At 70.6% G+C, this 56,314-nt stretch carries 51 protein-coding genes (1 of these 51 cut by a window edge); 23 read left to right on the plus strand and 28 right to left on the minus strand.

The features are described from left to right. Positions 1-235 (plus strand): hypothetical protein (locus ACZ7M2_RS17685; protein ID WP_471596045.1); only part of this gene is annotated, 235 nt, incomplete at its 5' end. 205 nt (positions 236-440) lie between these two features. Here ACZ7M2_RS17685 and ACZ7M2_RS17690 read toward each other — a convergent pair. Next, a complete protein-coding gene (locus ACZ7M2_RS17690; RefSeq protein WP_095854302.1) occupies positions 441-1,448 on the minus strand; it encodes a stage II sporulation protein M in 1,008 nt (335 codons plus the stop codon). 119 nt (positions 1,449-1,567) lie between these two features. Here ACZ7M2_RS17690 and ACZ7M2_RS17695 point away from each other — a divergent pair, with 119 nt between their 5' ends. Further along, positions 1,568-2,596 (plus strand): RDD family protein, encoded by a 1,029-nt coding sequence (locus ACZ7M2_RS17695; protein WP_471596046.1) that lies wholly within the window; start codon positions 1,568-1,570, stop codon positions 2,594-2,596. 28 nt (positions 2,597-2,624) lie between these two features. Here the strand turns inward: ACZ7M2_RS17695 and ACZ7M2_RS17700 are convergent, their stop codons facing one another. The 9 genes from ACZ7M2_RS17700 to ACZ7M2_RS17740 form a co-directional block, all read right to left on the minus strand. Then, positions 2,625-3,239 carry a hypothetical protein gene (locus ACZ7M2_RS17700; RefSeq protein WP_403688676.1) on the minus strand — a complete coding sequence of 205 codons (615 nt, stop codon included), beginning with the start codon at positions 3,237-3,239 and terminating at the stop codon, positions 2,625-2,627. 99 nt (positions 3,240-3,338) lie between these two features. Further along, positions 3,339-4,796 (minus strand): adenosylhomocysteinase, encoded by a 1,458-nt coding sequence (ahcY, locus tag ACZ7M2_RS17705; RefSeq protein WP_352044446.1) that lies wholly within the window; start codon positions 4,794-4,796, stop codon positions 3,339-3,341. Positions 4,797-5,132: 336 nt separating this feature from the next. Continuing rightward, positions 5,133-6,113, minus strand: coding sequence for a cation diffusion facilitator family transporter (locus ACZ7M2_RS17710; protein ID WP_471596047.1), 981 nt, complete (start codon positions 6,111-6,113; stop codon positions 5,133-5,135). A gap of 141 nt (positions 6,114-6,254) precedes the next feature. Next, a complete protein-coding gene (gene manA / locus ACZ7M2_RS17715) occupies positions 6,255-7,406 on the minus strand; it encodes a mannose-6-phosphate isomerase, class I (protein ID WP_471596048.1) in 1,152 nt (383 codons plus the stop codon). 84 nt (positions 7,407-7,490) lie between these two features. Next, positions 7,491-8,618 carry an SIS domain-containing protein gene (locus ACZ7M2_RS17720; RefSeq protein WP_352044443.1) on the minus strand — a complete coding sequence of 376 codons (1,128 nt, stop codon included), beginning with the start codon at positions 8,616-8,618 and terminating at the stop codon, positions 7,491-7,493. Positions 8,619-8,698: 80 nt separating this feature from the next. After that, positions 8,699-8,869, minus strand: a complete 171-nt coding sequence (locus tag ACZ7M2_RS17725; RefSeq protein WP_075027380.1) for a Trm112 family protein — start codon at positions 8,867-8,869, stop codon at positions 8,699-8,701. A gap of 605 nt (positions 8,870-9,474) precedes the next feature. After that, positions 9,475-10,836 carry a phosphomannomutase/phosphoglucomutase gene (locus ACZ7M2_RS17730; protein ID WP_471596049.1) on the minus strand — a complete coding sequence of 454 codons (1,362 nt, stop codon included), beginning with the start codon at positions 10,834-10,836 and terminating at the stop codon, positions 9,475-9,477. Between the two features lie 147 nt (positions 10,837-10,983). Continuing rightward, complete coding sequence (locus ACZ7M2_RS17735; protein ID WP_471596050.1) at positions 10,984-12,600, minus strand: L-lactate permease; 1,617 nt, start codon at positions 12,598-12,600, stop codon at positions 10,984-10,986. A 176-nt stretch (positions 12,601-12,776) separates the two neighbouring features. After that, entirely contained in the window at positions 12,777-13,151 is a 375-nt protein-coding gene (locus ACZ7M2_RS17740; protein ID WP_054229213.1) for a DUF3499 domain-containing protein, read from the minus strand. A 352-nt stretch (positions 13,152-13,503) separates the two neighbouring features. Between ACZ7M2_RS17740 and ACZ7M2_RS17745 the strand changes: the two genes are divergently transcribed. Further along, positions 13,504-13,953 (plus strand): metallopeptidase family protein, encoded by a 450-nt coding sequence (locus ACZ7M2_RS17745; protein WP_471596051.1) that lies wholly within the window; start codon positions 13,504-13,506, stop codon positions 13,951-13,953. A 97-nt stretch (positions 13,954-14,050) separates the two neighbouring features. Here ACZ7M2_RS17745 and ACZ7M2_RS17750 read toward each other — a convergent pair whose 3' ends face one another. The 3 genes from ACZ7M2_RS17750 to ACZ7M2_RS17760 all read right to left on the minus strand — a co-directional run bounded on the left by ACZ7M2_RS17750 (position 14,051) and on the right by ACZ7M2_RS17760 (position 19,674). Further along, complete coding sequence (locus ACZ7M2_RS17750; protein WP_471596052.1) at positions 14,051-15,550, minus strand: DUF5719 family protein; 1,500 nt, start codon at positions 15,548-15,550, stop codon at positions 14,051-14,053. After that, the gene (locus tag ACZ7M2_RS17755) at positions 15,547-19,224 is read right to left on the minus strand and encodes a glycosyltransferase family 2 protein (protein WP_471596053.1); all 3,678 of its coding nucleotides are present in this window, start codon (positions 19,222-19,224) and stop codon (positions 15,547-15,549) included. The genes ACZ7M2_RS17750 and ACZ7M2_RS17755 overlap by 4 nt, the downstream gene beginning before the upstream one ends. Positions 19,225-19,410: 186 nt before the next feature. Next, entirely contained in the window at positions 19,411-19,674 is a 264-nt protein-coding gene (locus ACZ7M2_RS17760) for a WhiB family transcriptional regulator (protein ID WP_003975777.1), read from the minus strand. A gap of 706 nt (positions 19,675-20,380) precedes the next feature. Between ACZ7M2_RS17760 and ACZ7M2_RS17765 the strand changes: the two genes are divergently transcribed. The 4 genes from ACZ7M2_RS17765 to ACZ7M2_RS17780 all read left to right on the plus strand — a co-directional run bounded on the left by ACZ7M2_RS17765 (position 20,381) and on the right by ACZ7M2_RS17780 (position 24,457). Beyond that, a complete protein-coding gene (locus tag ACZ7M2_RS17765; protein WP_054229209.1) occupies positions 20,381-20,872 on the plus strand; it encodes a cysteine dioxygenase in 492 nt (163 codons plus the stop codon). A 62-nt stretch (positions 20,873-20,934) separates the two neighbouring features. Next, positions 20,935-21,894 carry a 2-phospho-L-lactate transferase gene (gene cofD, locus ACZ7M2_RS17770; RefSeq protein ID WP_471596054.1) on the plus strand — a complete coding sequence of 320 codons (960 nt, stop codon included), beginning with the start codon at positions 20,935-20,937 and terminating at the stop codon, positions 21,892-21,894. Continuing rightward, on the plus strand, positions 21,891-23,315 hold the full coding sequence (locus ACZ7M2_RS17775) for a coenzyme F420-0:L-glutamate ligase (RefSeq protein ID WP_471596055.1): 1,425 nt from the start codon (positions 21,891-21,893) through the stop codon (positions 23,313-23,315). The genes cofD and ACZ7M2_RS17775 overlap by 4 nt, the downstream gene beginning before the upstream one ends. A 128-nt stretch (positions 23,316-23,443) precedes the next feature. Further along, a complete protein-coding gene (locus ACZ7M2_RS17780; protein ID WP_471596056.1) occupies positions 23,444-24,457 on the plus strand; it encodes a DNA-3-methyladenine glycosylase family protein in 1,014 nt (337 codons plus the stop codon). Positions 24,458-25,028: 571 nt separating this feature from the next. Here the strand turns inward: ACZ7M2_RS17780 and manB are convergent. Continuing rightward, a complete protein-coding gene (gene manB / locus ACZ7M2_RS17785) occupies positions 25,029-26,111 on the minus strand; it encodes a mannose-1-phosphate guanylyltransferase (RefSeq protein ID WP_471596057.1) in 1,083 nt (360 codons plus the stop codon). 119 nt (positions 26,112-26,230) lie between these two features. Beyond that, positions 26,231-27,565, minus strand: a complete 1,335-nt coding sequence (locus ACZ7M2_RS17790) for a peptidoglycan recognition protein family protein (RefSeq protein WP_471596058.1) — start codon at positions 27,563-27,565, stop codon at positions 26,231-26,233. Positions 27,566-27,694: 129 nt separating this feature from the next. Between ACZ7M2_RS17790 and ACZ7M2_RS17795 the strand changes: the two genes are divergently transcribed. From ACZ7M2_RS17795 to ACZ7M2_RS17810, 4 genes are all read left to right on the plus strand, one after another. Further along, entirely contained in the window at positions 27,695-28,450 is a 756-nt protein-coding gene (locus ACZ7M2_RS17795; RefSeq protein WP_470059608.1) for a TIGR03089 family protein, read from the plus strand. A gap of 654 nt (positions 28,451-29,104) precedes the next feature. Beyond that, entirely contained in the window at positions 29,105-30,439 is a 1,335-nt protein-coding gene (locus ACZ7M2_RS17800; protein WP_471596059.1) for an LCP family glycopolymer transferase, read from the plus strand. Between the two features lie 243 nt (positions 30,440-30,682). Next, positions 30,683-32,425, plus strand: a complete 1,743-nt coding sequence (locus ACZ7M2_RS17805) for an LCP family protein (protein WP_471596060.1) — start codon at positions 30,683-30,685, stop codon at positions 32,423-32,425. A gap of 141 nt (positions 32,426-32,566) precedes the next feature. Further along, on the plus strand, positions 32,567-34,411 hold the full coding sequence (locus ACZ7M2_RS17810; RefSeq protein ID WP_471596061.1) for an LCP family protein: 1,845 nt from the start codon (positions 32,567-32,569) through the stop codon (positions 34,409-34,411). A gap of 89 nt (positions 34,412-34,500) precedes the next feature. Here ACZ7M2_RS17810 and ACZ7M2_RS17815 read toward each other — a convergent pair whose 3' ends face one another. Next, positions 34,501-35,541, minus strand: a complete 1,041-nt coding sequence (locus ACZ7M2_RS17815; protein WP_471596062.1) for a glycosyltransferase family 2 protein — start codon at positions 35,539-35,541, stop codon at positions 34,501-34,503. A 126-nt stretch (positions 35,542-35,667) separates the two neighbouring features. Between ACZ7M2_RS17815 and ACZ7M2_RS17820 the strand changes: the two genes are divergently transcribed. Next, the gene (locus ACZ7M2_RS17820; RefSeq protein ID WP_471596063.1) at positions 35,668-37,170 is read left to right on the plus strand and encodes an LCP family protein; all 1,503 of its coding nucleotides are present in this window, start codon (positions 35,668-35,670) and stop codon (positions 37,168-37,170) included. Positions 37,171-37,244: 74 nt separating this feature from the next. On the opposite strand, the gene ACZ7M2_RS17825 is transcribed toward ACZ7M2_RS17820, so the two are convergent. Further along, on the minus strand, positions 37,245-38,531 hold the full coding sequence (locus tag ACZ7M2_RS17825; RefSeq protein WP_471596064.1) for an LCP family protein: 1,287 nt from the start codon (positions 38,529-38,531) through the stop codon (positions 37,245-37,247). 119 nt (positions 38,532-38,650) lie between these two features. On the opposite strand from ACZ7M2_RS17825, the gene ACZ7M2_RS17830 reads away from it, so the two are divergent. Together ACZ7M2_RS17830 and ACZ7M2_RS17835 are read left to right on the plus strand one after the other, a co-directional pair. Then, positions 38,651-39,196, plus strand: a complete 546-nt coding sequence (locus ACZ7M2_RS17830; RefSeq protein WP_471596065.1) for an acyl-CoA thioesterase — start codon at positions 38,651-38,653, stop codon at positions 39,194-39,196. 151 nt (positions 39,197-39,347) lie between these two features. Next, positions 39,348-39,995: an HAD family hydrolase gene (locus tag ACZ7M2_RS17835; RefSeq protein ID WP_471596066.1), complete on the plus strand. Its 648-nt coding sequence runs from the start codon at positions 39,348-39,350 to the stop codon at positions 39,993-39,995. A 67-nt stretch (positions 39,996-40,062) separates the two neighbouring features. Here ACZ7M2_RS17835 and ACZ7M2_RS17840 read toward each other — a convergent pair whose 3' ends face one another. Further along, entirely contained in the window at positions 40,063-41,220 is a 1,158-nt protein-coding gene (locus ACZ7M2_RS17840; protein ID WP_352044424.1) for an acyl-CoA dehydrogenase, read from the minus strand. A 175-nt stretch (positions 41,221-41,395) separates the two neighbouring features. On the opposite strand from ACZ7M2_RS17840, the gene ACZ7M2_RS17845 reads away from it, so the two are divergent. Beyond that, complete coding sequence (locus ACZ7M2_RS17845) at positions 41,396-42,739, plus strand: UDP-glucose dehydrogenase family protein (RefSeq protein ID WP_352044423.1); 1,344 nt, start codon at positions 41,396-41,398, stop codon at positions 42,737-42,739. A 243-nt stretch (positions 42,740-42,982) separates the two neighbouring features. On the opposite strand, the gene ACZ7M2_RS17850 is transcribed toward ACZ7M2_RS17845, so the two are convergent. Then, positions 42,983-43,480, minus strand: coding sequence for a CGNR zinc finger domain-containing protein (locus tag ACZ7M2_RS17850; protein ID WP_471596067.1), 498 nt, complete (start codon positions 43,478-43,480; stop codon positions 42,983-42,985). Between the two features lie 104 nt (positions 43,481-43,584). Here ACZ7M2_RS17850 and ACZ7M2_RS17855 point away from each other — a divergent pair, with 104 nt between their 5' ends. Continuing rightward, positions 43,585-43,953, plus strand: a complete 369-nt coding sequence (locus ACZ7M2_RS17855; RefSeq protein WP_471596068.1) for a VOC family protein — start codon at positions 43,585-43,587, stop codon at positions 43,951-43,953. An 85-nt stretch (positions 43,954-44,038) separates the two neighbouring features. Here the strand turns inward: ACZ7M2_RS17855 and ACZ7M2_RS17860 are convergent, their stop codons facing one another. The 4 genes from ACZ7M2_RS17860 to ACZ7M2_RS17875 are packed head-to-tail and all read right to left on the minus strand — an operon-like array spanning position 44,039 to position 47,320. Then, entirely contained in the window at positions 44,039-44,395 is a 357-nt protein-coding gene (locus ACZ7M2_RS17860) for a MerR family transcriptional regulator (RefSeq protein WP_471596069.1), read from the minus strand. A 14-nt stretch (positions 44,396-44,409) separates the two neighbouring features. Beyond that, entirely contained in the window at positions 44,410-45,627 is a 1,218-nt protein-coding gene (locus ACZ7M2_RS17865) for a dipeptidase (protein WP_471596070.1), read from the minus strand. A gap of 5 nt (positions 45,628-45,632) precedes the next feature. Continuing rightward, a complete protein-coding gene (purE, locus tag ACZ7M2_RS17870; RefSeq protein ID WP_075027355.1) occupies positions 45,633-46,163 on the minus strand; it encodes a 5-(carboxyamino)imidazole ribonucleotide mutase in 531 nt (176 codons plus the stop codon). Next, positions 46,160-47,320 carry a 5-(carboxyamino)imidazole ribonucleotide synthase gene (locus tag ACZ7M2_RS17875; protein ID WP_471596071.1) on the minus strand — a complete coding sequence of 387 codons (1,161 nt, stop codon included), beginning with the start codon at positions 47,318-47,320 and terminating at the stop codon, positions 46,160-46,162. The genes purE and ACZ7M2_RS17875 overlap by 4 nt, the downstream gene beginning before the upstream one ends. A 230-nt stretch (positions 47,321-47,550) precedes the next feature. Between ACZ7M2_RS17875 and ACZ7M2_RS17880 the strand changes: the two genes are divergently transcribed. After that, positions 47,551-48,120 carry a GtrA family protein gene (locus ACZ7M2_RS17880; protein WP_471596072.1) on the plus strand — a complete coding sequence of 190 codons (570 nt, stop codon included), beginning with the start codon at positions 47,551-47,553 and terminating at the stop codon, positions 48,118-48,120. Between the two features lie 24 nt (positions 48,121-48,144). Here the strand turns inward: ACZ7M2_RS17880 and ACZ7M2_RS17885 are convergent, their stop codons facing one another. Together ACZ7M2_RS17885 and ACZ7M2_RS17890 are read right to left on the minus strand one after the other, a co-directional pair. Continuing rightward, a complete protein-coding gene (locus tag ACZ7M2_RS17885) occupies positions 48,145-49,425 on the minus strand; it encodes an ATP-binding protein (protein WP_352044419.1) in 1,281 nt (426 codons plus the stop codon). 194 nt (positions 49,426-49,619) lie between these two features. Further along, positions 49,620-50,297: a response regulator transcription factor gene (locus ACZ7M2_RS17890; protein WP_018566970.1), complete on the minus strand. Its 678-nt coding sequence runs from the start codon at positions 50,295-50,297 to the stop codon at positions 49,620-49,622. A 491-nt stretch (positions 50,298-50,788) separates the two neighbouring features. Between ACZ7M2_RS17890 and ACZ7M2_RS17895 the strand changes: the two genes are divergently transcribed. The 3 genes from ACZ7M2_RS17895 (at position 50,789) to ACZ7M2_RS17905 (ending at position 53,017) form a co-directional block, all read left to right on the plus strand. Continuing rightward, positions 50,789-52,285 (plus strand): oligopeptide:H+ symporter, encoded by a 1,497-nt coding sequence (locus tag ACZ7M2_RS17895; protein ID WP_471596073.1) that lies wholly within the window; start codon positions 50,789-50,791, stop codon positions 52,283-52,285. Between the two features lie 100 nt (positions 52,286-52,385). Further along, positions 52,386-52,649, plus strand: a complete 264-nt coding sequence (locus ACZ7M2_RS17900; RefSeq protein WP_471596074.1) for a hypothetical protein — start codon at positions 52,386-52,388, stop codon at positions 52,647-52,649. Further along, positions 52,646-53,017, plus strand: coding sequence for a PIN domain-containing protein (locus ACZ7M2_RS17905; protein WP_471596075.1), 372 nt, complete (start codon positions 52,646-52,648; stop codon positions 53,015-53,017). The genes ACZ7M2_RS17900 and ACZ7M2_RS17905 overlap by 4 nt, the downstream gene beginning before the upstream one ends. 3 nt (positions 53,018-53,020) lie before the next feature. On the opposite strand, the gene ACZ7M2_RS17910 is transcribed toward ACZ7M2_RS17905, so the two are convergent. Together ACZ7M2_RS17910 and ACZ7M2_RS17915 are read right to left on the minus strand one after the other, a co-directional pair. Next, a complete protein-coding gene (locus ACZ7M2_RS17910; RefSeq protein ID WP_471596076.1) occupies positions 53,021-53,320 on the minus strand; it encodes a DUF397 domain-containing protein in 300 nt (99 codons plus the stop codon). Further along, positions 53,302-54,144 (minus strand): helix-turn-helix domain-containing protein, encoded by an 843-nt coding sequence (locus ACZ7M2_RS17915; protein ID WP_471596077.1) that lies wholly within the window; start codon positions 54,142-54,144, stop codon positions 53,302-53,304. Before ACZ7M2_RS17915 ends, ACZ7M2_RS17910 begins: the two co-directional genes overlap by 19 nt. A gap of 188 nt (positions 54,145-54,332) precedes the next feature. Between ACZ7M2_RS17915 and ACZ7M2_RS17920 the strand changes: the two genes are divergently transcribed. Genes ACZ7M2_RS17920 through ACZ7M2_RS17930 form a run of 3 tightly spaced genes read left to right on the plus strand, consistent with a single transcriptional unit; the run spans position 54,333 to position 54,834 of the window. Continuing rightward, positions 54,333-54,488: a hypothetical protein gene (locus ACZ7M2_RS17920; protein ID WP_351761229.1), complete on the plus strand. Its 156-nt coding sequence runs from the start codon at positions 54,333-54,335 to the stop codon at positions 54,486-54,488. After that, positions 54,485-54,664: a hypothetical protein gene (locus ACZ7M2_RS17925; RefSeq protein WP_471596078.1), complete on the plus strand. Its 180-nt coding sequence runs from the start codon at positions 54,485-54,487 to the stop codon at positions 54,662-54,664. Before ACZ7M2_RS17920 ends, ACZ7M2_RS17925 begins: the two co-directional genes overlap by 4 nt. Then, positions 54,661-54,834, plus strand: a complete 174-nt coding sequence (locus tag ACZ7M2_RS17930) for a hypothetical protein (protein WP_389600927.1) — start codon at positions 54,661-54,663, stop codon at positions 54,832-54,834. The genes ACZ7M2_RS17925 and ACZ7M2_RS17930 overlap by 4 nt, the downstream gene beginning before the upstream one ends. A 221-nt stretch (positions 54,835-55,055) precedes the next feature. Here the strand turns inward: ACZ7M2_RS17930 and ACZ7M2_RS17935 are convergent, their stop codons facing one another. After that, positions 55,056-56,314: the 3' portion of a hypothetical protein gene (locus ACZ7M2_RS17935; protein ID WP_471596079.1), read on the minus strand. 154 nt of this gene lie beyond the right edge of the window; the window shows 1,259 of its 1,413 coding nt (coding positions 155-1,413); its start codon lies beyond the right edge, outside the window; the stop codon is at positions 55,056-55,058.

A 56,314-nucleotide genomic window follows, 5' to 3' on the forward strand; every position in this document is an offset into this window, starting at 1 on the left:
TCTGGCGTTGATTTTTGGCACGCTGTTGAGTTCTCAAGGAACGGACGCTTCCTTTGTACTCACCCTCTCGGGCTTTCCTCCGGGCGCTTCCCTTCTGTGTTTCCAACCTTACCAGATCCGTTTTCCGTTCCGTTTCCGGTCGGAATTCATTTCCAGTGGCCGTTGGAGGGCCTTTACCTATTCGATTGCCTTCCGGCTCTCTTTCGGCGAGTCCGACTTTATCAGAAGTTTTTGACCGGCCTTACCGGCCACTCAGTCCTGAATAATCGGGAGGTGCTTCTCGGGAATCACATTCACAAGAAGCTGGCAGATCCTAACTGCCACCGTCTGGACTTGTCCAGCTCTAGGCAACTGTTCGAATCTACCTCCCCACCGGCTCCGTGTCAACGGCTCCTGTGCAGCGAAGAGGAGACTAGCAGGTCAACGGGGATGAACGCACATCAGGCGGCCGTCGGAAGAGTCGCGCTGCGCTCGGACTCGTCGACGTCACCGGTGTCGCCGGCCCGTACCGCGCGACCGCCCAGGACATAGACGTACGCGAGGAAGGCCAGTTCAGCGGCGATTCCTATGCCGACACGGGCCCAGGTGGGGAGACCGGACGGGGTGACGAAGCCTTCGATGGCTCCCGAGACGAAGAGGATCAGAGCCAGGCCGATCGCCATGCCGAGAGCGGCGCGGCCCTCCTCGGCGAGTGCCGTACGGCGCGAGCGGGGGCCCGGGTCTATCAGGGTCCACCCCAGTCGCAGACCGGTGCCCGCGGCCACGAAGACGGCGGTCAGTTCCAGGAGGCCGTGCGGAAGGATCAGGCCCAGGAAGGTGTCGAGGCGGCCCGCCGACGACATCAGGCCTATGCCCACGCCGAGGTTGAGCATGTTCTGGAAGAGGATCCAGAGAACCGGTAGCCCCAGGAAGATGCCCAGGACCAGACACATCGCGGCGGCCTGGGCGTTGTTCGTCCAGACCTGGGCCGCGAAGGACGCGGCCGGGTGGCTCGAGTAGTAGGTCTCGTACTCGCCGCCGGGGCGTGTGAGCTGGCGCAGCTGGCTGGGGGCCGCGATCGAGGACTGGACTTCGGGGTGCGTGCCTATCCACCACCCCAGGACTACGCCGACCAGGGTCGACAGGAGCGCCGTGGGGACCCACCAGTGGCGTGAGCGGTACACCGCCGCCGGGAAACCCTGCGTGAGGAAGCGGGTGACATCGCGCCAAGAGGCGCGGCGGTTGCCCGTCACGGCACCGCGCGCGCGTGCCACCAGTTGGCTCAGACGACCGGTGAGCTGCGGATCCGGCGCGCTGGACTGGATCAGGGAGAGGTGCGTGGCCGTACGTTGATACAAGGCGACGAGTTCGTCGGCCTCGGCTCCGGTGAGCCGGCGTTGGCGGCGCAGCAGGGCGTCGAGACGGTCCCACTCGGCGCGGTGGGCGGACACGAAGACGTCGAGGTCCATCGGTTCTGCTGCTCCTCGTCCTCTCGTACTGCGTGTCAGCTTGTCGTACTGCGGCGCAATGTGCCCTCAGCTTGGCAGACTGACCGTTCTCAGGGCAGGTCAGGGGAAGGACGGCGAGTGTGAGTGAGCTAGTGACGGGCGAGGCGGTGGCGCTGGAGCTGCGCCCCGCGAAACTGCCGAGCCGGGCGCTGGCCGTGCTGCTCGATCTGGCCGTGTCGATGACCGCCTATCTGATCGTCACCATCGGCCTGCTGGCCGCGACGGCAGCCTTGGACGATGCGGCGCGGATCGCGGTGTCGATCGCGAGTTTCGTTCTGCTGCTGGTGGGCGGCCCGATCGCGGTGGAGACGCTGAGTCACGGCCGCTCGCTGGGGAAGCTGGCTTTCGGGCTGCGGGTGGTGCGGGACGATGGAGGGCCGATCCGGTTCCGGCACGCCTTGGTGCGTGGTGCGATCGGTGTGGTCGAGATTCTGATGACGTTCGGGATCATCGCGTGCATCGCTTCGCTCGTGTCGGCTCGGGGGCGGCGGCTCGGTGATGTGTTCGCGGGGACCCTCGTCGTGCGGGAGCGGATTCCCGTCGGGCATACGGCCTTCGTGCCTCCGCCGCCGCCCTGGCTGGCGGGGCGGTTCTCCGGTCTTGATCTGTCGGCCGTGCCGGACGGCCTGTGGCTGGCCATTCGTCAGTACCTGACGCGGATGCGGCAGCTGGACCCTCAGGTCGGCGGGGCGATGGCGGAGCGGCTCGCGTCCGATCTGGCCTCCCGTACGGGGGCTCCGGCGCCGCAGGGGGTGTCGGCAGCCGCCTATCTGGCGGCCGTGGTGCAGGAACGGCAGGCGCGGGACGCTCGGCGGGCCTTCGGCGGCGGGAGCGCTCCGGCGGGGCCCGGTGGCCCGGGTGGGTTCATCGCCGGGATGCCTGGCGCGGGCGGCGGCCCTGTCCTGGGGCAGCCAGGCGCGCACTCCTATCCGCAGGCCTATCCGCAGGAGGGTGCCGCCTCGCCCTCCGCGTCGGCACGGGACCTCTTTCCCTCGGCCTCCCCGGTCTCGGAGGGCCCGGCGGCGTCGGCGCAGCAGGCGCCGCCGCCCGCGGCATCGCGGGACGAGCCGGTCGAACGCCCGTCGACCGGGTTCGCGCCGCCCGCCTGAACCCGCTCCGAACGGTGTACCGGCGTCGTCAGGCGAAGACCGACGGCGGGGATTCGAGGTGCTCGAGCTCCACGCCGGGCGCCGCCAGGACCACGTCTCCCGCGATGTGTACGGCGTGCTGCTCCCCCGTGTCCAGGGCTGTGACCTGGTATTCGTCCACGGTCAGGGGGCCGTTGTCAGTGGCGTGTGTTTCTCTCGAGATCAAGGCCCAGGACTGGTCGACGGTGCGCGGGGCGAGGACCGGGTCGGTGAAGGCGACGAGGCGTACGCGGGTTGCGGAGGCATCGGGGGTGAGGCGCAGGAGGCGGGCGGTGGCGACGAGGAAGGCGGGGGATGTGCCGGTGAAGGCGTGGGCGCGGACATTGCCTTCGGTGGCCTCGGTGCCTGTGGGGTCGGTGCGGACCCAGGTCACGCCGTCGAGGGCGGCGCCACGGACCTGCCAGCTCGCGGCGTGCAGTTCGAGACGGATGGGGCGGCCGAGCTCGTCGAGGGCAAGGTCGACCGAGCCGGCATGGTCGCCGGAGGGGGTGGTCAGTTGCGAGACGTAGCGCCAGCCGGAGGGGCCGGGCGCGCAGTGGAAGTGTTCTTCGGCGAGGGGGGTGTGATCGTGCGGATCATGGAGCGAATAACGACCGCGGGGCATGGGCGTTCAGGTCCTCATCGGGGACAGGCCCCCGCCACGGGGGCGGGGGCCTGCTGACATCCGTACGCCGAGCGGTGGTACCGCTGCTCGGCGGGGTGCTCAGTAGCGGTAGTGGTCCGACTTGTACGGGCCCTCGACCTCTACGCCGATGTACGCGGCCTGCTCCGGGCGGAGCGTGGTGAGCTTGACGCCGAGGGCGTCGAGGTGGAGGCGGGCGACCTTCTCGTCGAGGTGCTTGGGCAGCACGTAGACGTCGGTCGGGTACTCGTCGGGCTTGGTGAACAGCTCGATCTGGGCCAGGGTCTGGTCCGCGAACGAGTTGGACATCACGAACGAGGGGTGGCCGGTGGCGTTGCCCAGGTTCAGCAAGCGGCCCTCGGACAGGACGATGATCACCTTGCCGTCGGGGAACTTCCAGGTGTGAACCTGCGGCTTGACCTCGTCCTTGACGATGCCCGGGATCTTCGCGAGGCCGGCCATGTCGATCTCGTTGTCGAAGTGACCGATGTTGCCGACGATCGCCTGGTGCTTCATCTTGGCCATGTCCGCGGCCATGATGATGTCCTTGTTGCCGGTCGTGGTGACGAAGATGTCGCCCTTGTCGACGACCTCATCGAGGGTCGTGACCTGGTAACCGTCCATCGCCGCCTGCAGGGCGCAGATCGGGTCGATCTCGGTGATGATCACCCGGGCCCCCTGGCCACGCAGGGACTCCGCACAGCCCTTGCCCACGTCGCCGTAGCCGAGGACGACTGCGGTCTTGCCACCGATGAGGACGTCGGTGGCGCGGTTGATGCCGTCGATCAGGGAGTGGCGGCAGCCGTACTTGTTGTCGAACTTCGACTTGGTGACGGCGTCGTTCACGTTGATCGCCGGGAACAGGAGGGTGCCGTCGCGGTGCATCTCGTAGAGACGGTGGACGCCGGTCGTGGTCTCCTCGGTCACGCCGCGGATCTCCGAGGCGAGCTGGGTCCACTTCTGCGAGCCGTCGGTGATGGTGCGGTGCAGGAGTTCGAGGATGAAGCGGTGCTCCTCGGACTCGGCGGTGTCGACGGACGGGACCTTGCCGTCCTTCTCGTACTCGACGCCCTTGTGGACGAGGAGGGTGGCGTCACCACCGTCGTCCAGGATCATGTTCGGGCCGCCGGTGGGGGTGTTCGGCCAGGTCAAAGCCTGCTCCGTGCACCACCAGTACTCCTCCAGGGTCTCGCCCTTCCAGGCGAAGACCGGGACGCCCTGCGGGTTGTCGGGCGTGCCGTTCGGGCCGACGGCGATGGCGGCGGCGGCGTGGTCCTGGGTGGAGAAGATGTTGCAGGAGGCCCAGCGGACCTCGGCGCCGAGGGCGACGAGGGTCTCGATGAGGACGGCGGTCTGCACCGTCATGTGCAGGGAGCCGGTGACGCGGGCGCCCGCAAGGGGCTGCGTGGCGGCGTACTCCTTGCGGATCGACATCAGGCCGGGCATCTCGTGCTCGGCGAGGGTGATCTCCTTGCGGCCGAACTCGGCCAGGGAGAGGTCGGCGACCTTGAAGTCCTGTCGGTTGTCGACAGTCGTCATTGCGAGCTGCTCCTCGGGGTCTGGATTGGGGCGAGGTGAATACGGCTGTCTGCGCGGCGCGGGGCATACGCATGCCCGAGCAGGGCACGGACGTGCCCCGCAGCAGGGCACAGGAGTGCCTGGTGCGCGCAGCGCAGTCCGTCGGAGGCCCTCTCTCCCTCGGCCGGTCCGCGGTGGGACCGCCCGACCGCCATCAGCAGCGACGTCTGGCTCAGCCACCAAGCTACACCGGTCGCCCCGGGCTGCCCCAGTCCGGCTCCGGCCAACGGTCGTTCCGGACAAGGTGGAGGGCTCGTCCTCGGGCGGGTGAGTGCCAGGGGGACGGTGCCGGGTGGGTCAGTGCTCGGAAGGTGTCTGGGCGGGGCCCCCGGGGGTCGCTTCGGGGTTCGGTCCCTTTGCGGCCGCCGCCTCGCTGTAGATGTCCGGTTCCAGGTAGATCACGCGGGCGATCGGGACGGCGGCGCGGATGCGGGACTCGGCGGCGTTGATCGCGGTGGCGACCTCGGCGGCCGTGTCGTCGTGCTGGACGGCGATCTTCGCTGCGACCAGGAGCTCCTCCGGGCCGAGGTGGAGCGTGCGCATGTGGATGATGCCGGTGACCGTGTGGCCGTCGACGATGGAGGCCTCGATCTTCTTGACCTCTTCGACGCCGGCGGCCTCGCCCAGCAGGAGGGACTTGGTCTCGGCGGCGAGGACCAGCGCGATCAGGATGAGCAGGATGCCGATGCAGAGCGTGCCGATGCCGTCCCAGACGCCGTCGCCCGTGAGCAGGGCGAGGCCGACGCCGCCGAGGGCGAGGACCAGACCGATGAGCGCGCCGAAGTCCTCCAGGAGGACGACCGGCAGCTCGGGGGCCTTGGCGCGGCGGATGAACTGCGACCAGGAGTGCGCGCCGCGCAGTTCGTTGGATTCCTTGATGGCCGTACGGAAGGAGAAGCCCTCGGCGATGATCGCGAACACCAGGACGCCCACCGGCCAGTACCAGTGCTCGATCTCGTGCGGGTGCTTGATCTTCTCGTAGCCCTCGTAGACGGCGAACATGCCGCCGACCGAGAAGAGGACGATCGAGACGAGGAAGGCGTAGATGTAGCGCTCGCGGCCGTAGCCGAAGGGGTGTTGGGGGGTCGCCTCGCGCTGGGCCTTCTTGCCGCCGATCAGGAGCAGGGCCTGGTTGCCGGAGTCGGCGAGCGAGTGGACGCCCTCGGCGAGCATCGAGGACGAGCCGCTGAAGGCGAACGCCACGAACTTCGATACCGCGATCGCGAGATTGGCGCCGAGTGCCGCCACGATCGCCCTGGTGCCGCCTGAAGCGCTCATGTGCTCCTGCTGTCCCTTCGTACGCCGTCCGGGCCCCGTTCGTACGCTCGTACGCCGGTCCGGGCTTTGCCCGCCCTTTGCGGTGGGCCATTGTTGCAGCCCGGTCCGACGGCGGTACGTCTGGCCGCCACAGTCGCCTCGTCAGGCCACCACTGTCGCACGGAAGATCGTGCCGGCCCCGGACACCTCCGCCCTTTCGCTCGCCGGTACGAAGACCGACTCGCCGGGGGCGAGCGTGTTGCCGTCGGCGCGTACGGAACCCGACGTGCAGAGCAGGATCTGCGGGGTGTCGCGCGTGAGGTCGTGCGGGGCTGCGCCCTCCGCGAGGGCGTACCGGGAGAGGCGGAACTCGTCGATGGGGGTCGCGTAGACCTCCTCGCCGTCGGGGGACGCCTCCGGGCGCAGGACGCCGGGGTCGCTCGCCTCGAAGCGGACGACGCGCAGGAGTTCGGGGACGTCGACGTGCTTGGGGGTCAGGCCGCAGCGCAGGACGTTGTCGCTGTTGGCCATGATTTCGACGCCGAGGCCGTTCAGATAGGCGTGCGGGACGCCGGCGCCGAGGAACAACGCCTCGCCGGGCTGGAGCTGGACGTAGTTGAGGAGCATCGCGGCGATCACGCCGGGGTCGCCCGGGTAGTGGTGGGCGAGGTCGGCGTAGGGGGCGTAGGCGCCGCCGAGACGGGCGCAGGCGGCCGCGGCCTCGGTGACCGTGTGGGCCATCTCGTCGGGGTCCGCGCTCAGCACCGCCGTCAGGACCTCGCGCAGCGCCGCGTCCTCCGGGTGGGCGTGCAGGAGGTCGACGTACGGCTTGAGGGAGTCGACGTCCAGGCCGGCGAGCAGTTCGGCGGTCTCGTCGGGGCCCCGGAAGCCACACAGGCCGTCGAACTCGGTGAGGGCACAGATCAGTTCGGGCTTGTGGTTGGCGTCCTTGTAGTTGCGGTGCGCGGCGGATATCGGGATGCCGCGGAGCTCCTCGTCCTCGTACCCCTCCATCGCCTGTTCGAGGTTGGGGTGCACCTGGAGGGAGAGAGGTGAGCCCGCGGCGAGGATCTTGAACAGGAACGGCAGACGGGGGCCGAACTTGGCGACGGCCGCGCGGCCGAGTTCCGCCTCGGGGTCCTCACCGATGACCTCGTCGAGGGGACCGCGCGCCGTGCGGGAGGGGGCGCCCGGGTGGGCCCCCATCCACATCTCCGCCTGCGGTTCACCGGTCGGCTCGACGCCGAGCAGCCGCGGGATGGCGGTGGTCGAGCCCCAGGCGTAGGGGCGAACGGTGTTTTCGAGGCGGTCCATGTGTGTCGTTCTCTCCGTAGGTGCGCTGCGCTGGTCAAGAGTCCCGGGTCGGCCGAGGCCGATCCGGGATGCCTGGCTACAAGATCAGGCCCCTGAAGCGAGCGCCAGGTAAACGGCAGCGAAATCCGTGACGGCGATCAGTTCCGCGAGGGTCTCCAGTTCGGGGCCCTCCTCCGGTTCGAGCTCGCTGAGAGCGGTGTCGTGGCTGAGGGCGAGCTCGCGGGCGGCCGGGGCGGCGGTGAGGCCGCCGGCCGGGCGGTCACGCAGGAGCACCACGCGCGCGTGCAGAACCTGGGCCTCTTCCACGCGGTCGCGGAAGAAGTCGTCGGGGTCGGCGCCGGCGGCGAGTGCGCCCGAGAGCAGCACGTTGTGAGCGGCGAGCGCCTCGGGGAGTTCCGCGGTGACGGCGGGGCGTCCGGCCAGTTCCGCGAGCGCGGCGGTGAAGCGGCGGCCCGCGGGGCCCGCGGAGGTGCCTTCCGTCCAGATCACCGGGAGTGCTTCGGCGAGCTCGGCGGCGAGCGTCTTGGCCGGGTTGCTGTAGGGCGCGATGGCCGGGCCGCAGCGTTCGGCGACGCGGTCGAGGCGGTCGGCGACCTTCTCCAGCGCCTCGGGCGGGGCGGAGACCAGGCCGGTGCGGTCCAGCAGCACGAGCAACGGGGTGAGCAGGGCCCACAGGACGCCGGGGGCGGAGGCCGCGAGGGGTTCGGCCGGCTCGTACGGGGCGGTCGCCATCGGTACGAACAGGCCGTGCGTGCCCTGGACCTCCTCCACGATCGGGGTGCCGGCGGGGGCCACCGCTACGACGGAGCAGCCGCGCCGGTATGCCTGCTCGACCAGGAGTTCGAGGCCTGGTTCGCTGCCGTCGGGGGTGGCGATCAGCAGGAGGTCCACCGGGCCCGCCCAGCCGGGCAGTTCCCAGCGGAGGGCGCCGGACGCGGGGGCGACGCCGGTGGGGGTGAGTCGGATGATGGGGCAGCTGGCTCCGGCGAGGGTGCCGAGCAGTTCGGCGACGCCGGTGGCGGCCAGGCCGGGGCCGGCGATCAGGACGGCGCGTGGGCGGCCGTCCGGCTTCAGTTCCGCGATGCCGGCTTCCGTGGCGTGCCGGACTGCGGTACGCACACGGGCGCCGGCCTCCGCGGCGCCCCGGAGCAGCTCGCGACGGTCGGCGCGGGCGAGCGCCTCTGGGTCGTCGAGCAGCGATTCGTCGAGCATGGGTCGGCAGCCTCCCGATCGCCGGTGTGTTGCCTCTGTCGCCTGATTCGCCTGTGGGGTGGGTGTCGCCGGTGGGGTGTTTAACCGGGGCGGCGGGCCTCGTCGACGAGGAGTACGGGGATGCCGTCGCGGACGGGGTAGGCGAGGCCGCAGTCCTGGCCCGTGCAGAGCAACTCGCTCTCCTGCTCCTTGAGCGGGGCGTGGCAGGCCGGGCAGGCGAGGATCTCCAGGAGGCCGGCTTCGAGCGGCATGGGGGTGTCCTTTCGAACGGGGTGGATGCGGCCTGGTCAGCGTACCGCTGTGGGGGGTGGGGTGCCGGGGTGTGTGGACGTGGTGATTTCGCCCCCGCCGCCCCTACCCGGCCCATCCCCAGGGACTCCGCCCCTTCAACCCCGCCAGGGGCGCTGCGCCCCCTGGACCCCCGCACGGCCTGAACGGCCTCGTCCTCAAACGCCGGACGGGCTGAGTAATACGGGCCGCGGTGGGTGGCGGACCGGGGAGGGTGGGTGAGGCACCGGCCCCCGGCCTCGTTCTCGAACGCCGGACGGGCTGAGGAGCGCGGGCCGAGGTGGGGGGACCGGCGGGGTGGGTGGGGCATGACCCCGGTCCCGTCCTCCAACGCCGGACGGGCCGGAGTGGGCGGGCATGGCCCCTCAGCCCCTCGTCCTCGGACGCCGGACGGGCCGAGGGGCGCGGGCCGGGGTGGGTGGGGTTCGGCCTTCGGTCATGTTCTCGAACGCCGGACGAGCCGAGGCTTTAAGGGCGCGGGGAACTGCGCGCTCAGCCCTCACCCACCCGCAGCCGAACACCCCGGAGCCGAACAACCGTCGGGCGGAAACGGCACCCTGGGAGGGGGTCAGCCCCGGATGATGTGCAGGATCTCGTCCCGTAGCTTCGCCATCGTCGGCTCGTCCTTCGCCTCCGCGTTCAGGCGGAGGAGGGGCTCCGTGTTGGAGGGGCGGACGTTGAACCACGAGTCGTCCAAGGTGACGGTCAGACCGTCGAGCTCGTCGATGGTGACACCCTCGCGGCCCTCGTACGCGGCCTTGATCGCGGCGAGGCGGGCCGCCTGGTCGTCGACCGTGGAGTTGATCTCGCCGGAGCCGACGTAGCGGTCGTACTCGGCGACGAGCTGGGAGAGCGGGCCGTCCTGGCCGCCGAGGGCGGCGAGGACGTGCAGGGCCGCAAGCATGCCCGTGTCCGCGTTCCAGAAGTCGCGGAAGTAGTAGTGCGCGGAGTGCTCGCCTCCGAAGATCGCGCCAGAGCGGGCCATCTCGGCCTTGATGAAGGAGTGGCCGACGCGGGTGCGGACCGGGGTGCCGCCGTGCTCGCGGACGACCTCGGGCACCGACCAGGAGGTGATGAGGTTGTGGATGACCGTGCCGCCGCCGTGCTTGCCGAGTTCGCGGGCGGCGACCAGGGCGGTGATCGCGGACGGGGAGACCGGGTCGCCGTTCTCGTCGACGACGAAGCAGCGGTCCGCGTCGCCGTCGAACGCGATGCCGAGGTCGGCGCTCTCCTCGCGCACGCGCTGCTGGAGGTCCACGATGTTCGCCGGGTCCAGCGGGTTCGCCTCGTGGTTGGGGAACGTGCCGTCCAGTTCGAAGTACATGGGTACGAGGTCGAGGGGGAGGCCCGCGAAGACGGTCGGCACCGTGTGCCCGCCCATGCCGTTGCCCGCGTCGACCACGACCTTCAGGGGGCGGATGTCGGTCAGGTCGACGAGCGAGCGGAGGTACGCCGAGTAGTCCTCCAACGTGTCACGCTGCGTGATCGTTCCCGGTGTCGCGTCGGAGGCCGGGAGGCCCGAGTCGAGCCAGGACTCCACGAGTTCGCGGATCTCGGCCAGGCCGGTGTCCTGGCCGACCGGGGCGGCACCCGCGCGACACATCTTGATGCCGTTGTACTGGGCGGGGTTGTGCGAGGCCGTGAACATGGCGCCCGGCAGGTTGAACGCACCGGACGCGTAGTACAGCTGGTCGGTGGAGCACAGGCCGATTTCGGTCACGTCGACACCGCGTGCCGCCGCCCCGCGTGCGAAGGCGCGCGAAAGGCCGGGCGACGAGGGCCGCATGTCGTGCCCGATCACGATGGCGTCCGCTCCGGTCACCTGGACGAAGGCCGCCCCGAACAGCTCGGCCATCGACTCGCCCCACTGGTCCGGGACCACCCCGCGTACGTCGTACGCCTTCACGAGCTGCGACAGATCAGCAGTCACGGCCAACCTTCCAGAAGTCCACTTCGGTCGCCCCAAACTACCCGTACCGGCTGACAGCCCGCCGTGAAGGGGCCGATCGGACGCTCACCCGTCATCTGGGAGCCTCAACCGTCACCCGGGGGTAACGCACGGGGTCGAATCCGGCCGTCAGGGCAGCATCCAGTCGAGGACCGGTGAGCTCTGGCCCAGCACGATCAGACACATGATCAACAGCAGCCCGGCGCTCCACGGGAGCACTTTGCGCAGCAGGTCGCCCTCACGGCCCGCGAGCCCGACCGCCGCACACGCGATGGTCAGGTTCTGCGGCGAGATCATCTTGCCGAGCACTCCGCCCGAACTGTTGGCGGCGGCGAGCAGTTCGGGCGACAGCCCCGACTCGTGGGCCGCGCTGACCTGGAGGGCGCCGAAAAGGGCGTTCGCCGAGGTGTCGGAGCCGGACACCGCCACCCCGAACCAGCCCAGAACGGGTGACAAGAAGGCGAGCCCCGCTCCGGCCGCCGCCACGTAGTGGCCGATCGTGGCCGCCTGTCCGGAGAGGTTCATGACGTAGGCGAGGGCCAGGACGGACGTCACGGTCAGGATCGCGAACCTCAACTCGCGCACCGTCGCCGCCCATTCCTCGGCCGCCACGCGCGCGTGCACCCCAAGTACGACGGCCGTGCACAGTCCGGCGAGCAGGACGAGGGTGCCGCCGGTCGACACGAGCGGGAGCGTGAGGACATTGCCCCCGACCGGCTTGCCCTCGGGGGTGACGACGTCCAGGAAGGGCCAGTCGTACATACGGGTCGCGTGCGCCAGCCAGTCCTTGACCGCCGGGATCTGCGCGATCGAGAAGATGACGACGATCAGCGCGTACGGGGCGTACGCGCGCACGACCTCGGGGCGCGGGTCCTCCTGGTCCAGGTCCTCGCTGCGTACGCCGGTGAGGACGGCCGCTCGTACGGGCTCGGCGGCGGGCCTGCGCGTGTGCGGTACGGCGACCAGGGCGGCGGCGCCCGCCAAGGACGCGCCGATGTCGGCGAGTTGCGCGGAGACGTAGTTCGAGGCGGCGAACTGGGCGGCGGCGAAAGCGGCTCCGCACACCAAGGCGGGCACCCAGGTCTCGCCCAACCCGCGTCGGCCGTCGACCAGTCCGACGAGCACAAGGGGCACGACGAGGGCCAGCAGCGGGGTCTGACGGCCCACTACGGAGGCGACGGAATCCAGTGGCAGGCCGGTGACTTGGGCGAGGGTGACGACCGGTGTGCCCATCGCGCCGAAGGCGACCGGCGCGGTGTTGGCGACGAGCGCCACCACGGCCGCGCGCACGGGGTCGAAGCCGAGCGCGACCAGCATCACCGAGCAGATCGCGACAGGCGCGCCGAAGCCCGCGAGGGCTTCCAGAAGCGCGCCGAAGCAGAAGGCGACGACGAGTGCCTGGATGCGCGGGTCGTCGGACAGTCGCCCGAACGAGCGGCGCAGGACGTCGAAGTGCCGGGTGCGGACGGTCATCCGGTACACCCACAGGGCGTTGACGACGATCCACAGGATGGGGAAGAGGCCGAAGACGGCTCCCTGGGCGGCGCTGGAGAGTGTTTGGCCGACCGGCATGCCGTAGGCGAGCCAGGCGACCAGTGAGGCGGCCAGGAGGCCGATGAGCCCGGCCCGGTGCGCCTTCATGCGGACGCCGCCGAGCAGGACGAGGACGATCACGAGGGGCAGGGTCGCGACGAGGGCGGAGAGACCGAGCGAGTCGGCCACGGGTTCCAGTTCCTGGACGTACACGGGCGCCTCCCCGGATTCCGCCGCGCGGGGGATTTCCGCGATGCGGAAAGCGTTTTCTCACGGGTGAGGAAATCGCCGTGTCCGCGACAAGCCCTCGTCAATGGGCGCGCACGATGCGGTGGAGCCGAGGGAGAAGACTCAGCAGGATCGACCCTGGATACGGAGGGGGCGGACGCTCAGTTGTCCGGCGAGCGCAGCACCCGTAGGTGGCCGCGGCGCGCGACCTCCATCGGGTCCGCCGAGCGGGCGCCGCCACCGGCCTCGGCGGCGCGCTGCTGCGGCCTGGCCGCCTCGCGCACCGCGTTGGCGAGCGCTTCCAGATCGTCACCGCTGGGGCGGGAGGGAGCGGAGGCGTCGGCGAGCCGGACGACCTCCCAGCCACGCGGCGCGGTGAGGCGCTCGGAGTGCTCGGCGCACAGGTCGTAGCAGTGGGGTTCGGCGTAGGTGGCGAGCGGGCCGAGGACCGCGGTCGAGTCGGCGTAGACGTACGTCAGCGTCGCGACGGCGGGGCGGCCGCAAGCGGTTCGCGAACAGCGACGTACAGGGCTCACGAGGTTGGACGGTACCGCACTCTTGAGCGGGCCGCGACGACTCTCCCCCAGGTCACCCCACCGTGTCGTGCTGTGAGCCCGCCCACACAAGCCTTCGGACCGCCCGTCCTGACCTGGGGCGACATCCTGCGACGAGATGCCGAACAGACCTGAATCCGGTCACCACTTGGTGCAAACCACGTCAATTGCCATGTGAGTGACGGTCCCGGAGGGATACGGAATCGAGCCCAAGCTTGGCTGGAATGGTCATCCTGCGACATCCGGAACATGCGCCGGGCTTCCTGACCCGGGCCGTGGGCAGCCGCGTGGGGGCCCGGCACGCGGACCTCGTGGGGACTACTCTTCGTCAGTGATGGACACCCCTGCACAGCCCACCGCCGCCGCACCCGGGCCCCGCCGCCGTGATCGCCACGGAAGGGGCATGCGCGGCCCCGTGGCGCCGCCCCAGGTGCCGCTCGCCGCGAGCCGCGCCGAGGTCTTCGCGGACCTGGTGCAGGACTCCGTGGAACGGCTGGAGCGGCGCTGGCCCCAACTCGCCGACATCGACTTCATGGTCCTCGAAGTGCCCCGCCTCGACGGCTCCGGCGAGGCCTGGAGCGACGAGGCGGTGCCTCTGGGGGGCACGATCCCGGCGCACGAGGGCCATCCCGCGCGCGTGGTCGTCTACCGTCGCCCGGTCGAGATCCGCACCAAGGGCCGCGACGAGCGCGCGGCGCTGGTGCACGAGGTCGTCGTGGAGCAGGTCGCGGAGCTGCTGGGGCTGACACCGGAGACGGTGGACCCGCGCTACGGCGAGGACTGAGGCCCGCCCGAGCAGTACCGGGAGCACGGTCACGGCGCCACCGGGTCCCCCTTGCCACCGGGTCCCCTTGAGGACCCGGTGGATCACCCGTACGGGATCACTTCTTCAGCAGCACCGACAGATCCTGGTCCGCCTCCGGTACCGCCACCGTCCCGCGGTCGTCCGGGAGGGTCTGGATCGTGAACCCGGGGACGCCCTCCTGCGCGGAGGCGAGGGTCCGGGAGGCGTAGACGGGGCCTCCGGAGACGGGCTCGACCGTCAGGGCGTACGTCCCCTTGAGACCGGCCGGGACCGGTGCGTCGACGTCCTGGGTCGTACCGCCCTTGATCGTGTACGTCTTCGTCGCCGCCGTACCGCCCTCGCTGCCGGCGGACGCGGTGACCTTGACCTGGGCGCTCTGACCGGGGGCGGACAGGGCGAGCGTGGTGCCCTTGGAGCTGTTGTCGGCGACCGTCGCGCGCGCGCCGACCGGGCTGGTGGCCGGGATGAACGCCATTTCCTGCTTGCTGCCCTTGCCGCGCACCACTTGCAGGGCCGCGACGACCGGCGCCGAGGTTCCGGTGGAGGTGAGCACCAGGGAGCCCGCCTCGCCGCGCGTGACGTCGCCGAGGTCGGCCGCCGCGGTCATGCCGGCCTTCACATGCAGCGTCTCGTTCCCGGCCGGTGTGATCAGGCCCGAGGGCGAGGCGAGGCGGACCTTCAGGTCGGCGTCCTGGTCGCCGGGCGCGAAGGCGACCAGCCGCACGGCCGTGGCGTCCTTGGGGATGCCCGGCATGACGAGGCTGCCCGCCGGGTCGGTGGAGGCGGCCAGCCAGTCCCCGCCGGTCTTGTCGTCCAGGGCCTGGACGGCGGCGCCGACGCGGCCGCTACGGACGGTCACGTGGACGGTGAGGTCGGTCTGCTGCCCGCTCGCCAGCGTGCTCAGCAGGATCGGCTCGCTGGCGTGCGGCTGGACCGTGATGCCCTCGCCCACCGTGGTCTTGAGGGTGCCGTCCTTGCCGTACAGCTCGACGTCGACGACGGCCGCCGAGTCGTCGGGGTTGGTCAAGTGCACATAGTCGGTGCGGCTGGTGGCGGTGCTGACACCCGGGAACCAGAACTCGGTGTCCGGGGCGGTGCAGTTGGTGCCGAGCAGACCACGGCCGGTGCCCGCGGCGACCGCGGTGGTCTCCTGGACGGTCCAGCCGGGCGCGAACTTGCCCTCGGCGGTGCCGACGAGGGCGGGCGGCTCGGCTCCGGAGCCGTCACCGGTGGCCGGCTTGCCGGGCTCCGCCGGCTTCAGGGCGGGCTTCACGGTCTTCTTGCCGGTCTTCTTGCCACTTGCGGAGTCCGCCGACTCCTGGGCCGCGGCCTGCAGTTCGGCCTTGCCACTGTCGGCGGCGCCCTGGGTGACGGGCGTGTACGACGTGTAGGCCGTCTCCGCGATCTCGGAGGTGCTGGGCTGCGGGCAGAGCAGGCTGGTGCGCTCCACGGGCTGCTGGGTGGCCGCCTTGGCGGTGTTGTCGCCGGAGGCGGCCGGCGCGTTGAGCGAGGCGAATCCGGTGACGGCGGCGAGCGCGGTCGCGCCCGCGATCAGGGACAGGGTGGTGCGGTTCACTGCTGGCTCCCGTCGGGGCGCTCACTGTCGGTGCCGTGCGGCGGCTGCGGGGGCGTGTTCGGGTCGTAGCCGGCGTCGTAGCCCTGGCCGGTCCCGTCGTAGCCCTGGTACGTCTGCATCGGGTCGTACGGTGCCGTGCCCCCGTAGGCGTACGGGTCGTACTGGCCTGCCTGGTAGGGGTCCGCCTGGTACGGCTGCTGCTCGTAGGTGCCCGCCGGGTACTGCTGCTGGCCCTGGTACTGCTCGCCGCCGTAGGTGCCGTACTCGGCGCCCGCGTAGGTCGACGCGTCCCACTCGTCGTACGCCTGCTGCTGCGGGACCGATACGGGCGTCCGCTCGGCCTCCTCCTCCGGAGGAGGAAGGGTGCCCTCTTCCTGGACGGCCTGGTCGGACTGCTCCGCCTCGGCCTCGGCCTGGGCACGCAGGCGGCGGGCGCGGCGGCCCTCGCCCGTCACGTCCTGGGCGGGGACGACCGGCTCGTCGGGGAGGTCGTCGTCGACGTCACGGCGCCGCCCGGGCAGGGCGAGGACCACCAGGACGACGGCGAGCGCGCCCTGGGCCCACAGCCAGCCGGTGTGGCTCATCGGGGCGTCGAAGGTGACGTCCAGCCTGCCGCCGCTCGCGGGCAGTTCGAAGCCCTGCGCCCAGCCGTCGACGGTGGTGCGGGTGAGCGGCTTTCCGTCCAGGGACGCCGTCCAGCCCGCGTCGGCCGTGTCGGCGAGGCGCAGCACGCGGCCCTCTCCCCCGGAGGGGATGGTGGTGTGCAGTTCGACCGGCCCGGCGGCGATGGACAGGGCCTCGCCCGACTTGGGGACGATCGAGGCGCGCGAGACCTGGCTGTCCAGGCGCCACAGGGCGCTGCCGTCCTGCTGGCTGAGCCGGGTCAGGCCCGGGGTGGCGTCCAGGACGCGGCTCATCTCGCGGGGTGCGCCCTTGCGGACCAGGACGTAGCGCACGGCGAAGCCGCCGAGCTGGTCGGCCTGGTCGGCGCCGGAGCCCGCGACGAGGTTGGCGACGACCTTGTCGAGCTTCTTGTTCTCCCCGCCTTCGGCCGCGAGTTCGCCGTCGCCCATGCGGGCGCCGGAGCCGCGGACGAGGGTGTAGCCGACGCGGGCGCCGGAGTCGCTGTCGAGGACGAGGGTGCGGGCCTGGTCGCGGGTGCCGCTCTCCTCGGCGACGAACGCGGGCACCTGCACCGGGTCGCGGCGCTCCACGGGGCCGTCGGCGCCGCCGAGGACCCATCCGGCGGCCACCAGCAGCGGGCCGGCGGCCGAGGCGAACGCGATGAGCGCTGCGACCGGCTGGCGCCAGCCGAAGCTCTGCTCGGCCACCCGCGCGCGTGCCCCGTCGGCGCCGAGCGTGGCGGCGGCGAGCAGTGCGAGGCCGTAGACGAGGGTGGCGGGTCCCGCCCAGGCCGACTTGTTGGACAGCACTGCGAAGACGAGCGCCACCAGGGCGACGACCCAGGCGGCCCACACCGCGCGCTGCCGCTCGCTGCGCATCAGGGCGGCCAGTGCGGCCAGCACGATGCCGATGAGCATCAGTCCGCCGACCGTGCCGGGACCGCCGGGGCTGGCGCCGAGCAGGTCGAGCGCGGAGGCCGCGCTCGCACCGTAGGGCATCCCGGCTTCCTTGAAGAAGCCGAACGGGAGCAACGTCAGCGACCAGGGGGCGAGGACCAGCAGCGGGGTGCCGAGCTGGGCCAGGAAACGCAGCCCGTAGGCGGTGATTTCCCTTCGGCGCACTCCAAGGAGGGCGATTCCGAGAACCAGCGCGATGGGCCACACGATCGGCGTGAACGCCGTGGTGAACGTCAGCAGGAGGGCGTACGCCCAGGTGGCGCGCCAGCTGCCGCGCGCGCCGGAGGAGTGGGCCAGCCCGCTGGCGGCGATGCCTGCGCGCGCGATGAGCGGCAGCAGGATCGCGAGAACGGCAGTGCCGATGCGGCCGCCGGCGAGGGCGCCGGCGGCCGCGGGCAGGAAGGCGTATGCCACGGACGCCCAGGCGCGCAGCAGGCGCGACTCGACGAGGGGGCGCGAGGCGAAGTACGCGGCGAAGCCGGCCAGTGGGACGGAGGCCACCAGGAGCACGGTGACCGCGAGCCCGGTGGAGCCGAGGAGCAGGGTGGACAGCAGGGCGACGAGCGCGAGGTACGGCGGCGCGGTCTCCGTGCCGCCGGCGCCCACCGGGTGCCAGCCGTCGGCGTAGCGCGACCACAGCTCGGAGGCGTCGGCGGGCGCGGGCAGCAGCGCGCCGCCCGCGAGCGACCCGCTGCCGAGCAGGCCGCGGCAGGCCAGGAGGGAGACGAACAGCAGCACCAGGAAGAGCATCGGGCCGGGGTTGCGGGCGATGCGCTTGAGCCGGGCGAACTGCTCGATCTGCAGGAAGTCGGCGTCGTCGCCGCCGGGTCCGGACTCGACGGCGCCGCCGTGCCGTCCGGCGCCGGTGGTGGCGTCGGGGTCGTCGCTGCCCATGAAGTTGCCCGCGACCTGCTCGACCGTGGCCCGCACGGTGGCGCCGGGCGGCGGGAACAGGGCGCGCAGCTCACCCTTGTCGACCTGGGGGCGACCGCGTCTGCGGCGGCCCGCGAGGATCCGCTCGGGGCGCAGCAGGGTTCCCAGCAGGCCGCGGATCTCGTCGACGGCCTGTCCGGGGACCTTGCCCACGAGGTAGGCGACGGTGCGCAGCAGGGTGCCGAGGACGAGCCGGATCAGGATCCAGGGCAGCTGTGCCGTACGGGCGTTGACGAGGAGGGTGTAGACGGCGCCCGCCTTGTCGACCTTGTGCGGGGAGGCGGCGGTGCGGCCCACGCAGTCGACGGTGCGGCGCTCGCGGGAGGCGGCCTCGGCGTGCCGGACGACCGCTTCGGGGGCGACGAGGACGCGGTGTCCGGCGGCCTGGGCGCGCCAGCACAGGTCGACGTCGTCACGCATCAGGGGCAGTCGGCGGTCGAAGCCGCCGAGTTCCTCGTAGACGTCGCGCCGGATCAGCATGCCGGCGGTGGACACGGCGAGCACGGGGTGGACGTGGTCGTGCTGGCCCTGGTCCTGCTCGCGGCGGTCCAGGCCCGTCCAGCGGCGGCCGGAGTTGGCGATGGTGACGCCGATCTCCAGGAGCGCTCGCCGGTCGTACCAACCGCGCAGCTTGGGGCCGACCACGGCGACTTCCCTGCCGAGCTCCTGCTCGCTCTCCACGACCCGGAGCATCTGGGCCAGGGCGTCGGGCTCGGGGGCGCTGTCGTCGTGCAGCAGCCAGAGCCACTGCTCGGGCTCGCCGTGCGGGAGCTCCGGCATGTCGTAGGCGTCGTCGCGCCAGGTCCGGGTGACCGGGTCCCAGCCGCTGGGGCGCTTCAGATAGGGCAGGTCGTCCGGAGTGAGCACGCCGGCGCCGCGGATGGCCTCCTCGACGGCCTGGCCGAAGCCGGTGCGCCGGGCGAGGTGCAGCACCCGGTCGGCGCCGAGTGCGTCGGTCAGCAGCTGGGCGGAGTCGTCCGCGCTGCCGGTGTCGGCCGCCACGGCGTTCTGCACCGGGCGCTCCTGGCCGAGCAGCCCGGCGAGCGCTTCGGGCAGCCAGCGGGCGCCGTCGTGGGAGACGAGGACCGCGGTCACCACGTGGCGCGGAAACTCAGGTGTGGCGGCGTCGTGTGGGACTGCCGACTGGCTGTGCACGGACATCGAGGTACAGGCCCCGGTTCGATGGACTGCGGTGGACGTCTGTGTCCGGCGGGGACAGCGGGACGTCTCGGACGAGGGCCCACACTAACGGCTGGGCAACACAGCGGCCCGCCGCCTGTGGATAACCCACCTGCGACGGGCCGTTCTTACCTGCCGGTATCGGTACGAGGGGTGCGCGCCGTGCGGTCAGACGGCGGCCTTCTTCAGCCTTCGGCGCTCGCGCTCGGACAGACCGCCCCAGATGCCGAACCGCTCGTCGTTGGCGAGCGCGTACTCCAGGCACTCGGAGCGGACCTCACAGGCGAGACAGACCTTCTTGGCCTCGCGGGTGGAGCCGCCCTTCTCGGGGAAGAAGGACTCGGGGTCGGTCTGGGCGCACAGCGCGCGCTCCTGCCAGCCGAGTTCCTCGTCCGCGTCGTCGACCAGCAGTTGCTGCACCAGCTCGGTCATGTGCGCCCCTCGTCTGTCTTTCGCGTCCCCGTGATGCTGCCGTTACCGATTTCGGCTGAACGACACGAGTGAAATTACAAGTGTGCCGATCCGGGCCAGTCAAGCCGAGATCTGCTATTGGGCCCCTTATTCACTCTGCGGAACCAAGGCTATGCGGAAAGTGTTCAAATCGGCATAAACCCTGACAGCCCCAAAGGGCCCGTCCGGACTCCCGACCCGCTACTGGGAAGGACGACCAGAAGTTCGATCTCGTTCCGACGCGGACTCCGAAGCGAACCGGATCACATTTGGATCACGGGATCGCATCGAGGTTTGTGCGCCCGGTTGTGCGCCATGTGTCCGGGGCGGCTCCAGAGCAAACCTTTCGCCACACAGGTGAACCGGATGAGGTGAAACATTTCCCACATAGCGGACATCAAGTTGACAGTCGACGTGTGAACCGATGTCCTTATGGGCATGCTCGCGAACTTGGCACTCACCTCGACCCGCACCGCCGGGTCCCACGGTGCTGCCCGCGCTCGCTGTAGCTGTTGTTGCTGTCCCAGCTGTTGAGCCGTACCGCGCTCCGGCTGCCTCGCCGCCACTGAGGCGAATCCCCGCCCCGCTTCCGGGGCGATCGCCCGTACCAGGGCACCCTCCCCGTCCGTGACCCGGACGGAAACGGCCCCGCGACACCCCAGCTCTCCGCCGAGGAACCACCGCACCCATGAACAGCGACAGCGACCTCCAGATCGCCGGCGACATCCTCGAAGTACCGCACCTGCTCCAGCCGCCGCGCGAGCACCCCGCCACCGTGTCCGAGTTCGTCGGCCTGGCCCGCTCCATCGCCGCCGACCGCTCCCAGTGGGAGCACCTCGTCCAGTACGACGCGACCTCCCGCTGGTACCACCGGCTGCGCACCGGACCCGGCTACGAGGTGTGGCTGCTGTCCTGGGTGCCAGGACAGGGCAGCGGACTCCACGACCACGGGCGCTCCTCCGGCGTACTCACCGTCCTGGAGGGCGCGTTGACCGAGCGCACGGAGCGCGACACCCGCGCGTTGGGGGCAGGATCCCAGCGGGTGTTCGCGCCGGGGTACATCCACGAGGTCGTGAACGACTCCCTGGAACCGGCCGTGAGCCTGCACGTTTACTACCCGGGTCTTACCGAGATGCCGATGCATTCGGCCCAGTGCGCCCCGGCCGTCGTCACTGCCTGAGGGCGCCCGCGGTCTCGTAACCGCCTCACGCGTTGTCGTACCCGCCTGCCAGACTGAACCCCATGCGCATTGTGGTTCTGGCAGGCGGTATCGGTGGTGCCCGGTTCCTGCGTGGTCTCCAGCGGGCCGTGCCGGACGCGGACATCACGGTCATCGGCAACACCGGCGACGACATCCATCTCTTCGGCCTGAAGGTCTGCCCGGACCTCGACACGGTGATGTACACGCTCGGCGGCGGCATCAACGAGGAACAGGGCTGGGGCCGGACCGACGAGACCTTCCACCTCAAGGAGGAGCTCGCGGCCTACGGGGTCGGACCCGAGTGGTTCGGGCTCGGCGACCGCGACTTCGCGACGCACATCGTGCGGACGCAGATGCTGAGCGCGGGCTATCCGCTCAGCGCGGTCACGGAAGCCCTGTGCGACCGCTGGAAACCGGGCGTCCGGCTGATTCCCATGTCCGACGACCGTGTGGAGACCCATGTCGCCGTCGAGATCGACGAGCAGCGCAAGGTGATCCACTTCCAGGAGTACTGGGTGCGGCTGCGGGCATCCGTGCCGGCCGAGGCCGTGGTGCCGGTCGGCGCCGAACAGGCCAAGCCCGCACCGGGTGTCCTGGAAGCCATCGCGGAGGCGGACGTCATCCTCTTCCCGCCGTCCAACCCGGTCGTGTCCATCGGCACGATCCTCGCCGTGCCCGGCATCCGGGAGGCCATCGCCGACGCGGGCGTGCCCGTCGTGGGCCTCTCCCCCATCGTCGGCGACGCGCCCGTGCGGGGCATGGCCGACAAGGTGCTGGCGGCGGTCGGCGTCGAGTCCACGGCCACGGCGGTCGCCGAGTACTACGGCTCGGGGCTCCTCGACGGCTGGCTCGTCGACACGGTGGACGCGTCCGCCGTGGAGCGGGTCGAGGCGGCCGGGATCCGGTGCCGGGCCGTGCCGCTGATGATGTCCGACCTGGACACCGCGGCACAGATGGCGCGCGAGGCGCTGACGCTGGCGGAGGAGGTGCGGGAGTCATGAGCGGACGGCTCTCTCCGGCTTCTCCGGCTTCTCCGGCTTCTCCGGAACAAGTTGCGGAAGATGTTTCCGAACACGCTCTCGGACAAGGGCGCGCGGGCGACCAGGAGGTGGACGCCTTCGTCGCCTCTCCCGGCTACCGGGTCTGGGCGCTGCCCGGGCTCCCCGAGGTTCGACAGGGCGACGACCTCGGCAAGTTGATCGCCGTCGCCGAGCCCGGGCTGGTCGACGGGGACGTTCTCCTCGTCACCTCGAAGATCGTGTCCAAGGCCGAGGGACGCCTGGTCGAGGCCACCGACCGGGAGGCCGCCATCGACGCCGAGACCGTACGGGTCGTGGCGCGCCGCGGGGCCCTGCGGATCGTCGAGAATCGGCAGGGGCTCGTGATGGCCGCCGCCGGGGTCGACGCCTCCAACACCCCGGCCGGCACCGTCCTGTTGCTGCCCGAGGACCCCGACGCGTCCGCGCGGGCCATCCGGGGCGAGCTGCGCGACACCCTCGGGGTCGACGTCGGCGTCGTGATCACCGACACCTTCGGGCGGCCCTGGCGCACCGGGCTCACCGATGTCGCCATCGGCGCCGCGGGCGTACGGGTACTGGACGATCTGCGCGGCGGCACCGACGCGCACGGCAATCCGCTGAGCGCGACCGTCGTCGCCACCGGCGACGAGCTCGCCGCCGCCGGTGACCTGGTCAAGGGCAAGGCCTCCGGACTGCCCGTCGCCGTCGTGCGCGGGCTGCCCCATGTGGTCGCCGAGGACGACGGGGAGGGGACACGGGCGATGGTGCGGGGCGCGCGCGACGACATGTTCCGGCTCGGCACGTCGGAGGCCGTACGGGAGGCCGTGACCCAGCGGCGTACCGTACGGGCCTTCACCGACGAGCCGGTGGATCCGGGCGCCGTGCGGCGGGCCGTGACCACGGCGGTCACCGCTCCCGCGCCGCATCACACCACTCCCTGGCGGTTCGTGCTCCTGGAGTCCGAGGAGTCGCGTACGCGGCTGCTCGACGCCATGCGGGACGCGTGGATCGCGGATCTGCGGCGGGACGGGAAGAGCGAGGAGTCGATCGCCAAGCGGGTGCGGCGCGGTGATGTGCTGCGCAACGCTCCGTACCTCGTGGTGCCGTGCCTCGTCATGGACGGGTCGCACACGTACGGCGATCCGCGGCGGGACGGGGCCGAGCGGGAGATGTTCGTGGTCGCCGTCGGCGCGGGGGTGCAGAACTTCCTCGTCGCGCTCGCCGGGGAGCGGCTCGGATCCGCGTGGGTGTCGTCGACGATGTTCTGCCGGGATGTCGTACGGGACGTGCTGGAGCTGCCGGAGGGGTGGGATCCGATGGGGGCCGTGGCGGTCGGACATGCGGCGGAGGAGCCTCGGGCTCGGCCCGAGCGGGATGCCGGGGCGTTTGTCGAGGTGCGGTGAGACCAGGTGTGGTGCGCCAGGTGTGGTGCGCCAGGTGTGGTGAGAGTGGTGTGCGTCGAGAGTCGGGTGTTCGGAGAGGGTGAGCGCCTACTCTCGTAGGGCACCCCGAGTTCCCTAGGACCCATTTCGTGGCTGGACGTTTCGCTCCTCGGCCGACGCGTACGACGGTGCGCGGCGGGCATGTCGCCGTGCCCGCGGATGCCTCCGGCGGAGTGCCTCGGCAGGCCGTCGCACCTGGGCGTACGCGCACCTGGACGCCGCCCTGGCCGGTCGATCTCGGACTCGTGCTCGGGCCGCTGCGGCGTGGACCCGGCGATCCGACCTTCCGCGCGACGCCGGACGGGGCCGTGTGGCGGACCAGCCGGACGCCCGCCGGGGCCGCGACGCTGCGGGTCTCGGCGCGGGGTGGGGTGGTGCGGGGCGAGGCGTGGGGGCCGGGGAGCGAATGGCTGCTCGAACAGCTCCCCGAGATGCTCGGCGCGGCCGACGATCCCGATGCCTTCGAGCCTCGTCATCGGCTGGTCGCCGTCACGCGGCATCGGCGGCCGGGGTTGCGGCTGACGCGTACCGGGCTGGTGCTGGAGTCGCTCATTCCGTCCGTTCTGGAGCAGAAGGTCACGGTGGACGAGGCGTATCGGGCATGGCGGTTGCTCGTACGGAAGTTCGGGGAGTCTGCGCCGGGGCCCGCGCCGGAGCGGATGTCCGTCATGCCGGAGCCGCGGACGTGGGCGCTGATTCCCTCCTGGGAGTGGCATCGGGCCGGGGTCGACAACAAGCGGGCGTCGACGATTCTGCGGGCCGTTCGGGTGGCGGGGCGGCTTGAGGAGGCGGTGGGGATGGAGCCGGGGGCTGCGCAGGCTCGGTTGGAGTTGGTGTCCGGGATTGGGCCCTGGACCTCGGCGGAGACCGTGCAGCGGAGTCATGGTGCGGCGGATTCGGTGACCGTGGGGGATCTTCATCTGCCGGGGATCGTGGGGTACGCGCTGGCGGGGGATCGGGATGCGGACGACTCCGTGATGCTTTCGCTGTTGGAGCCGTATGCCGGGCAGCGGCATCGGGCGGCTCGGTTGATTCTGTTGTCGGGGCGGGTGCCTGCGCGACGGGTTCCGCGGATGCCGCGGGGGGATATCGGGCGGCTGTAGTCGCCCCGGGTGCGGGCCGGGAGTCACTCGCCCCCGCCGCCCCTACCCGTCCCATCCCCAGGGGCTCCGCCCCTTCAACCCCGCCAGGGGCGCTGCGCCCCCTGGACCCCCGCACGGCCTGAACGGCCTCGTCCTCAAACGCCGGACGGGCTGAGTGATACGGGCCGGGGTGGGTGGCAGACCGGGGGGTGGGTGGGGCATCGGCCCCCGGCCCCGTTCTCGAACGCCGGACGGGCCGAGTGGTTCAAGCCGGGGCGGGGTGGGGGGTGGACCGGGGGGTGGGTGGGGCATCGGCCCCCGGCCCCGTTCTCGAACGCCGGACGGGCTGAGTGGTTCGGGCCGGGGTGGGGCGGGGTGGGTGGGGCATGCCCCCGGCCCCGTCCTCGAACGCCGGACGGGCTGAGGAGCGCGGGCCGGGGTGGGTGGGGTTCGGTCTTCGGCCGTCCTTGAACGGCGGTCGAGCCGAGGCTCCTAGGGGCGCGAGGAACTGCGCGGCCGGCCCCCACCCACTCGCAGCCGAACACCCCACGGACAAAAGCGCCCCGCCCAGCCCGGAGCCGGTCTGGCCGGTCTACTGGTCCGACGAGAAGCGGAGCGCCCCCGCTGGGATCTTGGCCTCACACCAGACTCTTACGCCCTCGCGGAGTTCGTTGTCGGGGCCGACCACCGCGCCGTCGCCGATGACCGCCCCGGAGAGGATGGTGCGTTCGCCGATGTGGGCGCGGGCGCCGATGAGGGAGTCGGTGATGACGGCGCCGGGTTCGACGACCGCGCCGGACAGGATCGTGCTGCCCGTGATGCGGGCGCCTTCACCGATGCGCGCGCCGTCGCCGACGACCGTGCCGCCCGTCAGCTTCGCGTCGGGGGCGACCCTGGCCGTGGGCAGCACGAGACGGTCCCCGCAGCGGCCCGGGACCGCCGGGGAGGGGGCGCGGCCCATGACGAGGTCCGCGGAGCCGCGTACGAAGGCCTGCGGGGTGCCCAGGTCGAGCCAGTAGGTGGAGTCGACCATGCCCTGGAGGTGGGCTCCGGTGGCCAGGAGTTCGGGGAAGGTCTCGCGTTCCACCGAGACCGGGCGGCCGACGGGGATCGTGTCGATGACCGAGCGGCGGAAGACGTACGCCCCGGCGTTGATCTGGTCGGTGACGATCTCCTCGGGGGTCTGGGGCTTCTCCAGGAAGGCCGTCACGCGGCCTGTCGCGTCCGTGGGGACCAGGCCGAACGCCCGCGGGTCCTCGACACGGGTGAGGTGGAGGGAGACGTCCGCGCCGGTCGTCTCGTGGGTCGCCACCAGGGCCCTGATGTCCAGGCCCGTCAGGATGTCACCGTTGAAGATCAGGACCGGCTCGTCGGGGCCGGAGTGCAGGCGCGCGGCCACGTTGCGGATCGCGCCGCCCGTACCGAGGGGCTCCTCCTCGGTGACGTACTCGATGTGGAGGCCCAGCCCGGAACCGTCACCGAAGTACGGCTCGAAGACCTCGGCCAGGTAGGAGGTCGCCAGGACGATGTGCTCGACGCCCGCCGCCCTCGCCCGCGCCAGCTGGTGCGTGAGGAACGGGACACCGGCCGCCGGAACCATCGGCTTGGGGGTGTTCACCGTGAGCGGGCGCAGTCGGGTGCCTTTGCCCCCGACCAGGAGGATCGCTTCTGTCACCTGTCGTCTCTGCTTCCTGCCGGGACCGGCCGAAGGGTGGTTCGGCCGGCCAGTGTATGCAGTCCGTAGTAAGAGGCCTTCGACGGCAGTGGGGTGTCCTCGATGGCTCCGCGCAGACCTCAGCGGCCCTGGTAGTGGGCCGCGGCCGTTCTGGCCGAGCCGAGTTTGCCGTACAGAAGCCTCCCCGGGCACTCCGTGGCGAACCCGTCCCGATGGCCGGAGATCACGTTCAGTCGTACGTTCTTACCTTTTCGGTAGAGATTGCCACCGCCGGACTTCAGGTATGTCTTGCCGCGCGGATCGGCTCCGGAGAGACCGAGCTTCCATGCCGTGAGCCGCGCGATGGCAGTCACCGCGGCGGCGGCCGGCTTGGTGTTGCCGAAGCTGCCGAGGACCGCGATCCCCATGCTGTCGTTGTTGAAACCGCGGGTATGGGCGCCCATGACGGGCTTCGCCACACCCCCGGCGCGGCCTTCGTAGATGTTTCCGCACTTGTCGACGAGGAAGTTGTAGCCGATGTCGCGCCAGCCGCTGCTCACCACGTGGTAGCGGTAGATACTGCGGATGACCGAAGGGGCCTGCGAGCAGCGGTAGTTGTTGCCCGAGGCCGTGTGGTGCACGAAGGCGGCCTTCACCTTTTTGGTGTACACGAAACCGCGCTCGCGCAGGCTCTCGTTCGCGCCCCAGCCGCGCCGGGTGACGATACGCGGGCGTTCACCGATGTACGGCTTCACGAGCGGGACGCCGTCGCGGAGGGCCGGGGTCTCGCGCTCGGTCTCGGCCCTGGACAGTGCCGGGATCTCCGTCGCGCCGAACGGGGCGAGCCCGGCGTTGGTGGCGAAGGTGGCGTACGTCTCGGCGCTCTCCGCGCCCGTGCTCCCGTCGCCCGTCAGCGCGCCCCGGGACGCGGGTTCCGCGCCGGGGTCGACGAGTTCGAGGTGCATGCCTCTGGGGAGCGGCGGTTCCCCGGCTGCCGTGGCTCTTTCGTCCATCTGCGCCTGGACGCGGACCTCGACCCCGTCCGAGTCGCCCACCCACAGGGGCGCCGTGGAACCGCGCACCCGGCCCGAGCCGCCCTCGGCGGTGTCCGGGTCGGCCGCGTGCTCGTGGTTGTGGGTCTCGATGTCCTGCCAGCCGGACCAGTGGTTGGCTCCGGTGGCGCGGGTACGGACCTGGACGCGACCGCGCAGTTCGGTGTCGGGGTCGTCCCAGACGACCCCGACCAGCGAGAACGTCCGTACGCTCCGTCTGCCGAGGCCCTGTTCGGGCGCGTCGGGTCCGAGCGAGCGGTCGCCGGAGAGCGGGATCAGGGGCAGGGACTGGGTGCTGCCCGGCGCGGCGGGCTCGGTCCTCGCCGCTTGGGGTCGGGCCTGTGCCGGTGCGGACAGGGCCAGCGGAAGGGTGAGTGCGGCCGCGCAGGTGACGCCGACCGAGGAAGCAAGGATTCCATGCATGCCCCCGATCGTGAACATAGCCATACATATCTGTCCATTGCGGATTTGACGGACCGTCGGGTCGCGCTCGGCCGAACCGGTGGCGCGGATGCCGCGTCCAGCCGGGCGCCCCCGCGTACGCTTGCGCGCGTGAACGCCACCGACCGCACCCCTGCCGACCTGCTGCGATCCGCGCTCGCCGCGGACCCCGCGCGCCCCCTGGTGACCTTCTACGACGACGCCACGGGCGAACGTGTCGAATTGTCCGTCGCGACCTTCGCCAATTGGGTGGCCAAGACCGCCAACCTCCTCCAGGGCGAGTTGTCCGCCGAGCCCGGCGACCGGGTGGCGCTGCTGCTGCCCGCGCACTGGCAGACGGCGGTCTGGCTGCTCGCGTGTTCCTCGGTGGGGGTCGTCGCGGATGTCGGGGGCGACCCCGGTGCCGCCGACCTCGTCGTCGCGGGGCCCGACGCACTCGAGGCCGGGCTCGCCTGCTCCGGTGAGCGCGTCGCCCTCTCGCTCGCGCCGCTGGGGCGCCGCTTCCCGGCACCGCCCGCCGGGTACGCCGACTACGCCGTCGAGGTGCCGAGCCAGGGCGACCGCTTCCAGCCGTACGCGCCGGTGGACCCGGAGGAGGCCGCGCTGATCGTCGCCGGGGCCGAGCACACGGGAGCCGAGGTCGTCGAGCGGGCCCGGGCCGAGGCGGCCTCGCTGGATCTGACGGGGCCCGGTTCGCGGATCCTGTCCGCGCTGCCGTACGACACCTGGGAGGGGCTGAGCGCGGGGCTGTACGCGCCGCTCGCCTCCGGGGGGTCCGTGGTGCTCTGTCGTCATCTGGAGCGACTGGGCGAGGACGCGGTGGCCAAGCGGATCGAGAGTGAGCGGGTGACTTCGACGGTTCGGTAGCACCGGTCACCGTCCGGCCGGCCCGTGGGACCGATCACCGCCCGACCGGCCCGGGGCACCGGTCGGCATCCGGCCGGCCCGGGGCACCGGTCGGCATCCGGCCAGCCCGCGGGGACCGGTCGCCTGTCGGGGCGGCCCGTGGGACCGATCACCGTCCGACCAGCCCGGGGCACCGGTCACCGCCCGACCGGCCCGTGGCACCGGTCGGCATCCGGCCAGCCCGTGGGGGCCGGTCGCCTGTCGGGGCGGCCCGTGGGACCGATCACCGTCCGACCAGCCCGGGGCACCGGTCACCGTCCGACCGGCCCGGGGCACCGGTCGGCATCCGGCCAGCCCGCGGGGACCGGTCGCCTGTCGGGGCGGCCCGTGGGACCGATCACCGTCCGACCGGCCCGGGGCACCGGTCACCGTCCGGCCGGCCCGGGGCACCGGTCGGCATCCGGCCGGCCCGTGGGGGCCGGTCGCCTGTCGGGGCGGGTCCCTCGAGGGTCGGTCGCGCCCGCCGTCCCGCCGCGGATCCGTACCTGCCGGGGCCCCGCGCCCCTGACGGATCCCGTCACCCGTTCGGCCCCTTATCTGCCGCCGTCGCCGGGCCTCCGAGCCATGGTCGTAGGAGCACCGCACGCTCGCACGCCATGAGGGGTGGACTCCGACGTGACCGACAGGACAGGGCCGGGAGCGGGGGCTTCGCCCACCGGTGCCGGGCTCGCACGACGGCGACGGCGACGCTGGGTGCAGTACTCGGCGCTCGGTGTCGCCGTCGTGGTCCTCGGTGCCGTCGGCGTCGGCCTGGTCGCGTACGAGAAGCTGAGCCGGAACATCACGGCCGACGAGGAAGCCGCCGCCGAGCTCGCCCGCTACGAGAAGGAGCGACCCACCGCACTGGTGCGCGACGCGCAGAACATCCTGCTGATCGGGTCGGACTCGCGGTCGGGGGACGGGAACAAGAAGTACGGCCGGGACTCCGGGACCGAGCGCTCCGACACCACGATCCTGCTGCACCTGTCCGCGAACCGGCGCAGCGCCACCGCCGTCTCCCTGCCCCGCGACCTGATGGTGGACGTGCCGAGCTGCCGGCGTCCGGACGGCACCCGTAGCCGGCCCATGTTCGCGATGTTCAACTCCGCCTTCGAGGTGGGCGGTTCGGCGTGCACGATCCGGACCCTCGAGAAGCTCACGAACATCCGTGTCGACCATCACGTGGTCGTCGACTTCCACGGGTTCAAGGACATGGTCGACGCCGTGGACGGCGTGGAGGTGTGCCTGAAGGAACCCATCGACGACAAGGCGGCCAAGCTGAAGCTGCCGGCCGGCAAGGTCGTGCTCGACGGCGAACAGGCCCTCGGCTACGTCCGCGCCCGCAAGAGCATCGGCGACGGCAGCGACACCGACCGGATGGAGCGCCAGCAGCGGTTCCTCGGCGCGCTCGTCAACAAGGTGCAGAGCAACGACGTCCTGCTCAATCCGGCACGGCTCTATCCCATGCTCGACGCGGCCACTTCCTCGCTCACCACGGACCCGGATCTGGCGAGCCTGCGCGGGCTGTACGACCTGGTCCGCGGCATGCGCAATATCCCTACGGAACGTGTCCAATTCCTGACGGTGCCCCGAACGTCGTACGTCTACAACGCCAATCGCGACCAGCTCGTGAAACCCGCGGCCGACAAACTCTTCGCCCTGCTGCGCGCGGACGCTCCGGTGGCGGTCGCCAAGGACCTTCCGGCGGACCCGCCGAGCGGCCTTCCGACGGACCCACCAAGCGGCCCTCCGAGGAGCCTTCCGACGAGTCTTCCGACGGACCATCCGACGGATTCCCCTGCGAAACGCAAGAACTCGTACGAGGGCGGTCGCGAAGGTACGTACGACTCGGCATTCGACTACGAAGAGGAGTCGCACGGCAACGGGAAGTCGAGGGGAAAGCGGCCCGACGCTCCCACATCCGCGCCGACTTTTCGCGGTAACACGGCGGCCGAGGACGCCTGCGGGTAAAGCGTGCGCCAAGGCGGGACTGCGGAGCTGAGAAGTCTCTGAGAAATAGGGCGGATTGCCCAGTTGTAGGAAGGTGGAATTTGTCACCACCGTCGCTTGACCCCGAACCGGCCGGATAGTGTGAGCGATCCGGTGCACCCGGCCACGAGGTCCGTCCTGGGGGTCGCGCACTGCTGACCGAGACCCGAGCGCTCTTTGAGGGGGAAGGGCGCCGCGTGGCCCCGACGGAGGATTCAGACAACCGTGGACGCGCAAGGCCGTGGGCGGGCGGACAACATCGACCCCGCAGACCAGTGGGTACTCAACCCGAACACCGGTGAATACGAGCTGCGACTGACCCCTTCCGCTCCGCAGTCGGGAGTCCCGAGACCGCGTCGGGGCAGCCCCTCGAACGCGGGAGCGGGAGCGGGGACACGCGCGCGCCGGGCGCCGGAACGGGAGAGTCCGCCGACGCCAGGACCCGATGTGCCCGGGCCGCGGCGGCGCCGTGGCGCGCCCGCCGAGCCACCGCCGGGCCGTCGCAAGGGGCGGACGAAGCCGAAGAAGTCGAAGGCGAAGAAGATAGTGCTGTGGACCGGCGGCTCGATGGCCTTCGTGCTCGTCGCCGTCTCGGCCGCGGGGTATCTCTACCTCAAGCACCTTGAGGGCAACGTCAGTACGACGGACGTCGGCAGCGCGGGCAAGAAGGGCTTCAGCAAGGACGAGGCCTTCAACATCCTGATCATCGGCACCGACAAGCGCACCGGCAAGGGCAACGAGGGCTACGGCGACAAGGGCAGCGTCGGGCACGCCGACACCAACATCCTGCTGCACGTCTCCAAGGACCGTACGAACGCCACCGCGTTGAGCATCCCGCGTGACCTGATCGTCGATGTGCCGGACTGTCCGACGAAGCAGCCGGACGGCAGCGAGAAGGTCGTCCCGGGCACGCAGAACGTCCGCTTCAACACGAGCCTCGGCCAGGACGGCCGGGACCCGGGCTGCACCATGCGCACGGTCAAGGCGGTCACCGGGATCTCGGTGGACCACTTCATGATGGCCGACTTCAACGCGGTGAAGACGCTGACCAGCGCGGTCGGTGGCGTCGACGTGTGCGTGGCGCACGCCGTCAACGACAAGGAGTCGCACCTCAAGCTGCCCGCGGGCAAGTCCAAGGTCGAGGGCGAGCAGGCTCTCGCGTTCGTACGGACCCGGCACAGCTTCGGCAACCAGGGCGACCTCGACCGCATCAAGGTGCAGCAGCAGTTCCTGGGCTCACTGATGCGCAAGATGGCCTCCAGCGACACCCTCACCAACCCGGCCAAACTGATCAGCCTGGCCGAGGCCGCCACCAAGGCGCTCACCGTGGACACCGGCATAGGAAAGGTCAGCACCCTCAAGGACGTGGCCCTGGAGCTGAAGAAGGTGCCCACGAAGAACATCACCTTCACCACGGTGCCGGTGCTCGACAACCCCGCCGAGAAGGTCAAGGCGACCGTCGTCGTCAACCAGTCGCAGGCCCCCGCGGTCTTCGACGCGATCAAGAACGACGTCTCCTTCACCGCCGTGAAGCAGAAGGAGAAGAAGGAGAAGGCCGAGGTCGCCGCCCGCCTCAAGGGCACCCGTTCCGCCGCCGCCGACATCCGCGTCGACATCTACAACGGCGGCGCCCCCGCCGGCAGCGCACAGGAGACTCTTAACTGGCTGCAGAATACTGAGGGCGTGCTCAAGTCCAGCCAGCTCGGTAACGCCGACGCAACACTGAGCAAGACGACCCTGGAGTACTCTCCCGACCAGGCCGATCAGGCGCGCAAACTGGCGGACCTCATGGGGCTGTCCGCTTCGGCGTTGAAGCCTGGCAAGAGCGAGAAGAACTCACAGGGTCTGCCCGCGATCGTGCTGACCCTGGGCAAGGACTTCAAGGGCGCAGGGGTGTCGTTGACGACTCCAACCAAGGCGCCCGAGGTCGACAAGTCCACGGCGGACAAGACAGTGTGCGCCAGTTGATGACCTAACGGGTCTGTCAGACGTCTAACAGGGCGCGGGGGCGTCCGGGCCGGACGCAAGGGGTGTCCAGCCAGACGTACGCGTCCGATCGGGCGCGGGACGGACCCGTTTGTCAGGCGCAGGGTGGGGAGGGGCAGAGACATGGCGCGAAGCGGTGTGCGTGGGGAGGGGGCTCGACCACGTGTCCGGCAGGCCGACGATCTGGGCTGGGACGACAGCCTGTACGACGAGAACGGCAATCCGACCGACGGAGGCGGAGCTTCCGGCGGCACGGGTGGCGATGCCACCGGCAAAGATGCCACCGGTAAAGGCAGTGGCTCCACCGGCAAAGGCGGCGATCCGGCCCACGCCGACGGCCGAGCGTCCGGGCGCGACGGGCGTCCGGTCGACAAGGACGGCGCCGACCCGTCGGCCGAACCGCGCGGGCAGGGCCGGCACGGGAGTGGCGGCGGGCGTCGGCGCGGGGGCGGCGACGGCGGGCACCCACGGCGCAGACGCCGCATACTGCGCTGGTCGGCGTCGGTCCTCGCGCTTCTGATACTGGGCACCGCGGGCGCCGGTTACCTCTACTACCAGCACCTGAACAACAACATCAAGAAGGACGACCTGAACCTCGGCGACGAGAAGGACCGGGCGGCCAAGAGCAAGGCGAACGCGGCCGGGCAGACCCCCCTGAACATCCTTCTCATCGGCTCGGACGCCCGGGACACCAAGGAGAACCAGTCCCTCGGCGGCGCCAAGGAGACCTTCGGCGGTACCCCGCTCGCGGACGTCCAGATGCTGCTGCACCTCTCCGCCGACCGCAGCAACATGTCGGTGATCAGCATGCCGCGCGACACGCTGCTGAAGATGCCCAAGTGCACGGACCCGGACACCAAGAAGGTCTACCCGGCGACCATCGGGCTGGTGATGACCAACACCTCGCTCGGGCGCGGCGGTCCGGGCTGCACGGTGGCCACCTGGGAGAAGCTCACCAAGATCCACATCGACCACTTCATGAAGATCGACTTCTCGGGTGTGGTGTCGATGGCGGACGCGATCGGCGGTGTACCGGTCTGCGTGGACGCCAACGTCTACTCCAAGGACAGTCAGGGCCACGGCTCCGGGCTGAAGCTGAAGAAGGGCACCACCCCCGTCAAGGGCACGCAAGCCCTGGCGTGGCTGCGGACGCGGTACGGCTTCGAGGACAACACGGACATCGGCCGGACCAAGGCCCAGCACCAGTACATGAACTCGATGGTCCGCCAGATGCGCGAGAACGCCACGATCAGCAACCCCGGCAAGCTGCGCAGCCTCGCGGAGACGGCCACCAAGGCGCTGACCGTCGACAAGGGCCTGGGCAGCGTGCTCAAGCTCTACGACCTCGGCAACGAGCTCAAGAAGGTCGAGCCGAAGCGCATCACGATGACCACGATGCCCTGGCAGTGGGCCGTGTCGGACAGCAACCGCGTGGAGCCCAAGCCGGTCGAGGCCGAGCAGCTGTTCCGTCTCGTCCGTGAGGACATCGCGCTCGACGGCAAGGACAAGAAGAAGACGGCGACCGCGGTGAAGGCCTCCACGGACCCGGCCGCCGCGGACGACGAGATCGGTGTGACCGTGCAGAACGGCACCCGCACGGCCGCGCTGGGCCCGGTCGGCGGACGCGCGCGCACGGTGTCCCAGCTGCTCGTCGGCAAGGGCTTCACCAAGGCCGAGGCGGACACCTCGCCGGCGACCACCGAGGAGACGACGGTGATCCGCTACCCGAGCGCCGACCTGCAGGGCGATGCCCAGGCGGTCGCCAAGGCGCTCGGGGTCCCGCTGAGCGCGGTGAAGAAGTCGACGGACGTCTCGGGCGTCACACTCGTGGTCGGCGCCGACTGGCGCGAGGGCACGGCGTACAAGGTGAAGGCGCAGGACAACACGACGCCGGAGTCCGCGGACGTGCTCAACGGCGCCAAGACCGACGCCTGTATGCACGTCAACAAGGACTACACCTGGTCGTAGGAGACCGCAGCTGGCCGTAGACCGGCCGGCAAGAAAGCAGTGGGGCCCCTCTCGACCTCGAGAGGGGCCCCACTGCTCATGAACGGTGCTCAGTTGGCGGGCTCCGTGGAGCCGAGTACCGCCGGGCGGCGGGAGGCGATGACCTTCTTCGCCAGCGCCTTCGGGCTGGTGAGGAAGCCGAAGCCCCATGACATGTGCATGGTCGCGAGGGCGACGGGGATCTGCAGGCGGGCCTTCAGGGGCAGCCCCTTGCCCGCGGGCAGCGAGCCCGCAGCTATCGCCGCGAGATAGCCGCCGGGGATCACGAAGCCCCAGGGCGTCAGCGCCACGCCCACCACGACGCCCGCCGCGACCGCGCACACCGCGGTCGGCGGAGCGAGGTAGCGCAGGTTGATGGAGCCCTCGTGGTAGCGGGCGACGACATGGCGCCAGCGCCCGTAGTCCTTGTACTGCTTGGCGAGCGCCTTGGCCGAGGGCCGGGGCCGGTAGGACACCCGCAGCTCGGGCGAGAACCAGATGAGGCCGCCCGCCTCCCGGATCCGGAAGTTCAGCTCCCAGTCCTGGGCGCGGATGAACTCCTCGTTGTAGCCGCCCTGGCGCTCCAGGGCCTCGCGCCGGAAGACGCCGAGGTACACGGTCTCGGCGGGACCTGCCTCGCCCCCCGTGTGGAATGCGGCGTTCCCGACCCCGATCTTCGAGGTCATCGCGGCGGCCACCGCGTGCTCCCAGTCGTTCTCTCCCTCGGCGTGCATGATGCCGCCGACGTTCTGCGCGCCGGTCTCCTCCAGGAGGCGCACGGCGGTCGCGATGTAGTTCGGGGAGAGCATGCCGTGCCCGTCGACGCGGACGACCACGGGATGCCGGGACGCCTTGATCGCCGCGTTCAGCGCGGCCGGCGTGCGCCCGGTGGGGTTCGGGACGGTGTGGACGCGCGGGTCTTCGCGTACGAGCTGGGCGGCGATCTCGTCCGTACGGTCAGAGGACGGACCGATGGCGATCACCACCTCCATCTCGCCGTCGTACTCCTGCGCCAGGATCGCTTGGACGGCCCCGCGCAGATGCCGCTCCTCGTTGAGGACGGGCATGATCACAGAAACGGCGGGGGGCCGCACGTCAGACTTCTCGCTCATTGGACGTCACGTTACCGCGAACGGGGGACACGGGCGCGCGCCGCCCGGTCCACGGGCCGGGCAGCAGATCGTATGGGCCTACGGTGCTCACGGATCCCCACGTTCACCCCCGCGGAGGTGTCCCCCTTGCCCACGCCGCCCCGCTCCCCCGCACGCCCGCAGCCCCGCCCCCAGAGCCGCCCGCAGCCGCCCCGCTCCCGGCGGCCTCCGGAGCGGTCCTCCGTACGGCCCCCCGTACGGAGGAAGAAGCCGCGCTGGGCCATGCGGGTGGTCACCACGATCTCGGTGGTGGTCCTCGCCTCGGCGGGCATCGGGCACGCGGTGGTCACCAGCCTGGGCGAGAACATCGCCCGGGTCGACCCCTTCAAGGACATGAAGAACCGCCCCGCAGGGGGCACCGGCATGAACGTGCTGCTGGTCGGCACCGACGGCCGCGACAAGATCACGGAGGAGGAGCGGCGGAAGTACCGTCTGGGCGGTGCCCCCTGCCACTGCACCGACACGATGATGATCGTGCACATCGCCGCCGACCGGGAGCGGGCCAGCGTCGTGAGCCTGCCGCGCGACTCGTACGCCGAGGTGCCCGCGCACACCGACCAGACCACCGGCGCCGAGCACGGCCCTCACCCGATCAAGCTCAACGCGGCGTACGCGGAGGGGGGCCCGCAGCTGACCGTGCGCACCGTCGAGAACATGACCCATGTGAAGATCGACCACTACTTGGAGGTCGATTTCACCAGCTTCATGCGGACGGTGGACGTGCTCGGCGGCGTGAGCATCTGCACCGCACAGCCCCTGAAGGACTCGTACACCGGACTCGACCTGACCGCCGGGACGCACACGCTGAGCGGCGGGCAGGCACTCCAGTACGTACGGTCCCGGCATGTCGACGGCGCCGCCGACATCGGCCGGATGCAGCGCCAGCAGCGGTTCCTGGCGGCGCTGATCGAGCGGGCCACGTCGTCGGGGGTGCTGTTGAACCCGATGAAGTTCCGTGATGTCACCCGGGCCGTGCTCGGTTCGGTCCGCGCGGACCAGGGGTTCGGCACGGACGAGCTGCTGGACCTCGGCCGGGCGATGCGGAACTTCTCCCCTTCTTCCTCCGAGTTCACGACCGTGCCGATCGGGCAGATGGCCTACCCCGTCAAGGGCATCGGCTCCACGCTGAAGTGGGACGACACCAAGGCCGCCGCGCTCTTCCAGTCACTGCGCGACGACAAGCCGCTCGCTCCCCCGCACAAGGCCGCGCACGCCAAGACCGTGCGCGTCGAGGTGGCCCCGCAGCAGATCCAGGTCCAGGTGGAGAACGGGACGCCCACGGACGGCCTCGGCAAACGCATGGACAGCGCCCTGGCCGCCGCCGGGTTCCGCACGACGGGCCACCCCGTCAACGCCCAGGACCGCGGCGCCCGGCACAGCGTCATCGTCTACGACCCGCGCTGGGACCGCTCCGCGAAGTCCCTCGCCGCCGCGCTCCCGGGCAGTGAGCTGCGCGAGGTCAAAGGGCGGGGGCCGCTGCTGAAGGTGATCGCCGGGGCGGACTTCAAGGAGGTCACACGGGTCCGGGTGCAGGATCCCTACCAGGGGGAGACCCGGGTGGTGACGGGGGATCAGGTGGTGTGCACGTAGGCGACGCGCGCGTCCCCGGGACACGCGAAGGGCCCCGCCGTATCGTCCGGCGGGGCCCTTCGTCGTGGTGCGGGTCAGTTGCTCGACACCGTCACCGTCTGGTCGTTCTTCAGCTCGTCCACCAGCGTCTTGACCTTCGCCTTGTCCCAGACCAGGTTGCCGCCCGTGGAACCGGAGATCGGCATGTTCATGGACTTGCCGCTGCCGCCGGTGACGCCCTTCATCGCCCAGAACATGCTGCCGAGGTCCCACAGGCTCATGTCCTTGTCGACGGTGAGGCTGTCGAGGCCGGAGCCCATGGTCGGGTAGAGCTTGAAGGGGTTCAGGATGGTCCCGGGGGTCGCGACCTGGTGGGCCAGGGCGGACAGGAACTTCTGCTGGTTCTTGGTGCGCTGGAGGTCCGAGGCCGCGAAGGCGTGGCGGGTACGGACGAAGGCGAGGGCCTGCTCACCGTTGAGGGTCTGCTTGCCCGCCTTGAAGTCGGCGCCGGAGTACTTGTCCTTGAAGCCCTGGTCGAGGGTCATCTCCACACCGCCGACCGAGTCGACGATGTTCGCGAACCCGGCGAACCCGATCTCCACGTAGTGGTCAATGTGCAGGCCGGTGTTGTACTCGATGGTGCGGACCAGCAGCGTCGGCCCGTCCTCCGCGTACGCCGCGTTGAGCTTCACCTGGCGGCCCGTGCCGGGGAAGGTCTTGCCGGACGCGGATCCCTTGTACGTCGGGATCGTCACGTTCGAGTCGCGGGGGAGGGAGACCAGGGTGTCGCCGTTGTCCCCGACGTGCAGGATCATCATCGAGTCCGTGCGCTTGCCCTCGGCGGACCCGGTGTGCAGCTTCTTCTTCTCCTCGGCCGACATGCCGGCGCGGCTGTCGGAGCCGACGATCAGGTAGTTCGTGCCCTTGCCCCCGTCGGGCCGGTCGATGACCTTCGAGAGATCCACGTCACGGTGGAGCTTGGAGTCGGCCCAGAAGTAGGTGCCCACGGAGACCACGACCAGCAGCGTGACCAGCGTGATGGCTATCCACTTGATCCGCCGGCGCCAGTTCGGCGCCGGGCGCGGGCCACGGCCGCCCTGGCCGCCGGGACCCTGCGGACCACCGGGGCCGCCCGGCGAACCGTAGACCTGCCCGCTGTTGTAACCGGAGTCGTACCCGTTGTCGTACCCCTGGCCGTCGTCGTACGTCGGCTGCTGCGGCACCCCGCCGTACGGCGGGGCGGACGGGCGCGGACCGGGTGCTCCCGGGCCACGCTGAACCTGCCGCATGACACGGGCGCCCTCAGGCTGAGCGCCTGCGCTGCCGCGTCCGTAACGGTCGCTGCGGTTGCTGTCGGACCACCCGTCGGGCCAATCGTTCATGCGGACCAGTGTGCAGGTCCGCACGGTGTGCCTCACAAGAGACCGGGGAGATCTGGGTCACGCCTGTTGCAGAGCTGATGCAAAGCAACCCTCGCACGCCCCCGCATAGGGTGGACGGCATGACAGACCTGGCACCCAACCCGGAATCCGAAATACCGGGCAAGCCGACCTTCGCGTCCCGGACCACCCTCAGCCACATCATGACCCACAACGACACCAACCTTCTGGGCACGGTGCACGGCGGAGTGATCATGAAGCTCGTGGACGACGCGGCGGGCGCGGTGGCCGGGCGGCACTCCGGCGGGCCCGCCGTCACCGCCTCCATGGACGAGATGGTCTTCCTGGAGCCGGTCCGCGTCGGTGACCTCGTCCATGTGAAGGCCCAGGTGAACTGGACGGGGCGGACGTCCATGGAAGTCGGCGTCCGCGTGCTGGCCGAGCGCTGGAACGAGTCGACGCCGCCCCAGCAGGTCGGTTCGGCCTATCTCGTCTTCGCCGCGGTCGACGCCGACGGCAAGCCGCGGCGCGTGCCGCCCGTCCTCCCGGAGACCGAGCGCGACGAGCGGCGCTACCAGGAGGCCCAGATCCGGCGCACCCACCGGCTGGCACGCCGTCGGGCGATCATGGAACTGCGGGAGAAGCGGGCGTCGGAGGGGCTGGACTAGTCGGGATGCGTGGGGCTGGGCACGCAGGGATGCGAGGGGCCGGACACACAGGGGGCCGGCGGTGCTGGACGCCCGAGAGCCGGGCCGGGAAGTCACCCAGGCCGGTGGCCCTGGCCGAGGGTGGCTCCCGGGCGGATGTCAGGGTGACGCCATGACCCTCTCCCCCGCCACCCCGTCCGCCCCGTCCCCTTCTGGTGAACGCCCCTTCGACGCGGTGCTCTGTGACGTCGACAACGTGATCCGCGTCTACGAGCCGGCCCACCTGTACGCGCTGGAGCGCGCCGCCGGGCTGGCCGAGGGCACCACCATGAAGGTGGCCTTCGCACCGGAGACGGTGCTTCCGCTCGTGCTGGGCCGGATCACACCGGACGAGTGGGCGGAGTCGGTCCTGCGGGACCTGAGCGGGCTGGTGGCCGACGGGACGGCGGTGGAGCTGAGCACGGCACTCGTACGCTCGCCGTTCCACGCCGACGAGACGGTGGTGGCGCTGCTGCGCCGGGCCCGTACCCATATGCCCCTGGTCCTCGTCACCAACACCTCGGTCCAGCTGGAGGAGGACCTGGAGTCCCTGGGTCTGACGGACCTCGCCGACCATGTGGTCAGCAGCGCGCGGGTGGGCATCGCCAAGCCCGACCGGCGCATCTACGACATCGCCGTCGAACGGGCCGGCGTCCCGGCCGGGCGCTGCCTGTTCGTGGACGACACCCTGGAGAACGTGGAAGCGGCGGCCGCACTCGGTATGCGGACCGTCCACTACCGCGCGCCGGAGGATCTGCGGAGCGCGCTGAACGGCCTGTGAGGCCGACCGGGACAAGACGAGGGGCACCCCGGCGGGGTGCCCCTCGAGTTCGTGGTGCGGGGGTGGGTTACGGCAGGTTGCGGGCCATCACGATGCGCTGGACCTGGTTCGTGCCCTCGTAGATCTGGGTGATCTTGGCGTCGCGCATCATGCGCTCGACCGGGTAGTCGCGGGTGTAGCCGTAGCCGCCGAGGAGCTGGACGGCGTCCGTGGTGACCTCCATGGCGACGTCGGAGGCGAAGCACTTCGCCGCCGCGCCCTGGAAGGTGAGGTCCTTGTCGCCGCGCTCCGACTTCGCAGCGGCCGCGTACGTCAGCTGCCGGGCCGCCTCGATCTTCATGGCCATGTCGGCGAGCATGAACTGGATGCCCTGGAAGTCGGCGATCGGCTTGCCGAACTGCTTGCGCTCCTGGACATAGCCCTTGGCGTAGTCGAGGGCGCCCTGCGCGATGCCGAGCGCCTGCGCGGCGATCGTGATGCGGGTGTGGTCCAGGGTCTTCATGGCCGTGGCGAAGCCGGTGCCCTCCTCGCCGATCATGCGGTCGGCCGGGATGCGGACGTTGTCGAAGTAGACCTCGCGCGTCGGGGAGCCCTTGATGCCGAGCTTCTTCTCGGGGGCGCCGAAGGAGACACCCTCGTCCGACTTCTCGACGACGAAGGCCGAGATGCCCTTCGAGCGCTTGGTGGGGTCGGTGACCGCCATCACCGTGTAGTACTCGGAGACGCCCGCGTTGGTGATCCAGCGCTTCACACCGTTGAGGACGTAGTCGTCGCCGTCACGGACCGCCTTCGTCTTCATGCCCGCGGCGTCCGAGCCCGCGTCCGGCTCCGAGAGGCAGTACGAGAACATCCCGTCGCCCTTGGCGAGCGGGGTCAGGTACTTCTGCTTGAGGGCCTCGGAACCGGAGAGGATCACCGGGAGCGAGCCCAGCTTGTTCACGGCCGGGATCAGGGAGGAGCTGGCACAGACACGCGCCACCTCCTCGATCACGATCACCGTGGCGAGCGCGTCGGCGCCCGCGCCGCCGTACGACTCCGGCACGTGCACGGCGTGCAGGTCGGAGGAGACCAGGGCGTCCAGGGCCTCCTGCGGGAAACGGGCTTCCTCGTCCACCACGGCCGCGTACGGCGCGATCTTCGCCTCGGCCAGCGAGCGGATCGCGTCACGGAGCATGTCGTGCTCCTCGGACGGGCGGTACAGGTCGAAATCAGCCGATCCGGCCAAGGTCTCTCACGCTCCAAAGACGCTAATTACCGTTAAGTAACCCAAATTTTAGGGGTCCGCCCACAGGAGGGATACGTGAGCTTCGCGACAGGGGGGAACCTGCCCGATGAGGGGCCCGAACATGCCCCGACTATGCTCGGGCAGCGCACCGAGCCCATTCATCCCAGGAGCACCCATGGCCCTCAAGATCACCGTGATCGGCACCGGCTATCTCGGCGCCACCCACGCCGCGGCCATGGCCGAGCTCGGGTTCGAGGTACTGGGACTCGATGTCGTCCCCGAGAAGATCGAGATGCTGCAGCGGGGCGAGGTCCCGATGTACGAGCCGGGGCTCGAGGAACTGCTGCGCAAGCATGTGGCGGGCATCGAGGGATCCACCGGCCGGCTGCGCTTCACCATGGACTGGGCCGAGGTGGGGGAGTTCGGCGACGTCCACTTCGTCTGCGTGAACACGCCGCAGAAGCACGGGGAGTACGCGTGCGACATGTCGTACGTCGACGCCGCCTTCGAGACGCTCGCCCCGCACCTGAAGGGCCCCGCCCTCGTCGTCGGCAAGTCCACCGTGCCGGTGGGCTCCGCGGAGCGGCTGGCGCGCACGCTCGCCGAGCTCTCCCCCGCCGGTGAGGACGCCGAGCTCGCCTGGAACCCGGAGTTCCTGCGCGAGGGCTTCGCCGTCCAGGACACGCTGCACCCCGACCGTCTCGTGGCCGGCGTGCGCAGCGAGAGGGCCGAGAAGATCCTGCGCGAGGTGTACGCGACGCCCGTCTCCGAGGGCTCGCCCTTCGTCGTCACCGACTTCCCGACCGCCGAGCTGGTGAAGACCTCCGCGAACTCCTTCCTCGCGACCAAGATCTCCTTCATCAACGCCATGGCCGAGGTCTGCGAGGCCGCCGGCGGCGATGTCGCCCTGCTGGCCGAGGCCATCGGGCACGACGAGCGGATCGGACGCAAGTTCCTTCGGGCGGGCATCGGATTCGGCGGCGGCTGTCTGCCGAAGGACATCCGCGCCTTCATGGCCCGGGCCGGTGAGCTCGGCGCGGACCAGGCGCTGACCTTCCTGCGCGAGATCGACTCCATCAACATGCGCCGTCGCGGCCAGATGGTGGAGATGGCCCGGGAGGCGCTGGGCGGCGGATCCTTCCTCGGCAAGCGGGTCGCCGTGCTCGGCGCGACCTTCAAGCCCGACTCGGACGACGTACGGGACTCGCCCGCACTGAACGTCGCCGGGCAGATCCACCTCCAGGGCGGCCAGGTCACCGTCTACGACCCGAAGGGCATGGCGAACGCCAAGCGGCTCTTCCCGACGCTCGGGTACGCCGACTCCGCGGTCGAGGCCGTGCGCGGCGCCGACGTCGTCCTGCACCTGACCGAGTGGCGGGAGTTCCGCGAGCTGGACCCGGCGGTGCTGGGCGAGGCCGCCTCGGCCCGGGTGCTTCTGGACGGCCGCAACGCGCTCGACCCCGAGGTGTGGCGCCGGGCCGGGTGGACGTACCGGGCGATGGGCCGCCCGACCGCCTGAGCGCTCCGCCCCAGCGCTCCGCTGGAAGTCCCGGGTGCGCCGTCGATCGTCTGCGGCGCCGTCGTGACCGGTCGCGCGGTTCCCCGCGCTCCTTCAGGGCGCTGACCCGGTGACGCTTCGCGGGTGACGGCGGTCCGGCCGAGGCTCAGTCGGCCGGACCGCCGTCGTCACCCATTCTCCACGCTCCCGGCGACCGGTGCGGCCGGTTGTCCCACTTCTCGCGCCTCCTCGCGTACGGACGGGCTATTTCGCGCGGTAGCGGCGCATCTTCGCGCGCGCCCCGCAGACCGACATCGAGCACCACCGGCCACGGCCCGCCGGGGACCGGTCGTAGTACGCCCAGTGGCAGGTCGGTGCCTCGCAGGCCTTCAGCCGCAGCCAGGTGCCCTCGACGAGCGCGCCCGCGAGGGCCGCCGCGACGCGCGACGCGAGTGCGGCGCCCGCGGGGACGAGCCGTACCGCGCCGTCGTGTTCGTCGACCGTCACATGCAGCGGGGCCCGGGCCAGCAGCTCGCCGAGGGGGGTCACCGCGCGGTGCGCCGGGTGGCCCGCGTGCGCCAGGCAGGCCGCGCGCAACGACTCGCGCAGCTCACGGGCCGCCTCCGCCTCGCCCTCCGCAACTCCGAAGGGCGATCGGCCCTCGGCGGTGTCCAGCGAGTCCGCGCCCGACTCGATGTCCAGGGTGTTCACCAGCGACTGGATCAGCGCCAGACCGCCGGGTGCGGGCACACGGTCATTCATGGTTGCGACGTTACCTCCTATGCGGGAGCATGCAGTAACCGTTACCTCTTGACGATGTCTTGCGGTAACTCGTCGATGTCGTTGATAGCCCATCGGAGGAAGTCATGGCTCTCGCCAAGCTGGGTGTCGTCGTCCTGGACTGTTCCGACCCGCGCGCGCTCGCCGGGTTCTACGCGCAGGTGCTCGGCGGCAGCGTGGAGGAGGACCCCGGGGACAGCTCGTGGGTGGACCTGAAGGTGCCGGGCGGTCAGGCGCTCGCCTTCCAGCACGCGCCCGGCTTCGTCCCGCCGCGGTGGCCCACGCCGGACGGCTCGCAGCAGTTCCACCTGGACCTGGTGGTGGAGGATCTGGACGCGACCGAGAAGGAGGTGCTGGCGCTGGGCGCGAAGCCGCTGGACACCGAGGACCGCTCGCGCACCTGGCGGGTGTACTCCGACCCTGCCGGGCACCCCTTCTGTCTCTGCGCCTGCTGAGGACGAGCGGGAGAGGCGGACGCGGGCAAGGCCGAGGCCAAGGGGGACCGAGGCCAAGGTGGGACCTGGCCGTCCAGTTCGGCGATCAGGTGGGGATGGCGGGAGGCGTCGGCGAGGTCACGGGGGTGGGTGGCGCCGGAGTCGTAGGTGCCGGACAGGCCGACGCACGCGGGGCCAGCCGCCGGGTGGCGATCGCGGAGGGCCGGCCGTCCTGGTCGCGCATGCACGGCAGCGGCTGCCGGATCTTCGTGCGGTGCGGCCCGGCCGCGTACAGCTCCTGGATCCGTACCACCCGGTCGACGGCCGCCTCCGGGTACGCGCGGTGTCCGCCGGGCGTGCGCTCGGACGCCGGCAGCCCCTGGGTCTCGTAGGAGCGCAGCGACCGCTCGCTCGGGACCGGTACCTGATGTACGTGGGCGGGGCGGACGGCTACACCGACCACCCCGCCCTGGACACTCAGGCCCCGTCGCCGTCGAGGGACTCGATCGTCGCGACGGACGGACCGCGGGTGGCCTGAAGACCGCGCGCCACGTCTTCCGCGGCACCCAGCACCCGTACCGCGTTCTGCCAGGTCAGCTTGGCGAGGTCGGTCTTCGACCAGCCGCGGTCCAGCAGCTCGGCGATCAGGTTCGGGTAGCCGGAGACGTCGTCGAGGCCGTCCGGGGTGAACGCCGTACCGTCGTAGTCACCGCCAATGCCGAGGTGGTCGACACCGGCGACCTCGCGCATGTGGTCGAGGTGGTCCGCCACCGTCGACACCGTGGCGACGGGGCGCGGGTAGGACTCCTCGAAGGCACGGTGGACCCTCATGCCGTCGGCGGTGGTGTCGAGGTGGTGGAAGCCGTTCGCGCGCATGTTCTCGTCGGCCGCGGCCGTCCAGTCGACCGCCGCCTGGAGGACGAACTTCGGTACGAACGTCACCATCGCCACTCCCCCGTTGGCGGACAGCCGCTCCAGGACGTCGTCCGGGATGTTGCGCGGGTGGTCGCACACCGCGCGCGAGGACGAGTGGGAGAAGATCACCGGCGCGGAGCTCGTGTCGAGCGCGTCCCGCATGGTCGTCGCCGCGACGTGCGAGAGGTCGACCAGCATGCCCTCGCGGTTCATCTCCCGCACGACCTCGCGGCCGAAGGCCGACAGACCGCCGACGGTGGGCACGTCGGTCGCCGAGTCCGCCCACGCGATGTTGTCGTTGTGGGTCAGGGTCATGTAGCGCACGCCCAGCGCGTACAACCCCCGCAGCACGGCGAGGGAGTTGTCGATGGAGTGGCCGCCCTCCGCGCCCATCAGCGAGGCGATACGGCCCTCGGCGCGCGCCGCCTCCATGTCGGCGGCGGTCAGCGCGGCCCGCAGGTCGGAGGGATGACGGTCGATCAACCGCCGTACGCAGTCGATCTGTTCCAGTGTCGCGGTGACCGCGCCCGGCAGGTCCGAGCGGACGTACACCGACCAGAACTGCGCGCCGACGCCGCCCGCGCGCAGTCGGGCCAGGTCGGTGTGCAGGTGGGCGCTCTGGTCGGCGGCGATGTCGCGGGCACCGAGGTCGTAGCGGACCTGTTCGCGCAGCGCCCAGGGAAGGTCGTTGTGGCCGTCGACGACGGGGAAGTCGGCGAGGAGGGCGCGGGCCTCTTCGAGGGACGCCGTGGACGTGACGGACGACGTGGAGGAGGTCATGGGCGTCACTTCCCGGAGCCGAAGCCGAAGCCGCCGCCCGCGCCCTCGACCTTGGCGCGCAGCCGCTTGCCCTTCTCGGTGGCCTGGTCGTTCAGCTCCTGCTGGAACTCCCGCATGCGGGTGAGGAGTTCCTCGTCGTGCGCGGCGAGCATCCGGGCGGCCAGCAGGCCCGCGTTGCGCGCGCCGCCGACGGAGACGGTCGCGACCGGGACGCCGGCCGGCATCTGCACGATCGACAGCAGCGAGTCCATGCCGTCGAGGTACTTCAGCGGGACCGGCACGCCGATGACGGGCAGCGGGGTCACGGACGCGAGCATGCCGGGCAGATGGGCCGCCCCGCCCGCGCCCGCGATGATCGCCTTGAGCCCGCGCTCCGCGGCCTGCTCGCCGTACGTGATCATCTCGTGCGGCATGCGGTGCGCGGAGACGACATCCACCTCGTAGGGGATCTCGAACTCGTCCAGCGCCTGCGCGGCCGCTTCCATGACGGGCCAGTCGGAGTCCGACCCCATGACAATGCCTACGACGGGGCTCATTCGGTGATCGTGCCTCTCAGGTAACCGGCTGCGTGGCGGGCGCGCTCGAGGACGTCGTCCAGGTCCTCGCCGTAGGTGTTGACGTGGCCGACCTTGCGGCCGGGCTTCACGTCCTTGCCGTACATGTGGATCTTCAGCTGGGGGTCGCGGGCCATGCAGTGCAGGTACGCGGAGTACATGTCCGGGTAGTCGCCGCCCAGGACGTTGACCATGACCGTCCACTTGGCGCGCGGGCGCGGGTCGCCGAGGGGGAGGTCCAGGACCGCGCGGACGTGGTTGGCGAACTGGGAGGTGATCGCGCCGTCCTGGGTCCAGTGGCCCGAGTTGTGGGGGCGCATGGCCAGCTCGTTGACCAGGATGCGGCCGTCAGGGGTCTCGAAGAGCTCGACGGCCAGATGACCGACGACACCGAGTTCCTTGGCGATGCGCAGCGCGAGCTCCTCGGCCTGGAGGGCCAGCTCGTCCGGTATGCCGGGCGCGGGGGCGATCACCGTGTCGCAGACGCCGTTGACCTGCTGGGACTCGACCACGGGGTACGCGACCGCCTGGCCGTGCGGGGAGCGGACGACGTTCGCCGCGAGTTCCCGTACGAAGTCGACCTTCTCCTCGGCGAGGACGGGCACGCCGGCCCGGAAGGGCTCGGCGGCCTCCTCGATCGACCGGACGAACCAGACGCCCTTGCCGTCGTAGCCGCCGCGGACCGTCTTGAGGATGATCGGGAATCCGTCGCCTCCGGCCCCTTCGGCGAGGCCTTCCGCCGCGAACGCGGCCACGTCCTCGACGTCGGTCACGATCCGGTGCCGTGGGCACGGCACGCCGATCGCGTCGAGCTTCGCGCGCATCACGCCCTTGTCCTGGGCGTGCACGAGGGCGTCAGGGCCGGGGCGGACGGGGATGCCGTCCGCCTCCAGGGCGCGCAGATGCTCGGTGGGTACGTGTTCGTGATCGAAGGTGATCACATCGCAGCCCCGCGCGAACTCACGCAGCGTGTCGAGGTCGCGGTAGTCGCCGATGACGACATCGCCGACGACCTGCGCCGCGGAATCCTGAGGGGTGTCACTGAGGAGCTTGAACTTGATGCCGAGCGGGATGCCCGCCTCGTGTGTCATACGAGCGAGCTGGCCCCCGCCGACCATGCCGACTACCGGGAACGTCACGCTGCAAGGGTATCGGTCGCGCCATGGGGGCCGGTTTCCGCGCCTGCGGTCCGGCTGCGATCCCGGCGTGGCCCCGGCTGTGATCCCGGCCGCGGCCGGGGTTTTCCCTCGCTGTGACCCGCTCTTTCCGGTCCCGTGAGACCTCGCACAGGCGCGAGGGCGGCCCGCTGGTTAGAGTGGCTGGGTTGAATTTTTCGACCGATGTCCGATCTACGGGGGCTGGCGACACCATGGGCAGTAAGTCTTCGGGGCTTCACGTACGGCCCCGCAGCGCGGTTCGCCGCCGCTTCGACCAGCTGTTCCGGGAGATCGCGAAGTTCGGGGCGGTCGGCGGAGCGGGGCTCCTCGTCAACCTGGTGACCTTCAACCTGGTGCGCAGCGCGACCGGGCTGCAGGTCGTACGGGCGAGTGTCATCGCCACGATCGTCGCAATCGTCTTCAACTACATCGGGTTCCGCTACTTCACGTACCGGGACCGCGACAGTGGCGGCCGCACCAAGGAGATGGGCCTCTTCGTGCTGTTCAGCGCGGTGGGGCTGGTCATCGAGAACGGTGTGCTGTACGTGGCGACGTACGGGTTCGGCTGGGACAGCCCGCTGCAGAGCAACATCTTCAAGTTCCTCGGCATCGGCATCGCGACGCTGTTCCGGTTCTGGTCGTACCGCACGTGGGTGTTCCGTACGGTCCCGGACGAGGCGCGTGAGGTCCTGGAGAGCGCGGAGGCGATCCTCGACGAGGAGCCGATCCTCGACGAGGAGCCGGAGCCCCGACGGCCCCGGGCACGGGCCCGGGCGAACTGAGCCCCCGGGGGCTGCCCCACGGGGCTATCTGACCGTTCGTTCCTCGTCCTCGTCCACCAGTGGTGGTCTCTTCAGCGGGGTGCGGGAGAGGAACAGGCCGAACACCGGCGGCTGTGCCTGGAGCATCTCCAGACGGCCCCCGTCCGCCTCCGCGAGGTCGCGGGCGACCGCGAGGCCGATGCCCGTGGAGTTGCGCCCGCTGATCGTGCGCTCGAAGATGCGGGCGCCCAGGTCGGTGGGGACACCGGGGCCCTCGTCCGTGACCTCCACGACGGCCTGGTTGCCCGTGACACGGGTGCGCAGGGCGACCGTGCCGCCCCCGTGCATGAGCGAGTTCTCGATGAGCGCGGCCAGCACCTGGGCGACCGCGCCCGGGGTGCCTACGGCCTGCAGATGCCGCTTGCCCGAACTGACGATGGCGCGGCCCGCGCTGCGGTAGGCCGGGCGCCACTCCTCCAGCTGCTGCTTGATGACCTCGTCGAGGTCGAAGGTGACGGCGGAGCCGGTACGGGGGTCGCGGGCGTTGGTGAGCAGCCGCTCCACCACGTCGGTGAGGCGCTCGACCTGGGTCAGGGCGATCGTCGCCTCCTCCTTCACGTTGTCCGGGTCATCCGTGAGGGTGATTTCCTCCAGACGCATGGAGAGGGCCGTCAGCGGCGTACGGAGCTGGTGGGAGGCGTCCGCGGCGAGGCGGCGCTCGGCGGTGAGCATCCGCGCGATCCGCTCCGCGCTGCCGTCCAGGACGTCGGCGACCCGGTCCAGCTCCGGGACGCCGTAGCGCTTGTGGCGCGGGCGGGGGTCGCCGGAGCCGAGCCGCTCCGCGGTCTCCGCGAGGTCGGTGAGCGGGGAGGCGAGACGGTTGGCCTGCCGTACGGCCAGCAGGACCGCGGCGACGATCGCGAGCAGCGCGACCAAGGCGATGATCAGGAGGGTGCGGCCGACCTCGCGCGTCACGGCCGAGCGGGGCTCCTGGACGGTGACCGTCTCGCCCTCCTCGCCCTTGGCCGTGGAGTGGATGACGTCACCGCTGGGCTGGAGGCCGAGCTCGACGGGGGCCTGGCCGGGGATGCGGATCACGGCGTACCGGTCCTCCGCGACCTGGTTCTTGAGGATCTCCGCGTTGATGTGCTCGTCGCCGAGGATGCGGCTGTCGACGATGCTGGCCAGGCGCAGGGCCTCGGAGTCCACGCGTTCCTGGGCACTGTTGCTGATCGTGCGGGTCTCGACGATCACGAGGGACACGCCGAAGACGGCGATCACGACGAGCACGACGGCGAGCGTGGACTGGATGAGACGGCGACGCACGGGGTCCTCCGGGCGAGTGACTGTACGTGGACCAGTGTGCCTTGACGCTGCGCTCGGCTGGGACAGGGGAGGCGCTCGGGTAGCCCGGGGTTCTCTTTGGCTGCGGGCCGGTGGGGGCTGGGCGCGCAGTTCCCCGCGCCCCTCAAGGCGGGGCTTCGCCCCAGGCCCCGCTCCCACTTCCGCCCCTTGGGGCCTCAGCTCTTTTCGAAGCGGAAGCCGACTCCTCGTACCGTCGCGATGTAGCGGGGGTTCGCCGCGTCGTCGCCGAGCTTCTTGCGGAGCCAGGAGATGTGCATGTCGAGGGTCTTGGTGGACGACCACCACGTGGTGTCCCAGACCTCGCGCATCAGCTGATCACGCGTGACGACCCGGCCGGCATCGCGGACGAGGACCCGCAGAAGGTCGAACTCCTTCGCCGTGAGCTGGAGTTCCTCGTCGCCCATCCAGGCCCGGTGCGACTCGACGTCGATGCGCACCCCGTGCGTGGCGGGCGGCTGCTGCGGCTCAGCGGCGCCGCGCCGCAGGAGGGCCCGGACACGGGCGAGCAGTTCGGCAAGGCGGAAGGGCTTGGTGACGTAGTCGTCGGCGCCCGCGTCGAGACCGACGACGGTGTCCACCTCGTCGGCGCGCGCGGTCAGGATGAGGATGGGGACGGTGTGGCCTTCGGCACGGAGTCGGCGGGCCACTTCGAGGCCGTCCATACCGGGCAGGCCCAGGTCCAGGACGACCAGGTCGACGCCGCCCTGCATTCCGGCGTCGAGCGCGGTGGGTCCGTCCTCGCGCACTTCGACCTCGTAACCCTCCCGGCGCAGGGCGCGGGCCAATGGCTCCGAGATGGACGCGTCGTCCTCGGCGAGCAGTACACGGGTCATGGGGTGATGGTAGTCCGCCGCGGACAGCGCCTGTGGTGTGATCGCCAACCGTAATTCTTACCTGGGGCTGTACGGTTTCCCGCCTGCGGCTGTGGGAAGCGATCTTGCCTGACACCTTCGAATAGGTATCCGTGGTTCCATTATTACCTGTGATCCATCTCTCAAGTCCTTCCATATGCCACATTGAGATGTCGTATGGTGACCAGACGCCTGTAGCACCACTAGGGGACCTTTGGCGCGTACTTGCCGCTGAAGGTCTCTTTCATGTGCGGGCTGGTGTTCGCCAGCCTTGAAAGGAATGACCTGTGGCCGGGCCCCAGCGCATCAATGCGCGAGGGGCGTGGATCCCGGTGGTCGCCGTCCGCCGCTTCGCAATCCGGAGCGGACTCCCCGTGGGCGTGGGGAAGGACGGTCGAATCCCGCCGGTGCCGGCCGCCCCCCACCGGGCGCGTAACGCTCAAGCAGCGCGTCCCGACCAGCAAGGAACGACCATGGCGTCCAGCCTGACGAAGGACTCGGTGACTCCGGGCACCCCCGGTTCCGAGAGGACCTTCTTCGGCCACCCCCGCGGACTGGCCACTCTCTTCATGACCGAGATGTGGGAGCGATTCTCCTACTACGGCATGAAGGCTCTGCTCCCGCTGTACCTGGTGGCACCGGGCGGCCTGCACCTGAGCGCGGCCACCGCGACCGCGATCTACTCGGTGTACCTGTCGCTGGTGTACCTGCTCGCCCTGCCGGGCGGCTGGTTCGCCGACCGTGTCCTCGGCCCCCGTAAGACGGTCGCCGTCGCGGGCGTCATCATCATGCTGGGCCACCTCACGCTGGCCCTGCCGTCGTCCGGCACGTTCTACGGCGGCCTCGGGCTCGTCGCGATCGGTTCCGGTCTGCTGAAGGCCAACATCTCCACGATGGTCGGTCACCTCTACAACGGTCCGGACGACCCGCGCCGTGACGGTGGCTTCACGCTCTTCTACATCGGCATCAATGTCGGCGCCTTCGCCGCTCCGCTGGTCATCGGCACCGTCGGCGAGAACGTCAACTGGCACCTGGGCTTCGCGCTCGCCGCGCTCGGTATGGCGCTGGGTCTGGCCCAGTACCTGCTCGGCGGCCGTCACCTGAACCCGCGCTCGCACGAGGTCCCCACGCCGCTGTCGGCCGAGGAGAAGGCCGCGACGCTGCGCAAGTCCGCGCTGTGGGCGGCCGTCGCGGTGGTCTTCTACTGCGTCGTCGGCTTCTCGGGTCACTACACCCTGAACTGGCTGCTGGTCCCGATCACCATCGCCGGTCTGGTCATCCCGGTCCTGGTCATCGCCCGGATCAAGCGGGACAAGGACCTCGACCGCGCCGAGCAGTCGAAGATGTCCGCGTACATCTGGTTCTTCGTCGCCGCGGCCGTCTTCTGGATGATCTACGACCAGGGCGGCTCGACCATGTCGATCTTCGCCGACTCCTCCGCCGAGAACACGATCTTCGGCTGGGAGTTCCCGGTCTCCTGGTACCAGTCCGTCAACCCGGTCATGATCATGGCGCTCGCGCCGGTGTTCGCCTGGGCGTGGCTGGCGCTGAACAAGCGCGGCAAGGAGCCGAGCACGGCCACCAAGTTCGCGTCGGGTCTGATCCTGATCGGTGCCTCGTTCTTCCTGTTCCTGGCTCCGCTGACGATCGCCGAGGGCGGTCACAAGGCGGCCGCAATGTGGCTGGTCGCGATCTACTTCGTGCAGACCGTCGGTGAGCTGACGCTCTCCCCGGTCGGCCTCTCCGTCACCACGAAGATGGCTCCCGCGAAGTACGCCTCCCAGATGATGGGCGTCTGGTTCCTGGCCGTCACCGCCGGTGACGCCACGACGGGTCTGCTGTCCATCGCCAATGTCGACCTCAACAAGACGGGCATCGTCGCCCTGGAGGCCACGCTCGCCGTGATCGCCGGTGTCGCGGTGTGGATGTACCGCAAGAAGGTCAAGGTCCTCATGGGCGACGTCCACTGACGTAGGTCCAGGGCTTACTGGAGGGCCGCCGCATCCTTTGGGGTGCGGCGGCCCTTCGGGTTTTCCCCACACCACCGGTATTCACTTGTATTCTGCCGCTATGAGTGACACCACGATCAAGATCAGCGAGTCGATAAGGGACCGTCTGCGCACACTCGCGGAGGAGCGCGGTCTGAGTACGCGCGCCTATGTCGAGCGTGTGGTCGCCGCGACGCCCACGGAGGCCGAGCGCGCCGAGCGCACGGCCCGGGCCATCGCGTACGTCCGGGCCAATCTGCGGGAGGACTTCACCGAGGCCGACGTTCGCGAGGCGCAGGAATGGCGTGCCGCGATCACGTCGGGGCACCTGGGGGAACGCCGGTGATCATCCTGGACCACACGGCGGTGCTCGCACTGTGCCGCGGTCACCGGCTGTTGTCCGGCCTGGCCGTCGTCGAGGTGGACGACCCAGGCCAACGGGCGCACATCCCGGCGTTGTGCCTGGTGGCCGCGAGCCTCCAACTGCCGGGCGCTGCCGCACACCTCGGCGCGCTGCCCGGCCTGGAGTTCCTGCCCCTCGACTTCGCCGGCGCCGCGACGGTCGAGCATGCGGCGTCCGCCGGCCTGGAGTGGGCCTACGGGCATGCCGTCCACGCGGCGGCCACCGGTGCCGTCGAGGGGCAGGTACTGACAGCGACACCCGAGGCCTACAACGGCACGGGCGTGTGGGCCGTCGACATCGGCAAGCCCTGAGCCTCAGGCGCCGGGCAGCTCGTCACGTCGTACGGCCGTGACGAAGGACGCCCAGGCCGCCGCCGGGAGTATGAGGGCGGGCCCGTGGGGGTTCTTGGAGTCGCGGACGGGCACGAGCGGGGTGGGGGTGGGGAGGTTGTCGACGACTTCGAGACACTCGCCGCCGTCCGAATTGCTGTAGCTGCTCTTGCGCCAGGTGGCAGCGGCCAGCAGGTCGTCGGAGACCTCGACACACGCACCGCCGTCCGGATTGCTGTAGCTGCTCTTGCGCCATGTCACGGCTGTCAGGTCGACGGATCGCATGGTGCTTCCTCCAGCATCTGCCCGATGAACTTCCGCGACTCGGCCGGGGACAGCGCCAGGTCGCGCAGCGAATCGTATGCGAGCTGCAGCCGCCCGACCGAGCTTGATTCCTCGATGAGTTCACCCCGGTAAGCGGTCTCCGTGTAGGCCACGGTACGCCCGTCGTGCATCCGCAGGAACATCACGTGTGTGCCGTCCAGGCTGCACGGCCCAGCGCTGAACGGCAGTACCTGGAGGGTGATGTTCGGACGCTCGGCGGCCTCCAGCAGGTACTCCAGTTGCTCGCGCCATGTCTCCGTGTCCCGCAGCGTCATGCGCAGCACCGCCTCGTACAGGATGGTTCGGAAACTCGGTCCCCCGTCTCTGGTCAGCAACTCGGTGCGGCCGAGCCGCGCTTCAACCTGCTGGAACAGCTGCTCTCCCCGGATGTCCCCCACCGCGAGCACCTCGGTCGCGTATCCCCTGGTCTGGAGCATGCCCGGGACCCTCGTGACCCCGAAGTGCCACAGGCTCACCGCCTCCGCCTCCAGCAGCATGTACCTGCGGTACTGCTCCTTGAACTGCGTCGGATCGCCCACCGCCAGCTCCCACAACGCCAACAGCAACCCCGGCGTCCCGTAATGCCGGTCCAGCGCCTGGGCCACCTCGGGGCTCCCCAGGGTGTGCCCGGTCTCCAGCTTCCCGAGTGTCGACCAGTCCCAGCCCAGTCGCTCCGCGAGCTGACGCAGGCTGACGCCGCTCCGCTCACGTAACTCCCTCACCTCCTCGGCGAATCGCCTGCGCGGCTCCTGGCTGCGGCTCGTCACCGTCCGTCTCTGCGGCATCCCGTCCTCCCCCTCCGGCGGCTGTGGAATTTGTGGAATTTGGAGTGCCCGGTGTGGAACCAGCGCCCTTCCACGGCATTTCCGCCCTGCTCACGCGGCATGCTCGTACTGCCTGAACACGCACCGTAATTCACCCGGTGCGCTCCGCACAGGCATGTCCGTGACCACGCGACCAAGGAGTGAGCCCCATGACCACCACGACCCTCCCCCGACTCCCCCGCCGCACCCGTACCCGTACCCACGGCACCGCCTCCTCCCCCTGGACCCCGCCCGGCGGCTGGGCGCGTCCGACCCCCGCGGCGCTGCGGGCGATCGAGGCGGCGCTCGCGCAGTGGTCGGCATGACGGCGCGTACGGCGGTGGCGGCGCCCGGGCCCCCGTACAGCGGCGGCTGCGACGTGTGCGCGGCGCTGCTGGCACAGCGGACGGCCGCGAAGGAGGCGGGCCGCATGGGCGAAGTCGCCGAATGCGACCGGGAGTTGCGGGCGCACGGCAGACACGGAGAGGGGCGTACGCCATGACCGGGCCGACGTACGACGTGAGCCGCTCCCCCGTTCCCGTCGACGGTTGCGAGGCCTGCCGGGAGTTCGCCGCACGGCGCCACGCGGCGCGCGCGGTGTTCGACCACAGCGCGGTGAGCGACGCGAACGTGCGGATGCGGGCGCATCTGCGGCGGGAGCACGGCGGGTGAGGAGGAGACGGCGGACCCCGCTCGACGACGCGTTCTGGAGCGGGGTCCTCACGCTGTTCAGCATGTCCGTGCTGCTTGCGGTGCTCTTCGTCGGGATACGGCCCTGAACGCGTGCCTCCGATGGGAAGCCGGTCCAGCCTCGTGCCGTGCCCCGACGCTAAACCCGCACCCCGGGGTCCAGGTCAAGCGGACCTCGGGGTGCGGACGGTGCGAGGGGGGCGTCAGCGCACGCGGCGGTGCGGCAGGAAGGTGAAGACCGCTCCGCCGAGCAGGATCGCCGTGCCGGCCACGAAGCCGAGTGCCCGAAGCTCGCCGTGGTCGTTCGAGCCGGTCGCGGCCAGGCCTCCGCCGGACGAGGACGAGGACGACCCGGAGGACGAGGACGACCCGGAGGACGATCCGGAGCCCGACGTCGTCGCGCCGGAGACGCCGCCCGCCTGCTTCTGGACGTCAAGTTCCAGTGAGACAGCGGTCTTTGTCGCCTTGCAGGGAATCGTGATCGGGTCGGATCCGGCACTCAGCGTCACGACGATCGTCAGATCACCTGGGCTGAGCGTGGCCTTGCCGTCCGCTCCGGGCTTGTACGTGCCCGTCATGTCGCCGAGCGAGACCGGGTCGCCCGTGTTGAGGGCGTCCTTGTTGGCAGGGCCCTCGACCTTGAGCGAGCCGCTGTCGTCGCCGCCGACCGTGATCACCATGGAGGGCTTCAGCGCGCCCGCGGGCAGCGGGGCGGGGCTGTTCATCACGCCCTTGGCGGTTTTCACCGTGAGGTCGTAACTCCCGCCGTTCTTCTTGGCGTTGATCGTCGCCGAAGAGTCGATCTTGGCGGGGCCGGGCGAGGTGCAGGCGAAGGACGTGGTCACGGTCTTGCCGGCGAAGTCGGTCTGACCGTCACCGCCGCCGGAGGTCGAACCACCGGACGTCGTGCCACCGGATGTCGTGCCACCGGACGTCGTGCCACCACCGGTCGTGGATCCACCGGTCGTGGATCCACCCGAAGTCGTGCCGCCGGTGTCACCGCCGGTCGCCGTGCCTCCGGAGGTGGTCGTCCCGCCGGAGGTCGAGCCGCCCGAGGTCGTCGAACCGCCCTCGGCGGCCGTCACCTTGATGGTGGCCGCGGCCGGCACCGCCTCCTGGGGCGTGCACTTGGTGTCCGTCGAGTAGGCGGTGATGGTGTACGCGTCCGGGGTCAACGTGACGTCACCCGCCTGCGTCAGCTTGACCTTGCCCGTCATGTCGGACAGCACCATGTCGCCGCCCTTGGGAATCTCCGGGTTCTTCTGCGGCCCCTCCATCGCGATGTCCGCGGTCTGCGCGCCGGACGCCTTGAGAGTGCCCGTGGGCTTGACCGAGTCCTTCGGCAGGACGATGAGGTCCGGATTCTTGGACGCCGCCTGGACGAACTTCCACACGACCTGGATCTCGTCGCCCACCTTCGCCGTCGCCGGTGCGGTGATCTCCACCTTGGTAGTGCCCTCGA

This window comes from Streptomyces sp. NPDC111507, assembly GCF_055638955.1.

Bases quoted from the DNA above. Each gene is read 5' to 3' on its own strand.
- ACZ7M2_RS17690 (WP_095854302.1), bottom strand. From the start codon at position 1,448: ATGGACCTCGACGTCTTCGTGTCCGCCCACCGCGCCGAGTGGGACCGT.
- ACZ7M2_RS17700 (WP_403688676.1), bottom strand. From the start codon at position 3,239: ATGCCCCGCGGTCGTTATTCGCTCCATGATCCGCACGATCACACCCCC.
- ahcY (WP_352044446.1), bottom strand. From the start codon at position 4,796: ATGACGACTGTCGACAACCGACAGGACTTCAAGGTCGCCGACCTCTCC.
- ACZ7M2_RS17710 (WP_471596047.1), bottom strand. From the start codon at position 6,113: ATGAGCGCTTCAGGCGGCACCAGGGCGATCGTGGCGGCACTCGGCGCC.
- manA (WP_471596048.1), bottom strand. From the start codon at position 7,406: ATGGACCGCCTCGAAAACACCGTTCGCCCCTACGCCTGGGGCTCGACC.
- ACZ7M2_RS17720 (WP_352044443.1), bottom strand. From the start codon at position 8,618: ATGCTCGACGAATCGCTGCTCGACGACCCAGAGGCGCTCGCCCGCGCC.
- ACZ7M2_RS17725 (WP_075027380.1), bottom strand. From the start codon at position 8,869: ATGCCGCTCGAAGCCGGCCTCCTGGAGATCCTCGCCTGCCCGGCCTGC.
- ACZ7M2_RS17745 (WP_471596051.1), top strand. From the start codon at position 13,504: ATGGACACCCCTGCACAGCCCACCGCCGCCGCACCCGGGCCCCGCCGC.
- ACZ7M2_RS17755 (WP_471596053.1), bottom strand. From the start codon at position 19,224: ATGTCCGTGCACAGCCAGTCGGCAGTCCCACACGACGCCGCCACACCT.
- ACZ7M2_RS17760 (WP_003975777.1), bottom strand. From the start codon at position 19,674: ATGACCGAGCTGGTGCAGCAACTGCTGGTCGACGACGCGGACGAGGAA.
- ACZ7M2_RS17765 (WP_054229209.1), top strand. From the start codon at position 20,381: ATGAACAGCGACAGCGACCTCCAGATCGCCGGCGACATCCTCGAAGTA.
- cofD (WP_471596054.1), top strand. From the start codon at position 20,935: ATGCGCATTGTGGTTCTGGCAGGCGGTATCGGTGGTGCCCGGTTCCTG.
- ACZ7M2_RS17775 (WP_471596055.1), top strand. From the start codon at position 21,891: ATGAGCGGACGGCTCTCTCCGGCTTCTCCGGCTTCTCCGGCTTCTCCG.
- ACZ7M2_RS17790 (WP_471596058.1), bottom strand. From the start codon at position 27,565: ATGCATGGAATCCTTGCTTCCTCGGTCGGCGTCACCTGCGCGGCCGCA.
- ACZ7M2_RS17810 (WP_471596061.1), top strand. From the start codon at position 32,567: ATGGCGCGAAGCGGTGTGCGTGGGGAGGGGGCTCGACCACGTGTCCGG.
- ACZ7M2_RS17815 (WP_471596062.1), bottom strand. From the start codon at position 35,541: ATGAGCGAGAAGTCTGACGTGCGGCCCCCCGCCGTTTCTGTGATCATG.
- ACZ7M2_RS17825 (WP_471596064.1), bottom strand. From the start codon at position 38,531: ATGAACGATTGGCCCGACGGGTGGTCCGACAGCAACCGCAGCGACCGT.
- ACZ7M2_RS17830 (WP_471596065.1), top strand. From the start codon at position 38,651: ATGACAGACCTGGCACCCAACCCGGAATCCGAAATACCGGGCAAGCCG.
- ACZ7M2_RS17835 (WP_471596066.1), top strand. From the start codon at position 39,348: ATGACCCTCTCCCCCGCCACCCCGTCCGCCCCGTCCCCTTCTGGTGAA.
- ACZ7M2_RS17845 (WP_352044423.1), top strand. From the start codon at position 41,396: ATGGCCCTCAAGATCACCGTGATCGGCACCGGCTATCTCGGCGCCACC.
- ACZ7M2_RS17850 (WP_471596067.1), bottom strand. From the start codon at position 43,480: ATGAATGACCGTGTGCCCGCACCCGGCGGTCTGGCGCTGATCCAGTCG.
- ACZ7M2_RS17855 (WP_471596068.1), top strand. From the start codon at position 43,585: ATGGCTCTCGCCAAGCTGGGTGTCGTCGTCCTGGACTGTTCCGACCCG.
- ACZ7M2_RS17865 (WP_471596070.1), bottom strand. From the start codon at position 45,627: ATGACCTCCTCCACGTCGTCCGTCACGTCCACGGCGTCCCTCGAAGAG.
- purE (WP_075027355.1), bottom strand. From the start codon at position 46,163: ATGAGCCCCGTCGTAGGCATTGTCATGGGGTCGGACTCCGACTGGCCC.
- ACZ7M2_RS17880 (WP_471596072.1), top strand. From the start codon at position 47,551: ATGGGCAGTAAGTCTTCGGGGCTTCACGTACGGCCCCGCAGCGCGGTT.
- ACZ7M2_RS17890 (WP_018566970.1), bottom strand. From the start codon at position 50,297: ATGACCCGTGTACTGCTCGCCGAGGACGACGCGTCCATCTCGGAGCCA.
- ACZ7M2_RS17895 (WP_471596073.1), top strand. From the start codon at position 50,789: ATGGCGTCCAGCCTGACGAAGGACTCGGTGACTCCGGGCACCCCCGGT.
- ACZ7M2_RS17900 (WP_471596074.1), top strand. From the start codon at position 52,386: ATGAGTGACACCACGATCAAGATCAGCGAGTCGATAAGGGACCGTCTG.
- ACZ7M2_RS17910 (WP_471596076.1), bottom strand. From the start codon at position 53,320: ATGCGATCCGTCGACCTGACAGCCGTGACATGGCGCAAGAGCAGCTAC.
- ACZ7M2_RS17915 (WP_471596077.1), bottom strand. From the start codon at position 54,144: ATGCCGCAGAGACGGACGGTGACGAGCCGCAGCCAGGAGCCGCGCAGG.
- ACZ7M2_RS17920 (WP_351761229.1), top strand. From the start codon at position 54,333: ATGACCACCACGACCCTCCCCCGACTCCCCCGCCGCACCCGTACCCGT.
- ACZ7M2_RS17925 (WP_471596078.1), top strand. From the start codon at position 54,485: ATGACGGCGCGTACGGCGGTGGCGGCGCCCGGGCCCCCGTACAGCGGC.
- ACZ7M2_RS17930 (WP_389600927.1), top strand. From the start codon at position 54,661: ATGACCGGGCCGACGTACGACGTGAGCCGCTCCCCCGTTCCCGTCGAC.